This window comes from Streptomyces sp. NPDC008150 (assembly GCF_042956945.1).
In the GTDB taxonomy this organism is placed as follows: domain Bacteria; phylum Actinomycetota; class Actinomycetes; order Streptomycetales; family Streptomycetaceae; genus Streptomyces.
Genome location: NZ_JBIBHJ010000003.1, coordinates 342,078 through 399,748, shown reverse-complemented (window position 1 = coordinate 399,748; position 57,671 = coordinate 342,078). Strand labels below are relative to the sequence as shown.

General features: G+C 73.0%; 43 protein-coding genes, 1 tRNA gene, 1 pseudogene and 1 riboswitch (1 of these 46 only partly in view). Of the genes and pseudogenes, 24 read left to right on the top strand and 21 right to left on the bottom strand.

Annotated features, from left to right (window positions below; all coding sequences use genetic code 11):
- Window positions 1–952: 952 nt before the first annotated feature.
- Window positions 953–1,039: transfer RNA gene (locus ACFZA0_RS11090), tRNA-Ser, on the bottom strand.
- 251 nt (window positions 1,040–1,290) lie between these two features.
- Here ACFZA0_RS11090 and ACFZA0_RS11085 point away from each other — a divergent pair.
- A complete protein-coding gene (locus ACFZA0_RS11085; RefSeq protein WP_391014199.1) occupies window positions 1,291–1,719 on the top strand; it encodes a VOC family protein in 429 nt (142 codons plus the stop codon).
- Window positions 1,720–1,806: 87 nt separating this feature from the next.
- On the opposite strand, the gene ACFZA0_RS11080 is transcribed toward ACFZA0_RS11085, so the two are convergent.
- Window positions 1,807–3,357: a trypsin-like peptidase domain-containing protein gene (locus ACFZA0_RS11080; RefSeq protein WP_391014198.1), complete on the bottom strand. Its 1,551-nt coding sequence runs from the start codon at window positions 3,355–3,357 to the stop codon at window positions 1,807–1,809.
- A gap of 288 nt (window positions 3,358–3,645) precedes the next feature.
- Between ACFZA0_RS11080 and ACFZA0_RS11075 the strand changes: the two genes are divergently transcribed.
- From ACFZA0_RS11075 to ACFZA0_RS11065, 3 genes are all read left to right on the top strand, one after another.
- Complete coding sequence (locus ACFZA0_RS11075) at window positions 3,646–4,473, top strand: glycerophosphodiester phosphodiesterase family protein (protein ID WP_391014196.1); 828 nt, start codon at window positions 3,646–3,648, stop codon at window positions 4,471–4,473.
- Between the two features lie 285 nt (window positions 4,474–4,758).
- On the top strand, window positions 4,759–5,328 hold the full coding sequence (locus ACFZA0_RS11070; RefSeq protein WP_391014194.1) for an ATP-binding protein: 570 nt from the start codon (window positions 4,759–4,761) through the stop codon (window positions 5,326–5,328).
- A gap of 347 nt (window positions 5,329–5,675) precedes the next feature.
- Window positions 5,676–6,650, top strand: coding sequence for a DUF5926 family protein (locus ACFZA0_RS11065; protein WP_391014192.1), 975 nt, complete (start codon window positions 5,676–5,678; stop codon window positions 6,648–6,650).
- A 287-nt stretch (window positions 6,651–6,937) separates the two neighbouring features.
- Here the strand turns inward: ACFZA0_RS11065 and ACFZA0_RS11060 are convergent, their stop codons facing one another.
- Both ACFZA0_RS11060 and ACFZA0_RS11055 read right to left on the bottom strand, forming a co-directional pair.
- Entirely contained in the window at window positions 6,938–7,666 is a 729-nt protein-coding gene (locus ACFZA0_RS11060; protein ID WP_391014191.1) for a hypothetical protein, read from the bottom strand.
- A 56-nt stretch (window positions 7,667–7,722) separates the two neighbouring features.
- Window positions 7,723–8,388, bottom strand: coding sequence for a bifunctional DNA primase/polymerase (locus tag ACFZA0_RS11055; RefSeq protein WP_391014189.1), 666 nt, complete (start codon window positions 8,386–8,388; stop codon window positions 7,723–7,725).
- A gap of 506 nt (window positions 8,389–8,894) precedes the next feature.
- Here ACFZA0_RS11055 and ACFZA0_RS11050 point away from each other — a divergent pair.
- From ACFZA0_RS11050 to ACFZA0_RS11040, 3 genes are all read left to right on the top strand, one after another.
- Window positions 8,895–10,436 carry a SpoIIE family protein phosphatase gene (locus tag ACFZA0_RS11050; RefSeq protein WP_391014187.1) on the top strand — a complete coding sequence of 514 codons (1,542 nt, stop codon included), beginning with the start codon at window positions 8,895–8,897 and terminating at the stop codon, window positions 10,434–10,436.
- 205 nt (window positions 10,437–10,641) lie between these two features.
- Window positions 10,642–12,108: an aminopeptidase P N-terminal domain-containing protein gene (locus tag ACFZA0_RS11045; protein WP_391014185.1), complete on the top strand. Its 1,467-nt coding sequence runs from the start codon at window positions 10,642–10,644 to the stop codon at window positions 12,106–12,108.
- A gap of 186 nt (window positions 12,109–12,294) precedes the next feature.
- Window positions 12,295–14,091: a SpoIIE family protein phosphatase gene (locus ACFZA0_RS11040; RefSeq protein WP_391014183.1), complete on the top strand. Its 1,797-nt coding sequence runs from the start codon at window positions 12,295–12,297 to the stop codon at window positions 14,089–14,091.
- A 7-nt stretch (window positions 14,092–14,098) separates the two neighbouring features.
- Here the strand turns inward: ACFZA0_RS11040 and ACFZA0_RS11035 are convergent, their stop codons facing one another.
- Window positions 14,099–14,596, bottom strand: coding sequence for an ATP-binding protein (locus tag ACFZA0_RS11035; protein ID WP_391014181.1), 498 nt, complete (start codon window positions 14,594–14,596; stop codon window positions 14,099–14,101).
- Window positions 14,597–14,846: 250 nt separating this feature from the next.
- Here ACFZA0_RS11035 and ACFZA0_RS11030 point away from each other — a divergent pair, with 250 nt between their 5' ends.
- The 9 genes from ACFZA0_RS11030 to ACFZA0_RS10990 all read left to right on the top strand — a co-directional run bounded on the left by ACFZA0_RS11030 (window position 14,847) and on the right by ACFZA0_RS10990 (window position 25,632).
- Window positions 14,847–15,815: a hypothetical protein gene (locus ACFZA0_RS11030; protein ID WP_391014180.1), complete on the top strand. Its 969-nt coding sequence runs from the start codon at window positions 14,847–14,849 to the stop codon at window positions 15,813–15,815.
- Window positions 15,816–16,038: 223 nt separating this feature from the next.
- The gene (locus ACFZA0_RS11025) at window positions 16,039–16,797 is read left to right on the top strand and encodes a DUF1775 domain-containing protein (RefSeq protein WP_391014179.1); all 759 of its coding nucleotides are present in this window, start codon (window positions 16,039–16,041) and stop codon (window positions 16,795–16,797) included.
- A 359-nt stretch (window positions 16,798–17,156) separates the two neighbouring features.
- Entirely contained in the window at window positions 17,157–17,819 is a 663-nt protein-coding gene (locus tag ACFZA0_RS11020; protein WP_391014177.1) for an SCO family protein, read from the top strand.
- Entirely contained in the window at window positions 17,816–18,340 is a 525-nt protein-coding gene (locus ACFZA0_RS11015; protein WP_391014175.1) for a copper chaperone PCu(A)C, read from the top strand. Before ACFZA0_RS11020 ends, ACFZA0_RS11015 begins: the two co-directional genes overlap by 4 nt.
- A gap of 22 nt (window positions 18,341–18,362) precedes the next feature.
- Window positions 18,363–20,498 (top strand): copper resistance protein CopC, encoded by a 2,136-nt coding sequence (locus tag ACFZA0_RS11010; RefSeq protein ID WP_391014173.1) that lies wholly within the window; start codon window positions 18,363–18,365, stop codon window positions 20,496–20,498.
- Window positions 20,499–20,504: 6 nt separating this feature from the next.
- A complete protein-coding gene (efeB, locus tag ACFZA0_RS11005; RefSeq protein WP_391014171.1) occupies window positions 20,505–21,872 on the top strand; it encodes an iron uptake transporter deferrochelatase/peroxidase subunit in 1,368 nt (455 codons plus the stop codon).
- 138 nt (window positions 21,873–22,010) lie between these two features.
- Window positions 22,011–22,943 carry a prephenate dehydratase gene (gene pheA, locus ACFZA0_RS11000; RefSeq protein WP_391014169.1) on the top strand — a complete coding sequence of 311 codons (933 nt, stop codon included), beginning with the start codon at window positions 22,011–22,013 and terminating at the stop codon, window positions 22,941–22,943.
- 584 nt (window positions 22,944–23,527) lie between these two features.
- A complete protein-coding gene (gene serS, locus ACFZA0_RS10995) occupies window positions 23,528–24,805 on the top strand; it encodes a serine--tRNA ligase (RefSeq protein ID WP_391014167.1) in 1,278 nt (425 codons plus the stop codon).
- Complete coding sequence (locus ACFZA0_RS10990) at window positions 24,802–25,632, top strand: Cof-type HAD-IIB family hydrolase (protein ID WP_391014165.1); 831 nt, start codon at window positions 24,802–24,804, stop codon at window positions 25,630–25,632. Before serS ends, ACFZA0_RS10990 begins: the two co-directional genes overlap by 4 nt.
- A gap of 4 nt (window positions 25,633–25,636) precedes the next feature.
- Here the strand turns inward: ACFZA0_RS10990 and ACFZA0_RS10985 are convergent, their stop codons facing one another.
- From ACFZA0_RS10985 to ACFZA0_RS10965, 5 genes are all read right to left on the bottom strand, one after another.
- Window positions 25,637–25,924, bottom strand: coding sequence for a hypothetical protein (locus ACFZA0_RS10985; protein WP_391014163.1), 288 nt, complete (start codon window positions 25,922–25,924; stop codon window positions 25,637–25,639).
- Between the two features lie 153 nt (window positions 25,925–26,077).
- Window positions 26,078–26,797, bottom strand: a complete 720-nt coding sequence (locus ACFZA0_RS10980; protein ID WP_391014162.1) for an ABC transporter permease subunit — start codon at window positions 26,795–26,797, stop codon at window positions 26,078–26,080.
- A 9-nt stretch (window positions 26,798–26,806) separates the two neighbouring features.
- Entirely contained in the window at window positions 26,807–27,718 is a 912-nt protein-coding gene (locus ACFZA0_RS10975; protein ID WP_391014160.1) for an ATP-binding cassette domain-containing protein, read from the bottom strand.
- A gap of 130 nt (window positions 27,719–27,848) precedes the next feature.
- Window positions 27,849–28,850 (bottom strand): ABC transporter permease, encoded by a 1,002-nt coding sequence (locus ACFZA0_RS10970; protein WP_391014158.1) that lies wholly within the window; start codon window positions 28,848–28,850, stop codon window positions 27,849–27,851.
- Window positions 28,840–29,982 carry an ATP-binding cassette domain-containing protein gene (locus ACFZA0_RS10965; protein WP_391014429.1) on the bottom strand — a complete coding sequence of 381 codons (1,143 nt, stop codon included), beginning with the start codon at window positions 29,980–29,982 and terminating at the stop codon, window positions 28,840–28,842. Before ACFZA0_RS10965 ends, ACFZA0_RS10970 begins: the two co-directional genes overlap by 11 nt.
- Before the next feature lie 394 nt (window positions 29,983–30,376).
- On the opposite strand from ACFZA0_RS10965, the pseudogene ACFZA0_RS10960 reads away from it, so the two are divergent.
- The 3 genes and pseudogenes from ACFZA0_RS10960 to ACFZA0_RS10950 form a co-directional block, all read left to right on the top strand.
- A pseudogene (locus tag ACFZA0_RS10960) lies at window positions 30,377–31,261 on the top strand (alpha/beta fold hydrolase); the annotation flags it as partial.
- A gap of 392 nt (window positions 31,262–31,653) precedes the next feature.
- The gene (locus tag ACFZA0_RS10955; protein WP_391014157.1) at window positions 31,654–32,244 is read left to right on the top strand and encodes an RNA 2'-phosphotransferase; all 591 of its coding nucleotides are present in this window, start codon (window positions 31,654–31,656) and stop codon (window positions 32,242–32,244) included.
- 280 nt (window positions 32,245–32,524) lie between these two features.
- A complete protein-coding gene (locus ACFZA0_RS10950) occupies window positions 32,525–33,490 on the top strand; it encodes a DUF72 domain-containing protein (RefSeq protein ID WP_391014427.1) in 966 nt (321 codons plus the stop codon).
- On the opposite strand, the gene ACFZA0_RS10945 is transcribed toward ACFZA0_RS10950, so the two are convergent.
- Window positions 33,462–34,367, bottom strand: coding sequence for an LLM class flavin-dependent oxidoreductase (locus tag ACFZA0_RS10945; protein ID WP_391014155.1), 906 nt, complete (start codon window positions 34,365–34,367; stop codon window positions 33,462–33,464). The genes ACFZA0_RS10950 and ACFZA0_RS10945 overlap by 29 nt on opposite strands.
- A gap of 174 nt (window positions 34,368–34,541) precedes the next feature.
- On the opposite strand from ACFZA0_RS10945, the gene ACFZA0_RS10940 reads away from it, so the two are divergent.
- Window positions 34,542–35,429, top strand: coding sequence for a Cof-type HAD-IIB family hydrolase (locus ACFZA0_RS10940; protein ID WP_391014154.1), 888 nt, complete (start codon window positions 34,542–34,544; stop codon window positions 35,427–35,429).
- Between the two features lie 75 nt (window positions 35,430–35,504).
- Here the strand turns inward: ACFZA0_RS10940 and ACFZA0_RS10935 are convergent, their stop codons facing one another.
- The 6 genes from ACFZA0_RS10935 to hisC all read right to left on the bottom strand — a co-directional run bounded on the left by ACFZA0_RS10935 (window position 35,505) and on the right by hisC (window position 46,526).
- Window positions 35,505–36,569 carry a peptidoglycan DD-metalloendopeptidase family protein gene (locus tag ACFZA0_RS10935; RefSeq protein WP_391014152.1) on the bottom strand — a complete coding sequence of 355 codons (1,065 nt, stop codon included), beginning with the start codon at window positions 36,567–36,569 and terminating at the stop codon, window positions 35,505–35,507.
- A 311-nt stretch (window positions 36,570–36,880) separates the two neighbouring features.
- Window positions 36,881–38,674, bottom strand: coding sequence for a GAF domain-containing protein (locus tag ACFZA0_RS10930; RefSeq protein WP_391014150.1), 1,794 nt, complete (start codon window positions 38,672–38,674; stop codon window positions 36,881–36,883).
- Window positions 38,675–38,820: 146 nt separating this feature from the next.
- Entirely contained in the window at window positions 38,821–42,402 is a 3,582-nt protein-coding gene (gene cydD / locus ACFZA0_RS10925) for a thiol reductant ABC exporter subunit CydD (protein ID WP_391014148.1), read from the bottom strand.
- Between the two features lie 119 nt (window positions 42,403–42,521).
- Window positions 42,522–43,541, bottom strand: a complete 1,020-nt coding sequence (gene cydB / locus ACFZA0_RS10920) for a cytochrome d ubiquinol oxidase subunit II (RefSeq protein ID WP_391014146.1) — start codon at window positions 43,539–43,541, stop codon at window positions 42,522–42,524.
- Window positions 43,542–43,562: 21 nt separating this feature from the next.
- Window positions 43,563–45,071, bottom strand: a complete 1,509-nt coding sequence (locus tag ACFZA0_RS10915) for a cytochrome ubiquinol oxidase subunit I (RefSeq protein ID WP_391014144.1) — start codon at window positions 45,069–45,071, stop codon at window positions 43,563–43,565.
- A 375-nt stretch (window positions 45,072–45,446) separates the two neighbouring features.
- On the bottom strand, window positions 45,447–46,526 hold the full coding sequence (gene hisC / locus ACFZA0_RS10910; protein ID WP_391014142.1) for a histidinol-phosphate transaminase: 1,080 nt from the start codon (window positions 46,524–46,526) through the stop codon (window positions 45,447–45,449).
- A gap of 442 nt (window positions 46,527–46,968) precedes the next feature.
- Between hisC and ACFZA0_RS10905 the strand changes: the two genes are divergently transcribed.
- The 3 genes from ACFZA0_RS10905 (at window position 46,969) to ACFZA0_RS10895 (ending at window position 50,656) form a co-directional block, all read left to right on the top strand.
- Window positions 46,969–48,081 (top strand): substrate-binding domain-containing protein, encoded by a 1,113-nt coding sequence (locus tag ACFZA0_RS10905; protein ID WP_391014140.1) that lies wholly within the window; start codon window positions 46,969–46,971, stop codon window positions 48,079–48,081.
- Between the two features lie 413 nt (window positions 48,082–48,494).
- Window positions 48,495–49,607, top strand: coding sequence for a metallophosphoesterase (locus ACFZA0_RS10900; RefSeq protein WP_391014138.1), 1,113 nt, complete (start codon window positions 48,495–48,497; stop codon window positions 49,605–49,607).
- A gap of 182 nt (window positions 49,608–49,789) precedes the next feature.
- Window positions 49,790–50,656 (top strand): hypothetical protein, encoded by an 867-nt coding sequence (locus ACFZA0_RS10895; RefSeq protein WP_391014136.1) that lies wholly within the window; start codon window positions 49,790–49,792, stop codon window positions 50,654–50,656.
- A gap of 164 nt (window positions 50,657–50,820) precedes the next feature.
- On the opposite strand, the gene ACFZA0_RS10890 is transcribed toward ACFZA0_RS10895, so the two are convergent.
- Window positions 50,821–52,503 (bottom strand): VWA domain-containing protein, encoded by a 1,683-nt coding sequence (locus tag ACFZA0_RS10890; protein ID WP_391014134.1) that lies wholly within the window; start codon window positions 52,501–52,503, stop codon window positions 50,821–50,823.
- Window positions 52,504–52,664: 161 nt separating this feature from the next.
- A complete protein-coding gene (gene thiC, locus ACFZA0_RS10885; protein WP_391014132.1) occupies window positions 52,665–54,467 on the bottom strand; it encodes a phosphomethylpyrimidine synthase ThiC in 1,803 nt (600 codons plus the stop codon).
- Window positions 54,460–54,620: riboswitch (TPP riboswitch) on the bottom strand. (Overlaps the previous gene by 8 nt.)
- 71 nt (window positions 54,621–54,691) lie before the next feature.
- Between thiC and ACFZA0_RS10880 the strand changes: the two genes are divergently transcribed.
- On the top strand, window positions 54,692–56,437 hold the full coding sequence (locus ACFZA0_RS10880) for a YibE/F family protein (protein ID WP_391014130.1): 1,746 nt from the start codon (window positions 54,692–54,694) through the stop codon (window positions 56,435–56,437).
- 120 nt (window positions 56,438–56,557) lie between these two features.
- Here ACFZA0_RS10880 and ACFZA0_RS10875 read toward each other — a convergent pair whose 3' ends face one another.
- Both ACFZA0_RS10875 and ACFZA0_RS10870 read right to left on the bottom strand, forming a co-directional pair.
- A complete protein-coding gene (locus tag ACFZA0_RS10875) occupies window positions 56,558–56,995 on the bottom strand; it encodes an SsgA family sporulation/cell division regulator (RefSeq protein WP_391014128.1) in 438 nt (145 codons plus the stop codon).
- A gap of 98 nt (window positions 56,996–57,093) precedes the next feature.
- Window positions 57,094–57,671 carry the 3' portion of a helix-turn-helix domain-containing protein gene (locus tag ACFZA0_RS10870; protein ID WP_391014127.1) on the bottom strand. 265 nt of this gene lie beyond the right edge of the window, so only the last 578 of its 843 coding nucleotides appear in the window; the start codon falls outside the window, past its right edge; its stop codon occupies window positions 57,094–57,096.

The window sequence follows — 57,671 nt, the reverse complement described above, 5'->3', positions numbered from 1 at the left end:
CTTCCGCAAGGTCTCTCTGCTCCACCCGGAGATTCGAGCGACATGCGATTGCCGAACACCGACGGTGATCGCGTCCCTGATGGACGACTGGAGCGCTTCGGTTGCCGCGTCCAGTCGACGCAGAGCATCCCGCCGTCGGTCGACGTCAGTACGCACCTTGTGCTCCATAACGCTCTGCAAGGTGAAAATCGCGTGCCGGGCGCTGCTCCCCTGGACCCGCACCAGAATGCGCAACTCGTGGGCACCGGAGGCGACCAGAGAGCCGACGGTTCGGTCATAGAGACTCAGGTATCGATCCAACGCCTGTACCGCGGCCTCAGCCGCCGTACGACCGTAGAACCAGCTGGGCGTGATTCCTTGCCCGTACCAGTCCTCTGCCCCGCGTCGTTGCACTTCGACGGCGAACGCCGTCCGCTGCGGCTGTGAGCCCTCCACGCTCCCCCTCAACAACCATCGAGCCCCGGCATCCTTCACGGCCGGGGCAAGGGTGCTTCAACTCTGCCCAGTCCGGCCGGCTATGGACATCCTCACGGCCGGGCTGATCGTCTACGAGTCCCGATCGACCAGTAGGTAGTTGAGGGTGAGGGCAGACCAGGTGGACGAGCCGGTGTCCTGTCCGGAGTGCGGCCACGTACTGGCGTGGGCCGGGATGGTGCTCGTGGGACGCGAGGGCGGTGGGCGTGCGTGCCGGGCGCTGTCGAAGTGTGCCCGGGGGCACGTCTGGTGGCAGTGGGCGGACGAGCCGGATGCGGTCTTGGAAGTCTGCCCGGTACCGGAGCTCTTCCGGCGCGCGTGAGCGTCGCGGACGCCGACACGGACCGACCGCGCGTGCCCGGGGTCGGGTCCCTTCCGTGCCCGGTCGGGCGGGACAGCGCAGGCACGACGGTTTCGGCGGGCCGCCGGCAAGGCAACGACCCCCGACCGTCAAGCCTGGTCGGGGGCCATTCACCTGCGGTGGGTGTGGGATTTGAACCCACGGTGACATCGCTGCCACGACGGTTTTCAAGACCGTTCCCTTAGGCCGCTCGGGCAACCCACCCTGCCCCGGCCCACCAGGGCCGGAGCGGGTACAGCGTACCGGCCCCCCGGGGTGTGCGGGGTTCCTGGTCCGGGCGGGGCGTCGGGGGTGGCCGGTGGGCCGGCGGGCGGTGGGGTCTCCGCGCGCGGAGGATCGTCGGGGCCGGATCAACGGGGCTGTCGCTGCGCCGACTTGATGATGCCGGGTCCGCGGCGGATCGTGGGGGCGGGCCGTTCGGCCCGATCGATTCCGACAACTCCCGAGGCAGGCACATGAGTTCCGCGCAATCAGTCCTTCGCGTCAAGGCGTTCGACCACCTCGTCCTCGTCGTCGCCGACGTCGAGCGCGCCCTGGAGTTCTACACCGGGCTGCTCGGCCTGGCGCCGGTTCGCGTCGCCGAGTGGCGGGAGGGGGCCGTGCCGTTCCCGTCCGTGCGGGTCACCCCGGAGACCGTCGTCGACCTGGTCGCGGGGGAGCGGGACGGGTCGAACGTCGACCACATCTGCCTCACCGTGGAGCCGCTGGACTGGGACGCTTTCGTCGCGGCCGGGGACTTCACCGTGCTCGAAGGGCCGGTCGACCGCTTCGGCGCCCGCGGCACCGCCACCTCGGTCTACGTGCGGGACCCGGACGGCAACACCGTCGAGCTGCGCTGGTATCCGCAGGACCTCGCCGGGGACGGCTCCCCCGCTGCGGGATGAGCCGCACACGGGGACGGAGCCCGTGCCCGGCCGGCGCCCTCTCCGGGGCCGGTCGCGCACGGGCTCCGTCCCGTTGGCCGCGCTCGGTCAGCTGTCGCCCTCGCGCGAGCCCAGGGTCAGGTCGACCGTGTGCTCCTGGCCGTCCCGCTTGTACGTGATCTTCACCTTGTCGCCCGGCTGGTGCGTCCAGATCTCGCCGATCAGGGTCGGGCCGCTGTCGATGACGTGGTTGTCGAGCTTGGTGATGACGTCGCCCGACTTGAGGCCCGCCGCGGCCGCCGGGCCGCCCGCCTCGACGGCCGCGGAGCCGCCCGCGCCCTGGTCGGTGATCTTCGCGCCGGCCGTGCTGTCCTCCAGCGAGACGGACGCGCCGATCTTCGCGTAGACCGGCTTGCCGGTCTTGATCAGCTGCTGGGCGACGTACTTCGCCTGGTTGATCGGGATGGCGAAGCCCAGGCCGATCGAGCCGGACTGGGTGGTGCCGCCCGCGCTGGAGTCGCTGGTCGACTGGATCGCGGAGTTGATGCCGATGACCGCGCCCTGCGCGTCGATGAGCGGGCCGCCGGAGTTGCCCGGGTTGATCGAGGCGTCCGTCTGGAGCGCGCTCATGTAGGACGCGTTGCTGCCGGTGCCGTCGCTGGAGGCGACCGGGCGGTCCTTGGCGCTGATGATGCCGGTGGTCACCGTGTTCGACAGGCCGAAGGGGGCGCCGATGGCGATCGTCTCGTCGCCGACGGCCACCTTGTCGGAGTCGCCCAGGGTGAGGGGCTTGAGGTTCGACGGGGCGTTCTTCAGCTTGATGACCGCGACGTCGTAGCCCTCGGCGCGGCCGACGATCTCCGCGTCGTACTTCTTGCCGTTCGGGAAGGTCGCGGTGAGCTTGCCGCCGTCCGCCGCGTCGGCCACCACGTGGTTGTTGGTGATGATGTGGCCCTGCGTGTCGAAGACGAACCCGGTGCCGGTGCCGCCCTCGCCGTTGGTGCCCTCGGACTCGATCGTGACCGTGCTCGGCAGCGCCTTCGCGGACACCCCGGCGACCGAGCCGGCGTCCCGCTTGAACGATCCTCCGCTCTGGGAGGTCGAGACCGTCGTCGAGCCGCTGGAGCCGTCGTTGTCCTTGGCGAGCGTGTAGCCGATGCCGCCGCCGATGCCTCCCGCGACCAGCGCGGCGACCAGGATGCCCGCGACCAGTCCGCCGCGGCGTCCGGCCGGCTTCGGGGCGGGCTGGAGCGGCTCGGGCGAACCCCAGCCGGAGCCCCAGCCGCCGGCACCGCCGGTCGCACCCGTGCCGTCGGCACCGGCGGCGTTGTTCGTCGCGTACGCGGGCGTGGCCGGCGCCGGGGGCGGCCAGGCGCCCGGGTCGCCGGCGGGCGCACCCGGCACCGTCCCGTCGGCCGGGGCGCCGGTGGCCGCATGGGCCCGCGCGGGCGCGTCGTACGGGCCCGGGGCGGGCGTGCCGTACGCGGGAGGCTGCTGGGGCGCGGCCGGGGCGCCCGCGGGCGCGGCGTGGGCCGGGTGGTGCGGCGGGGTGTTCCCGGCAGGCGCGGGGGACTGCGGGGAGGCGCCGGGAGATGCCACTGGCACAGGGGGCGCAGACGGGGCCGGGGGTACCGGGGTGCCCTCGTTCTCGGTGCTCACAGCTCTTCTCCTCGCTCCACGGCTGTTGTGTCTGGGACCGCGCCGGGTCCCCGCCCGCTCACGCTTGGCGAAGGTCCGGCGCGCATCAGCTGTGCATGTGCATCTCTGTACGTATGCCGTCAGCTTTTCCCACGGGACGTCAGAGCGCCATAAGCGGCCGCTGTGGGTCCGCGGCCATTATTTACATACAAATCTGAGACTGGTATTTACTTACGCCCCCGGGACCGCCCGGGGCACTGCCGTCCCGGACTCCCCACGCGTACCCCGTCGTGGTGGCACCATGACGCGGTGACCCACGCACGGCAGCCCCACACTCGAGTCGTCGCCCACCGCGGAGCCTCCGAAGACGCTCCCGAGCACACCCTGGCGGCCTACCGGAAAGCCGTCGAGGACGGGGCGGACGCCCTGGAGTGCGACGTACGCCTGACCGCCGACGGCCACCTGGTGTGTGTGCACGACCGGCGCGTGAACCGCACGTCCAACGGGCGCGGGGCGGTCTCCGCCCTGGAACTCGCCGACCTCGCGGCGCTGGACTTCGGCGCCTGGCGCTCGCGGCAGTCCTGGCGCTCGCGCGACGAGGAACCGGAGTGGGAGTACCGGCCGGAGGACCCCGCGGACACCTCGGTGCTCACCCTGGAGCGGCTGCTGGAACTCGTCGCCGACGCGGGCCGCCGGGTGGAACTCGCCATCGAGACCAAACACCCGACCCGCTGGGCCGGACAGGTGGAGGAGCGCCTGCTGGTGCTCCTGAAGCGCTTCGGCCTGGACGCGCCGGCCGCCCCCGAGGAGTCGCCCGTACGGGTCATGAGCTTCTCGGCGCGCTCGCTGCACCGGGTGCGCGCGGTGTCGCCGACGCTGCCGACGGTCTACCTGATGCAGTTCGTGTCCCCCCGGCTGCGCGACGGGCGGCTGCCCGCGGGCGTGCGGATCGCGGGCCCGTCGCTGCGGATCGTGCGCAGCCACCCGTCGTACGTGGAGCGGCTGAAACAGGCCGGTCACCAGGTGCACGTGTGGACCGTGAACGAGCCGGAGGACGTCGATCTCTGCGTGGGCCTCGGCGTCGACGCCATCATCACGAACCGCCCCGCCGACGTGCTGCGTCGCCTGGGGCGCTGACCGGGAACGGGCGCCCGCTCCGACCGCGGCGGCGGCCCGTACGCGCGCGTGCGCCGATTCCGCGCCGCATTCCGCGCAGCCCCTCTTGACTCCGCGGGCCGACCGGCGCATCCTCCGAGGCCGGTCGACAGTCGAGAATCAGCCACACGGCGACGGGGTGTGGCCCGGCGCGTCCGGAGCGTGGTCGGTTTCCGCGAGTGCGTCCCGTGAAGGCCGACCTGCCGGTTTCCGGTACAGGCCAATGGGGCATTGACACCGTGGCGTGGGGCGAAGGAGGTCTCGGGGGTGGCGTTTTTGGTGGCACAGCAGGTGCCCACGTCGTCGAGCATGACCGTTCCCCATGGTCCTGCGGGCGTGGGGCGAGCAAGGCACCGCATGCGCGATCAGCTGCGCAGCGGCGGTGTGACGGAATCGGTCATCGACGATGCCGTACTGATCCTTTCGGAGCTGTTGAGCAACGCGTGCAAGCACGGCCGCCCGCTGGGGGACGCGCTCGCGGGGGACGGCGACGTCCGGGCCGCGTGGCGCGTCGACGGCGGCGGCAGACTCGTCGTCGAGGTGACGGACGGCGGCGGCCCGACCCGCCCCGCACCGGCCAGCCCCTCGGTCAGCGCGCACGGCGGACGCGGGCTCAGCATCATCACCGCCCTGGCCGAGGACTGGGGGGTCCGCGACGACGCCCGGGGCGAGGTCACGGTGTGGGTGGTCGTCCACGACGACGTGCACGATCCGGACGCCCGCTGCCGCCGCGAGGACTTCACCGCGCGCGTCACGGCACCGGCCGTTCCCGCACTGCGCGGTCTCGACGGCTTCGACGGGCTGGACGGCTTCGGCGGTCCGGCCGGACGCGGCTGACCCGGGGAGCGGAACCGGCCCGGCGGGCGGTCGCCCGCGGCGGCCCCACCGGTCCGCCGTCGCTCGCGGCACGGCGGCCGGACGGCCCTGCTGCCGGGCGGCTGTCAACAGGCGCCCCGCGGAAGGCGGTTCGGGCCGACCCGGGCAGCGGACGCGGGTGGCCGGAAGACCGCCCCGGCGACAGCATCGCGGTCGGACAGGGGTTCGTACGGCGGCCCGGCCGTCCCGGCCCGGCGGCGGTGGCCGTCCTCGTGACCGTCACCGTTGTCCACAGGCTCCCGTGGTTCCCGGCGCGAGCGGCTAGGCTCCGGCCCGTACGAGACAAGCCGTAACCGGGAGACACGCAGATGGCCAAGAAGCGACCCCAGACGAAGGCCAAGCGCCCCCAGACCGCGGGCGGCGACGACGGCGCCGTCGCGGTCGTCGGCGCCCGGGAGCCCTGCCCCTGCGGCAGTGGCCGCCGCTACAAGGCCTGTCACGGCCGGGCCGCCGCGCACGCCGCGACCGAGCTGGTGCAGCGCCCGTTCGAGGGTCTGGCCGGCGAGGGCGACTGGGTCGCGCTGCGCGAGCTGGTGCCCGCGGCGACGGTCGAACTGACGCTGAAGGACGGGCTGCCCGAGGGCGTCCCCTCCGTCACCCTCGCCACCGTGCTGCCGATGGCCTGGCCCGCGCTGCGCCGCGAGGACGGTTCGGTGCTGCTGGGCCTCCAGAACGACACCGCGTCCGGCGACATCAGCCGCGACCTCGCCGACACCCTGCTGCGCGCGCTGGAGAACCCGGCCGGTTCACCGGTGCAGGGCCGTCGCGCCCCCGCCGACGGACCGCGGCTCCAGGACCTGCTGGACCCCGACGCGGCGTTCGAGCCCGTGGTGCACGCGGGCTTCGAGTTCTGGGTGCCGGACGCGGAGAACGTGTCCGCCGAGGTCAGCGCCTCCCTGGAGCGGGCCAACGCCGCCGCCATCCCGACCGTGAAGCTCCCGGGCGTCGACGGCGCCTACTGGTGCGAGACGCCGGAGAAGAACCACCTGCGCTGGGTCATGCCGTACGAGGAGGAGCGTCTTCTGGACGCTCTGGCGCGGCTGCACGCGGCGGGCACTTCCGGACTCGGCGAGGGCACCCGGCTCGTGGGGTCCTTCCGGGCCCACGGGCTCACCGTCCCGGTGTGGGACCTGCCCAGCGGGACCGGTGCGCAGGACGTGGAGAAGCCGGCCGCCGAGTTCGCCGAGCGGCTGACCGCGGCCCTGGCCGAGCAGGCGCCGCTCACCCCGGACGAGCGCCGCGCGCGCGGCGGTCTCACCAACCGGCAGGTCACTCTCAGCTGACGCGCCCGGGGCGGGTCCGCGGGACTCCCGCGGACCTCTTCCGGACGTGCTGCGGAGGTGGTCCCACGGCGGGTTCCGGGAGGTCGGCGGCCCTGTCCGGGGGCCCACCGGCTCCGGCCGCCGGGGCTCTCGCGGATTCGCAAAGTCGGTGTCCAGAAAGCCGACTTCGAATTTGCTAACCGCCGATCTCTTGTTACCGTTCGAGTAGCCCGGTTGCTGGTGCATCCCCCGTCGCCAGCAGCCGGGTCTTTTCATGCGCGGGTTTCCTCACGCAGCGCGATCGGTCGTCAACTACCGGTTCCCGCAGGGGAGTTGGCTTCCGCGCCGGCGTCCTCGCCGGCCCCCGCACCGCTCCCGGAGCGCAGCAGCAACGGGCCCGTCTCCCCCGCCGCGAACTCGGCCACGGCGGTGTAGTCGGCCGGCCTGCCGCGGTGCGGCTCACGGGGTGTCTCGCACATCGCCGGCTCGTCCCCGGCACCCGCCGCGCACCGCATCCGTACGGTGCGGTCGCCCGGTCCCATGAGGGTGAGCGCGGCGTCCAGCGGAGCGCCGGTGGTGTTGCGGTAGTAGGCGCGCCCCCAGGTGTCCTCCCCCTGGGTCAGCACGCAGGTCTGCGCCTCGACCCCCTCGGGCGAGGCGACCTCGGGACCGCAGCGCGCCGCGGTGGCGAGTCCGAGCCCCAGCGCGAGCGGTGAGCGCCCGGCGGACGGCGCCCGGTCGTCGACGGGCCCGGAGTCGGCGGGGGCGGGGCCGGAGGAGCGGGGAACGGAGTAGCGGGAGTCGCCGGGGGCGGGGGCCGCGGCGCCGGGGCGTGCGGCGCCGCCCTCCCGGCCGTTCCCCTCGCCGTGCGCGGCGGAACCGCCGGCCGGACGGGACCCGCCGTCGCCGACGGGTCCGGCGGAGGCCATGGCGAGCGGCAGCGCGAGCGCGCACACCACCGCCCCGGTGAGGGCCAGCAGTCGGAGACGTCCTGAGTCCGGGGCGTCCGGGGATCGCCCCCCGGAGGGAAGGTGCATGGAACGGAACATAACGATGCCGGGCGGGCGCCCGGCCCGGCGCGCGCCCGACACCCCTACAACTCGGGCGTGCTCACACCCGTACGAGTGAGGACCTCGACCACGGTGGCCGTCACGGCCTCGACGTCCGGCAGCCACGGCGAGGCGGAGCCGGGCAGTGGCGCGCGGGCCCAGTCGATCCGGCCGCGGGCCGTGCCGGACGGCGGGAGGGCGAGGTAGCCGCCGTCGCCGTGGAAGCGCAGGGAGTGCGGCACGCAGTCCTGGGCGTAGAGCAGCTCGCCGAGCTGTTCCAGGGAGTAGGGGCGCACCAGCAGCGCCCAGCGGTCGGGGGTGGCGACGACGGGGCCGACGCGGATGTCACGCCGGTCGAGTGCTTCGAGGGCGCGGGCCGCCGCGAGGGGCGGCAGGCTGACCGCGCAGGGGGCGCCGCCGCCGGTGGCGAGGACGATCGGCGCGTCGGGCCGGTTGCCCCACCACCAGCGCACCATGCGCGCGTCGGTGGTGGCCGCGAGCAGGCCCGGGTCGAAGGGGTGTGCGCCGGGCACCGTGCACTCCGGGTCGGGGCAGCCGCAGCGGCCGTTCCCCCGGGGATCGGGTGCCACACCCGGGAGTACGGGCCAGCGCCATTCGGTCGCGAAGGTCAGGGCGGCACCGAGCATCTCGGACCTCCCCTCGTTCCGCCGGGACAGGAGCATGCGTCGCCTTCCGAGGATCTCGCGCATGAGCGCTCGTTCCTTTCCGTTGCACGCCTGGCAACACCGTGGACTCACACCATGTGTCGATCTCTTCGCTGTGCGTACCTGTTGGCGCATCACACCCCTGTCGCGGACAGGGGGAACCCCATGGGCCGTACGGGCCGTGCGTGGGCGGCGTCCGCGTCCGTGCCGCGTCGAGCGTTACGAGCACGAGCGTGGGCGTGGCGCGGGGTGGCGGAGTCTGGCGTTTTACGGTCCCGCGTGGTTCTCTCCGCCTCCGCCACGGGAGGATGGGGCACGGCCGTCAAAGATGAGGACGCCCGGGTCAGTCGCCAGGTTCCGGGAGGTCCCCGACACCCCTGGCCTTCACCGGGTAGGTACCCACAACGACCGCTGTGACGCTCCGTCGAGCCCGCCCAGTCGACCGCAACAGGTCGCCACCTACGTCAGTTTCAAGCCAACTTGGCCATTCCGCAAGAGAATCGGCGAAACCGCACCACAGGCTCCTGGACACCAGGAATCCCACCAGGACAATGCTGGACATCTCCTCACGAGTGCGTGTACATGTGGAGACACTGCTAGCGGCGCAGAATGACATGGGGGTTTGCGATGCTTTTCAGCAGTACGCACCGGCCGGAAAGCCGGACACCATGAACGCCCCGCATCCTTCGAAAGTGGCCGGAATCGATTCCACCGTTCCGGCGCCCGCACACACTGTCGCGCCCGTGGCCACGCCTCCGGCGCCCCCGGCGTCCGCGCCGGTCACCGCGCCGCCCGGCGCCGCCCCCGTGCCCTCCCCGCCCGGTGCCCTCATCCAGGACCGGCTGGCCGGCTGGGTCTCGGACCTCACCACCCTCCACGAACTCACCGAACGCCTGGCCCGCACCGCCTGCCTCGACGACGCCCTGCGGGAGGTGCTGGACGCGGGCGCGTGCCTGGTCGGCGCGCGGCGCGGCCTGGTCGTCCTGGAGCCCGCCGACGGGCTCGGCCCGGACACGACCGTCGGCCTCGGGCTGAACCGCGGCGACCTCGGGCACCTGGAGACCGTGCCGCGCGCCTCCGCGTCGTGCGGGCGGCTGCTGGACGGGGCGCCGGACGCGGACCGGGAGCTGGTCCGCGCCGACCTGCTCGCCGAGGACGGTCTCGCCGCCCCGCACCGCGACACGGCCCTGCGGCTCGGCTTCGGCGCCGGGTACGCGCTCGCGCTCTGCCCCGGTTCCGGCGAGCGGCTCGGCGCCGTGGAGTGGCTGTACGACGAGCCCGCCGAACCCGACGCGCGCCGCCGCCACCTGGCCCGGCTGTACACCGGGTACGCGGCCGAGCACCTGGCCCGGCTGCTGGAGACCGAGCGCACGCGTGCCCGCATGGCGACCCTCGCCGAGGAGCTGCTGCCCGCGCGGCTGCCCAGGGTGGCCGGGGTGCGACTCGCCGCACGGCACCGCACGGGACCGCGCGGCGGCGGCGACTGGTACGACGCGCTGCCCCTGCCGGACGCCGCGCTCGGGCTCGCCGTCGGGTCGGTGACCGGGTCGGGGCCGGGTGCGACGGCCGCCATGGGGCGGCTGCGCGCCTCCCTGCGCGCGTACGCCGTGATGGAGGGCGAGGACCCGGTCGCCGTGCTGTCCGACCTCGAACTGCTGATGCGGCTGACCGAACCCGCCAGGTCCGCCACGGCCCTGTTCGCGTTCTGCGAGCCCGCGTCCCGCAAGGTGACGCTCGCGGGCGCCGGGCACTGTCCGCCGCTGCTGGTGGGCGAGCGGCGCACGGAGTTCGTCGAGACCACCGTGTCCGCGCCGCTCGGCATGCTGTCGTGCTGGGAGGCGCCGGGCGTCGAGCTGGAGGCCGAGCCGGGCGAGACCCTGCTGCTGTACACCGACGGGCTGCTGCGCCGCACCGGGGACGCCACCGACCGCGCGTTCGCGCGCCTGCACGCCGCCGCCGCGGGCGTGCCGAGGGCGGCCCGCACCGACCCGGGCGCGGTCGCCGACCACGTGCTGCGCTGCGTGCTGCCCGAGGGGCTCGACGACGCGGAGAGCGACGAGGACGTGGTGCTGCTCGCGGTGCGGTTCGACTGAGCGCGGCGGCCCCCGGAAGGGTCCCGTTCTCCGAACACCCGCGGCGCACAAGGCCGTTGGGACCGAGCGGGGCGAGCCGGGCGCACCGGACGATCCGGACGCGCGTCGTGTCCGGCCCGCTGCCCTCGGTGACCGGGCCTTCCACCCCCTGGTCAGCGATCCGTACGACCGTACGATGGAGGCGGTCAACGCAGTAACGAGGAGGATGACCGTGTCCGACGAGCTCACCCCGGAGACCCCGGAAGCCGAGTCCGAAGAGCAGATCAAGCCGCGCAAGAACGGCCTGTACCCGGGCGTGTCCGACGAGCTCGCCGACAGCATGAAGTCCGGCTGGGCCGACACCGAGCTGCACGACCTGCAGCCGGTCGAGCAGGCCGGGCGGACCGCCGAGCGGCGCGCCGCGCTCTCCGCGCGCTTCCCCGGCGAGCGCCTGGTCGTGCCCGCGGGCAACCTGAAGACGCGCTCGAACGACACGGAGTACCCCTTCCGCGCGTCCGTCGAGTACGCGTACCTCACCGGCAACCTCACCGAGGACGGCGTCCTCGTGCTGGAGCCGACCACCGACGGCCACACCGCGACGCTCTACCTGCTGCCGCGTTCCGACCGCGAGAACGGCGAGTTCTGGCTGTCCGGCCAGGGCGAGCTGTGGGTCGGCCGCCGCCACTCCCTCACCGAGGCCGGGAAGCTGTACGGCATCCCCGCCTCCGACGTGCGCGAGCTGGCCGCCACGCTCCGCGAGGCCACCGGCCCGGTGCGCGTCGTGCGCGGCCACGACGCCGGCATCGAGGCGGCCCTGGCCGACAAGGTCACCGCCGAGCGCGACGAGGAACTGCGTGTCTTCCTCTCCGAGGCCCGTCTCGTCAAGGACGAGTTCGAGGTCGGCGAGCTGCAGAAGGCCGTCGACTCGACCGTGCGCGGTTTCGAGGACGTCGTGAAGGTCCTCGACAAGGCGCAGGCCACCTCCGAGCGCTACATCGAGGGCACGTTCTTCCTGCGCGCCCGCGTGGAGGGCAACGACGTCGGCTACGGCTCGATCTGCGCCTCCGGCCCGCACGCCTGCACGCTCCACTGGGTGCGCAACGACGGCCCGGTCCGCTCCGGCGACCTGCTGCTGCTCGACGCCGGCGTGGAGACGAACACCCTCTACACCGCCGACGTCACGCGCACCCTGCCGGTCGACGGCACGTACACCGAGATCCAGAAGAAGATCTACGACGCCGTGTACGAGGCCCAGGAGGCCGGCATCGCGGCGGTGAAGCCCGGCGCCAAGTACCGCGACTTCCACGACGCCGCGCAGCGCGTGCTCGCCGAGCGGCTCGTCGAGTGGGGCCTGGCCGAGGGTCCGGTCGAGCGGGTCCTGGAGCTCGGCCTCCAGCGTCGCTGGACCCTGCACGGCACCGGTCACATGCTCGGCATGGACGTCCACGACTGCGCCGTCGCGCGCACCGAGACGTACGCGGAGGGCACGCTGGAGCCCGGCATGGTGCTCACCGTCGAGCCCGGCCTGTACTTCCAGGCCGACGACCTGACCGTGCCCGCGGAGTACCGCGGCATCGGCGTCCGGATCGAGGACGACATCCTGGTCACCGAGGACGGCAACCGGAACCTGTCGGACGGCCTGCCGCGCCGCTCCGACGAGGTCGAGGCGTGGATGGCGGCCCTGAAGGGCTGACGCCCGCCGCGCCCCACCCGCGCACACCGCGTCACGTACGGCCGGGCATCCCGCGGAGGATGCCCGGCCGTTCGCGTACCCGCGGCGCCGCCTCCTCCGGGCGTGCGGTCCCCGGTGGTTGGCCGGATCATGGGTCTGACGGCTGCCCGTGGCGGCGAGCGGCCAGGAGCGCGTGAGGAGGTGGCCGTGGCACCGGACCCCGAACCGCCGCGCTCGATGCTCTCCGCCGACCTGGACGCCCTGCTCACCGCCGTCGGCGCCGCCGCGGCCACGTCCGACCTGGGCCGCGAGTACCGGATGCTGCGCCAGATCGTCGACGGGGCGGCGGCCGCCGTGGCCATCCTCGACCCCGACCTGCGCTACCGGTACGTGAACCCGTACATGGCCCGGATGAACGGCCTGCCCGCCGCCTCCCACATCGGGCACACCATGGACGAGGTGCTGCCCGGCCTGCACCGCTCCGAGGAGGTCCTGCGGCAGGTGCTGCGCGACGGGGAGCCCCGCGAGCTGATCGCCACCGGCTACCGGTGGGCGCGCTCGCCCCACGCGCGCCGCGAGTGGCGGGCCACCTACCACCGGCTGGTCAGTGAGCGGGGCGAGGTCGTCGGGGTGGCCGGCATCGGCCTGGAGATCGCCGAGCCGCGCCGCTACCTGCACGAACTGGAGTACGCGCACCAGCGCATGACGCTCCTGGACACGGCGGCGAACCAGATCGGCACCACCCTCGACGTCGACACCACGTGCGGCGAACTGACCGGCTTCGTCGTGCCGTCGCTGGCCGACGCCGCGTGCGTGGAGCTGTTCTCCTCCGAGCGCGCCGGACGGCAGCGCCTCGACGCCGGCCGTCCGACGGGACTGCGCCGCGTCGCCTTCCGCGCCGCGGCGCCGCTGACGGAGCGGCTGGGCGATCTCGCCACACCGGGCGCCTTCGAGGAGTACGTACGTGCCGCGCCGCTGCGGCGGCGGCTGGAGCAGGGCCGGTTCTGGCTCTACGACCTGCGCGGCCCCGACGCCGGTGACGGCGGTCCCGGCTGCATCGACCGGGTCGCGCGCTGCCGGGCCGCGGGCATCCGCTCCGCGGTCGTGGTGCCGCTGGCCAGCGACGCGCGGCTGCTGGGCGCGCTGACCCTGGTGCGCGGTGACAGCTCACCGGTGTTCACCCGGCAGGACGCCGTGGTCGCGCAGGACCTGGCCGCGCGCGCCGCCCGCGCCCTGTCCCGCGCGGTGCACTACGACCGCGAGCACACCATGGCGCTGGAGCTGCAACGGGCGCTGCTGAGCGAGCCGTCCGTGCCGCACCCGAACCTGGAGACCGCCTCGCGCTACCTGCCCGCCGACGACAGCACGCTGGTCGGCGGCGACTGGTTCGACTCGCTGGCACTGCCCGGCAACCGCAACATGCTGGTCATCGGCGACGTGATGGGGCACGGCGTGGAGGCCGCCGTGGCGATGAGCCACTACCGGTCGATGCTGCGCGCCATGGCCATCAACGGGCTGCCCCCGCACCAAGTGCTGTCCCGCGCCGACCAGTTGGTGTCCGAGTCGGGGTTCGGCCGGGTCGCCACCTGCCTGCTGGCGCTCGGCGACCCGCGCACCGGCACCCTCACCTACGCGAACGCCGGGCACCTGCCGCCGCTGCGGCTGTCGACCGAGGGGGTCGCCGAGATCGTGCCCGTGCCGGTCGGCCCGCCGCTGGGCACCGGCTATGGCCGCTACGGCAGCGTCGTCCGCCCGGGAGTGCCCGGGGCGGTCCTGCTGATGTACACCGACGGGCTGGTGGAACGGCGGGGCGAGGACATCGACGTCTCGCTGGACCGGCTGACCCGGCTGCGGCTGAACCCGCGCGACCCGCTGGAGACGATCCTGGACGAGGCCCTCGCCCAGCTCACCGGCGGGCGGGCGGCCGAGGACGACATCGCGCTGCTCGCGGTCCGCACGAAGGGACCGCGGCCGTTGCCCGACGACGGCAGCGAACCGGCCTGACGGGTCGTCAGACCGCCATCAACGGGGCTGTTCCGGAGCGCCACTTGAGGACCTTGTCGAAGCTCACCACCGCACCGCCCCGGCCCGGGTCGTTGCCGATGTGCACGTGGTCGGCGAGTTCCTGGATGAGACAGAGACCGCGGCCGTTCTCCGCCTCCGGGTGGGCGGTGCGGGCCGTGAAGGCGTACGCGCGCGTGCCGTCGTCCACGAACGCCCCGGCGGTCCTGGACGGGAAGCCGGGGCCCGAGTCGGCCACCTCGATACGGCACTTCTCCCCGTCGAGATAGGCGGTGACCCGGTACGCGCCAGAGGGTCCGCCCTGGTCGCCGCCGCGGTCGCCCCCGTGCTCGACGGCGTTCGCACAGGCCTCGCTGAGGGCGAGGGACAGGTCGTAGGAGATGTCGGGGTCGACGCCCGCGGTCTCCATCGTGCCGATCAGCAGACGCCGGGCGAGGGGCACGCTGGCAGCGTCGCGCCGCAGATGGAGAGACCACCAGATGCTCATGCTCCAGCCTCCAGGCCGCGGCTCGACATACCGTTACGTATTGCCGCCCGTCCCCCTGCGTAAGCGTGAAGTTGACGTGATGCCGCCCGGACGGGGGATGCGCCGGAGGTGGCGGTCGGTGTATGCGCGGGCGCACCGGCCCGGCCCGAGGGGCGCTCAAGAGGCGCACAAGAGCCGCCTTTCCGGCGTTACGGAATCTTGCGGACCTGACGTACGGCGCTCGGGGGGCGAATGGGATGATGAGCCCGCCATGACTGCCCGATCCCCGCGCACCGCGCGCTCCGGAAGCGACCTACGGCTCCTGCGGGCCGCGGTGTTCGCCGCCGTCTGCGTGGCGCTGGCCGCGGCCGGGCACACCCTCGGGGCCGGTATGACGGTCCCGCCGTGGACGCTGGGCGTCGGGTTCCTCGCGGTTCTCGCGGTCGTCGTCCCGCTCGCCGGGCGCAGCCGTTCGCTGCCGGGGATCGTGGTCCTTCTGGCCGTCGGCCAGACGGTCCTGCACACGCTGTTCGGGCTCGGCCAGGTTCTGGCCGGGACGATGTCCATGGGCGCCATGTCCATGAATACGACGGCGACGGGTTCGGCCGGTTCCGTGCCGACGGGCTCGCTGTCGGCCGGTGCCACCGCCGCCGCCGCCGGGGGCTCGGCGCACGCGCTGGGCTCGCTGAGCGACGCCTCCCTCGTGGAGCAGGCCGCGCGGCTCATGTGCGGCGCCTCCGCCGCGGCCATCAGTCCCGCCGAGGCGCAGCGGATCCTCCTCGACGCGCGGATCTACCGGAGTTCCGGCGGCACGGGTGCCGGCACGGACGCGGTGAGCACCGTGCACCAGCAGGCGGACGCCGTGGCGGGCGGCTCGGTGTCGTCGACGGACTGGCTCTCGCTGCTGCCGTCCCTGCCCATGCTGCTCGGCCACCTGCTCGCGGCGCTGGCCGCCGGGTGGCTGCTGCGCCGCGGCGACACCGCGCTGCTGCGGCTGATCGCGCTGTCCGCGCACGGGGTCGCCGAGACCGCGCTCGTCCGGTCCCTGCGCGCGGCGCTCGCCCTGGTGCGCGCCCTGGGCGCCGGGCTGCCGGGTGCCCCCTCGACGGGACCTCGGCTGTGGCGGCGCACCGCGCCGCCCACCCTTCCGGCGCCGCGCACCGAGGCGCTCCAGCACACCGTGATCAGGCGCGGGCCTCCGGCCGTGGGCGCGCTCAGCGCCTTCGTCCTCGCTGCCTGACGCGACGCGACCACCTCCGCCCGGATTTCCGCCGGGAGGGCCCGGCCGCCGTCGCGCGGTACGCGCGCGTGCCCGTGACAGGCACGCCCTCAGCGTTCCCGGTTCCGCCGCGGCGGTTCCGTGTGCGCGTGCCCCGGGTCGTGAACCCGCGGGCCGGGGCGCCGTCGCGCGCACGCACCCCTCCTGATCACCGGAACGTCATCCGAAACGGAGTGCTCCTGCCATGAAGGCTTCCCGTCTCGCCGCCACCGGCGCGATCGCCGGCGCGACCGTCCTTGTCCTGTCGTCGCCCGCCTTCGCCCACGTCACCGTGTCCCCCGAGGGGACGGCCGCCAAGGGCGGTTACGCGGTCATCGACTTCAAGGTGCCGAACGAGCGCGACGACGCCTCGACCACCAAGGTCGAGGTCAACTTCCCGACCGACCACCCGCTGGCGTCCGTGATGCCGCAGGCCATCGACGGCTGGTCGGTCAAGATCACCAAGTCCACGTTGGACAAGCCCGTCGAGCTGGAGGGCGAGAAGATCACCCAGGCCGTCACCAAGGTCACCTGGACCGCCGACGGCAAGGGCATCGCGCCCGGCTACTTCGAGAAGTTCCCGGTCTCCGTGGGCGCCCTGCCCACCAACACCGACGAGCTCACGTTCAAGGCCCTCCAGACGTACTCCGACAAGGAGGTCGTCCGCTGGATCGAGGTCCAGCAGAAGGGCCAGGAGGAGCCGGACAACCCGGCGCCGGTGCTCGAACTGTCCGCCGCCGACTCCTCCGACGAGCACGGCGCGAGCGGCTCGGACTCCGACGCCACCGGTTCGCCGGCCTCCCCCGCCGCGTCCACCGACGACGGCGGGTCGGCCTCGTCGGCCGCCGCCTCCGCCGACGACAGCGACACCACCGCGCGCGTGCTGGGCGTCGTGGGCATCGTCGTCGGCGTCGCCGGCCTCGCCTACGGCGTCCTCGCCGGACGCCGCCGCAGCAACGCCTGATCCGACCGACCCTCGGTACGCGCCGGGGCCCGCACGGCACCGCCGTGGGCGCCCGGCCCGGACCCGGGCGGGGGGGGGGGGGGGCCCCCCCCCGGGGGGGGGGGCCGGGGGGCGCCCCCCCCCCCCCGGGGCGGGGGGGGCCCCCCCCCCCCCCGGGCCCCCGCCCCCGCCCGCGGGCCCGCGGGCGCCCCCCCCCCCCCCCCGGGGGCCGCCCCCCCCCCCCCCGCCGCCCCGGCCCCCCCCCCCCCCCCCGGCCCCCGCCCCCCCCCCCCGGCCCCCGGCCTTCCGGGTCCGGGTTCTCACCCACCTGCCGGACGGCCCCGCGCGTGCCGGAGTTCTCACATCTGGGACATTTTCGTATGCGCAAGAAGACGTACGCCGTGGCCGCGCTGCTGACCGCCGCCACCCTCTCCCTCACCCTCACCGCCTGCGGCGGCGACAGCGGTGACAGCTCCAAGTCCGTCGCCGTGGTCTCCGGCGGCGACAGTTCGCAGGGCGCCGCCACCGTCCTCGACCAGCCGTTCACCAAGCCCGACCTGAAGCTGACGGACACCGGGGGCGACACCTACGACTTCCGCAAGGAGACGGCGGGGCACCCCACGCTGATCTACTTCGGCTACACCAACTGCCCCGACGTCTGCCCCCTGACGATGAACAACATCGCCGTGGCCAAGAAGTCGCTGCCGAAGGCCGAGCAGGACGAGCTGCGGATCGTGTTCGTCACGACCGACCCGGACCGCGACACCCCCGAGGCACTCGGCACGTGGCTCAAGGGCATCGACCCGCAGATCGTCGGCCTCACCGGTGACTTCGACACCATCCAGGCCGCCGCCCGCACCCTCGGCATCTCCGTCGAGGCGCCGCACAAGGACAAGAACGGCAAGATCGTCTCGACCCACGGCGCCCAGGTCATCGCGTTCTCCCCGAAGACCGACGGCGGCTACCTGCTCTACGGCGAGGACGCCACCGTCGACACGTACACCAAGGACCTGCCGAAGATCGTCAAGGGGCAGCGGCCGTGAGGCGCCCGGCCGCCGGCACGCGGCGCCCCGCCCGCGGCGCGCGGCGTCTCGCGGGCGCGCCCGCCGCCGTGCTGCTCGGTGCCGTCGTCCTGGCGGGCTGCGGCGACAGCGGTTCCGGGTCCGGCGCTGCGGGTTCGGGCGGACCCGCCGAACTGTCCGTCGGCGGTGCCTACATGCCGCGGCCCGTCTCGGCCACCATGGCCGCCGGGTTCCTGACCATCACCAACACCGGCGGCACCAAGGACGAGCTGACCTCCGTCACCAGCCCCGCCGCGAGCAGCGTCACCCTGCACGTGACCACCGACTCCGCCGCGATGGAGCAGGTCTCCGAGCTGACCGTGCCCGCGCACGGACGGCTCGTCTTCCGCAGCGGCGGCGACCACCTGATGTTCGACGGCATGAAGAAGCGGCCCGCGGAGGGCGACAAGGTGAGCGTGAGGCTGCACTTCGCGTCCTCCCGCCCCGTCACCGTCGAGATCCCGGTGAAGTCCGCCACGTACAACCCGTCGACCGGACACTGACGGACCGAGGGAGCTGGAAACCGTGACAGGGACGACCGTCGCACCCCGCATACGCAACCTGGTGCTGCTGCTCCTGGCAGTCGCCGGGGCGCTGCTGGCCGGAGCCGGGCCCGCCTCGGCGCACGCCGCGCTGACCGGCAGCGACCCCCAGCAGGGCGTGGTGGTCGCCCAGGCGCCGGACCACGTCTCGCTGACCTTCTCCGAGAAGGTCGCGATGTCGGACGACTCGCTGCGCGTGCTCGACCCCAAGGGCAAGCACGTCGAGAGCGGCAAGCCCGTCAACGTCAGCGGCACCACGTACTCGGTGCGGCTGCTCGCCGGCCTCGCCGACGGCACGTACACGGTGACCTACCAGGTGGTGTCGGCGGACAGCCATCCCGTCGCGGGCGGCTACACCTTCTCCGTCGGCGCCCCCTCGAAGACCACCGTCTCGGCCGCCGGGCAGGAGGTCGGCGGCGGGGTCGTCGGCGGGCTGTACGGCTTCGGGCGGTACATGTCCTACGCCGGGTTCATCGTCATGGCCGGCGGCGCGGCCTTCGTGCTGGGCTGCTGGCGGCGCGGGGCCGGGGTGCGGGCCGTTCAGCGGCTCGTGGTGTCCGGCTGGCTGACGCTGACCGCCTCGACACTCGGACTGCTGCTCCTGCGCGGCTCCTACACGAGCACCGGCAAGGTCGGCGACATCTTCGACCTGGACCTGCTCGGGCAGGTGCTCCAGACCAAGACGGGCGCGGCCCTGGTGTCGCGGCTGCTGCTGCTCGCGGCGAGCGCCCTGTTCATCGCCGTGCTCTTCGGCGCCTACGACAAGCGCGAGGACGACGAGAAGCAGGACCTGACCTTCGGGCTCGCGATCGGCGGCACGGTGGTCGCCGCCGGGCTCGCGGCGAGCTGGGCCATGGCCGAGCACGCGTCCACGGGGCTCCAGCCCGGCATCGCCATGCCGGTCGACGTGCTGCACCTGCTGGCGGTCGCCACCTGGCTCGGCGGGCTCACCGCGCTGCTGGTGGCGCTGTACCGGGCGCCCGCCCGCACGCCCGTCGACGTCGCGGCCGTGCGCCGCTTCTCCACCGTCGCGTTCGTGTCGGTGGTGGTGCTGGTCGCGACCGGCACCTACCAGGCCTGGCGTCAGCTCGGCACCTGGTCGGCGCTCACCGGCACCGCCTACGGGCAGTTGCTGATGGTCAAGGTGGGGCTCGTCGCCGTGCTCGTCGGCATCGCGTCCATCTCCCGGCGCTGGACCGGACGGCTCGCCGGAACGGCGTCGGCCTCCGTGGTCCGGCAGGGGCGGGGCGGCGCCGCCGCGGGTGCGGCGGGACCCGCGGGCGCGAAGGCGAAGGAACCGGCGGCGGCCCGCAAGGGAGCCTCGGGCGCCGGGAGTTCGGGCGCCGGGAGTTCGGGCGCCGGGGGAGTGACCGCCCCGGCGGACGGGGCGACGGGCGGCGGGAGCGGTGACGGCACGGGGGCCGGAACCGGGGCCGACGAGGCCGCGGACGCCGGGGGCGCGGGCGCCGGGGCCGCGGACGCCCGGACCGCGGGCGCCGGGGCCGATGCCGGCGGGACGGCCGGGGCCGGCGGTGGCAAGCGGGCCGCGCAGTTGGCCCGGCAGCGCGCGGCCGTCGACGCCGCGCGGCAGAAGAGGCAGCGCGACGCCGACCCGAACCGCTTCGGTCTGCGCCGCTCGGTGCTCGCCGAGGCGGGCGTCGCCGTGGTGCTGCTGGCCGTCACCACCGTGCTGACGACCACCGAACCCGGCCGCACCGAGCAGGAGGCCGCCGCCGCGAAGTCGTCGGCGTCGTCCAGTGCCGCCACGGCGGTCGCCGGTGCGCTGACGCTCGACATGCCGTTCGACACCGGCGGCGAGAACGGCAAGGGTGTCGTCGGCCTCGACATCGACCCCGCGCGCGTGGGCGGCAACGAGCTCCACCTCTACGTCGAGAACGCGGCGGGCAAGCCGTACGACGTCCCCGAGGTGAAGGTCGCGCTGACCCTCACCGCCAAGCAGATCGGCCCGCTCCCCGTGGCACCGGACCACATCGCCACCGGCCACTGGGCGGCCGACGGAGTGCAGATCCCGATGGCCGGCACCTGGAAGATCGCGGTGACCGTGCGGACGTCCGCCATCGACGAAGTGACCGTCTACAAGAACGCGCAGATCGGCTGACCCACCATGGCTGACCAGTCCACCCCCGAACCGGCACGCACGGCCCCCGCGAGGAAGCCACGCGCGAAGAGTGGCCGCCCCGCCGCGGAGTCCCCCGCCGTCGTGGCCCCCCGCGCGGGCGGCGCCGACGCCGGAAGCGGTGCGCAGACCGGCCCCGCCGCCCCCGGGCTGTCCCGGCGGCGGCTGCTCGGTACCGCCGGTGCCACCGGTGTCGTGCTCGGCGCGGCGGGCGGTGCCGCGGGGTACGCGGCGGCACCCGCCGAGGCCACACCGTTGACCTCGCTGGGCGCGGACATGGCAATGTTTCACGGGAAACATCAGCCCGGGATCACCCAGGGCCTTCAGGCCCGCGGCCATCTCGTCGCCTTCGACCTCGCGGCCGGTGCCGGGCGCAAGGAGGCCACCGCGCTGCTGCGACGCTGGTCGGCGACGGCCGAGCGGCTGATGGCGGGCGAGCCCACCGCACACGACGACACGGACGTGGCGCGCGACGCGGGGCCGTCGTCCCTCACCGTCACCTTCGGTTTCGGCAACAGCTTCTTCGCGAGGACCGGGCTCTCCGCACAACGCCCGAGCGCCCTCGACCCGCTGCCCGACTTCTCCTCCGACCACCTGGACAAGGCGCGCAGCAACGGCGACCTGTGGGTGCAGATCGGCGCCGACGACGCACTCGTCGCCTTCCACGCGCTGCGCGCACTGCAAAAGGACGCGGGGAGCGCGGCCCGGCTGCGCTGGCAGATGAACGGCTTCAACCGCTCGCCGGGCGCCACCGCCCACCCCATGACCATGCGCAACCTGATGGGCCAGGTCGACGGCACGCGCAACCCCAAGCCGTCGGAGCCGACGTTCGACGAGCGGATCTTCGTGCCGGCCTCCGGCGACCCGGCCTGGATGGCGAACGGTTCCTACGTCGTCGTACGGCGCATCCGGATGCTGCTCGACGACTGGGAGAAGCTCTCGGTCACGGCCCAGGAGAACGTCATCGGGCGCCGCAAGTCGACCGGGGCGGCGCTGACCGGCGGCGGCGAGACGGCCGCGATGAAACTGGACGCCACCGACAAGAACGGTGACCTGGTCGTCCCGCTCAACGCGCACGCCCGGATCACCCGGCCCGACCAAAACGGGGGCGCTGCCATGCTCCGCCGCCCGTTCTCCTTCCACGACGGCTTCGACGCGGACGGGACGCCCGACGCGGGCCTGCTGTTCGTGTGCTGGCAGGCGGACCCGCTGCGCGGCTTCGTCACCGTGCAGCGCAAGCTCGACCGGGGGGACGCGCTGTCGCCGTTCATCCGGCACGAGGCGAGCGGTCTCTTCGCGGTGCCGGGCGGCGCGGCGAAGGGTGAGTACGTGGGGCAGCGCCTGCTGGAGGGGTGACGCGGCGCCGGTCGCCCCGGAGGTGAGGCGGTGGGGAGGACGGGGGGTGGAAGCCGGCAAGGCCGCAGGCCGGGGCCCCGGTTGGCTCCCCGGCCCGAAAGTCGTACCGCCCCGGGCGGGGCCCCTTAGGGTGAGGTCATGCCTGCCAGTTACGCGTATCTCGGCCCCGAGGGCACGTTCACCGAAGTCGCCCTGCGCACCCTTCCCGAGACGGCCACCCGGGAGCTGGTCCCGATGGTGTCCGTGCCCGCGGCACTGGACGCGGTGCGAGCGGGCGAGGCCGAGGCGGCGTTCGTGCCGATCGAGAACTCCGTCGAGGGCGGCATCACCACCACGCTGGACGGGTTGGTCGCGGGCGAGCCGCTGATGATCTACCGCGAGGTGCTGCTGTCGATCTCCTTCGCGCTGCTGGTCAGGCCCGGGACCGCGCTGTCGGACATCAAGTCGGTCTCCGCGCATCCGGCCGCCCAGCCCCAGGTCCGCAACTGGCTCAAGGGCCACCTGCCGGACGCCGTGTGGGAGTCGGCCGCCTCCAACGCCGACGCCGCCCGATTGGTGCGGGAGGGCCGCTACGACGCCGCCTTCGCGGGCGAGTTCGCGGCGGCGCGCTACGGGCTCACGGCACTGGAGACCGGCATCCACGACGCCGAGAACGCGCAGACCCGGTTCGTCCTGGTCGGCAGGCCGGCCCGCCCGGCGGCACCCACCGGCGCCGACAAGACCTCCGTGGTCGTCTGGCAGCGCGACGACCACCCCGGTGGACTGCGCGACCTGCTCAGCGAGTTCGCGACGCGCGGCGTCAACCTGATGCTGCTCCAGTCCCGGCCGACCGGCGAGGGCATCGGCAACTACTGCTTCTGCTTCGACGCGGAGGGCCACATCTCCGACCGCCGTGTCGCCGACGCGCTGACGGGGCTGCGGCGCGCGTCCCTCGAAGTGCGTTTCCTCGGTTCGTACCCGCGGGCCGACCGCATGGCGGCCGAGGTCTCCCCACCGCTGCCGGGGACGTCCGACGCGGCGTTCGTCGCGGCCGCGGACTGGGTGGCCCGCTGCCAGGACGGGCGGTTCTGAGGACCCGTTCCGCCCGACGTACCCGGGGTCTCTTTCCGGCCGGTGCCGCCGTTTCCGCCGGTCCTACCTGCTGATTTTCGTTATCCACAGAAGTTGTCCACAGTCCGCTTCTCGACCTGGGGACAAGTCGACACCGAACTGCCACTCAGTCGACAAATCGGCCCACAGTCCACAACCCGGACCACAACCCCTCACGTCACTCTTCGTCCACTTGTTTCCTTTGATCAATCCTTTGGGGCGACCCCTTTCCACCCGAAAGTGGTCCTAAAGCGAGTTTGAACATGGAATCCTTCGCACCGCTTCGAGTTTCGGAACGATCAATTCCGAAATCCACAGTTCTTCCACACAGCCTGTGGATAACTCGTTCCGGGGGTCGGATTCCTGTGGACAACAAGACCGCGGCCCCTCCCCAAGTGCCGCCTCCAGCAAGGGAATCGAGTCAACCGCCCGCGCTCCCGCTGCCCCGTACCGGGGAGCCGGCGTCCGCAATTGACACACGGCGCAATTGCCGCATAACAGAACGTAAGCCGCTCCCCCCAATAGTGAGTCGTGAGGGACAACCCCGCACCGGTAGCCTTGACCACGTGATTGACCTTCGCCTGCTCCGTGAGGACCCCGACCGTGTGCGTGCTTCGCAGCGCGCCCGTGGAGAGGACGTCGACCTCGTCGACGCTCTCCTGTCCGCCGACGAACGGCGCAGGTCGTCCGGCGTCCGCTTCGACGAGCTGCGCGCCGAGCAGAAGTCGCTCGGCAAGCTGATCCCGAAGGCCTCCGCCGACGAGAAGGCGGAGCTGCTCAAGAAGGCCGAGCAGCTCAAGGCGGACGTCAAGACCGCCGACGTCGAGCGCGACGCGGCCGACACCGAGACCCAGGAGCTGCTCCAGCGCCTCGGCAACCTCGTCCACCCCGACGTCCCGGTCGGCGGCGAGGAGGACTTCGTCACGCTGGAGACGCACGGCACCATCCGCGACTTCGGCGCCGAGGGCTTCGAGCCCCGCGACCACCTCGACCTCGGCCAGCGCCTCGGCGCGATCGACGTCGAGCGCGGCGCCAAGGTCTCCGGCTCGCGCTTCTACTTCCTCACCGGCGTCGGCGCCCTGCTCGAACTGGCGCTGGTCAACGCGGCCATCGCACAGGCGACCGAGGCCGGCTTCACGCCGATGCTGACGCCCGCCCTGGTCCGCCCCCAGTCGATGGCCGGCACCGGCTTCCTCGGGCAGGCCGCCCAGGACGTCTACCACCTCGACAAGGACGACCTCTACCTCGTCGGCACGTCCGAGGTGCCCCTCGCGGCGTACCACATGGACGAGATCATCGAGGCCGACCGGCTGCCGCTGCGCTACGCGGGCTTCTCGCCCTGCTTCCGCCGCGAGGCCGGTTCGCACGGCAAGGACACCCGCGGCATCTTCCGCGTGCACCAGTTCGACAAGGTCGAGATGTTCTCGTACGTGCACCCGGACGACTCGGAGGCCGAGCACCGCCGCCTGCTCGACTGGGAGAAGCAGTGGCTGACCTCGCTCGAACTGCCGTTCCGCGTGATCGACGTCGCCACCGGTGACCTGGGCTCCTCGGCCGCCCGCAAGTTCGACTGCGAGGCCTGGATCCCGACCCAGGGCAAGTACCGCGAGCTGACCTCGACCTCGGACTGCACCGAGTTCCAGTCCCGCCGCCTGTCGATCCGCATGCGCGACGGCAAGCAGGTCCGCCCGCTGGCCACGCTCAACGGCACCCTGTGCGCCGTGCCGCGCACCATCGTCGCCATCCTGGAGAACCACCAGCAGGCCGACGGTTCGGTGTGGGTGCCCGAGGTGCTCCGCCCCTACCTGGGCGGGCGAGAGGTTCTCGAACCGGTGGCCAAGTGAGCCAGGCCGCCGCCGAGCAGCGGGCCGCCGGAGACTTCCCGTACCGGCTGGTCGCGACCGACCTCGACGGCACGCTGCTGCGCTCCGACGACTCCGTCTCGGCCCGCACGCGGGACGCCCTCGCGGCGGCCACCGCGGCGGGTGCCGCGCACATCGTGGTCACCGGCCGCGCCGTCCCCTGGACCCGGCACATCCTGGAGGACCTCGACTACCGGGGCCTCGCCGTCTGCGGCCAGGGCGCGCAGGTCTACCACGCCGGTGAGCGCCGCCTGCTCACCTCGGTGACCCTGGACCGGCAGCTCGCGGGCGTCGCCCTCGCCAAGATCGAGGCCGAGACGGGCCCGCTGTTCCTCGCGGCCAGCCGCGACGGCCTGGACGGCGAGGTGCTGGTGGGCCCCGGCTACGAGATCCAGGGCAGCCTGCCCGGGACCCCGTTCACGGACGCCTCCGACCTGTGGACCGCGCCGCTGAACAAGATCTACATACAGCACCCGACCCTGACCGACGACGAGCTGGCCGAGGTCGCGCTGCGCACCGCGGGCGGTTTCGTCGGCGTCACCATGGCGGGCGCCGGCATCGTCGAACTGCTCCCCCTGGGCCTGACGAAGGCCACGGGGCTGTCGATCGCGGCCCGGCGGCTCGGGGTGAAGGCCGCGGAGACCATCGCGTTCGGCGACATGCCCAACGACATCCCGATGTTCGGGTGGGCCGCGCACGGGGTGGCCATGGCCAACGCCCACGCGGAGCTGAAGGCCGTCGCCGACGAGGTCACCGCGTCCCACGACGAGGACGGCATCGCGGTCGTCCTGGAACGGCTGCTGGGCTAGGCCCCTAGGACGCGCCGCCGCCGTGTCCGCGGCGAAGTCCCGTCCACCGGCGCCGTGCACGTCGCCGGGGCCTGCTGAAGAACCAGCCCGCGGGCGGCTCGTCCGAGCGCCAGGGCTGCGGTCCGGGGTCCTCGCGGCGCCGGCGCGCCGCGAGCATCCGGGCCCGCGCCGACGGCTCCGCCGCGTCGGCCGCGCGGACGAAGTCCTCGTCGAGGACCAGACCGTCGAAGCCGTCGGGGCCCTCGGGGGCGCCGTCGGGCGCTCCGGGGTCCGTGCCCGCCGTGTCCGCCATGCCGTCCTCCTCCCGCGCCCGGTTCCGGGGTCTCCGGCCGGTCCCCCAGTGTGCACAAACCGGTGTGAAGGCCCTGTCAGTACCGCAGAACCACCGGCACACGGCCGTCACCCGCGCGGCGGACGGGCCCGGAACGCCCGTCCGCCGCCGCCGTCACTCGTCGCCCGTCAGCTTCAGCGAGCGCAGCCGCTGACCGGCGTACCAGGTGGCCAGCACCGTCACCGCGATCAGCAGCACCGTCGCCGTCGTCAGCCCGACGTGCGAGGTGACGAGGTCTCCGCCGGTGACCTTGTGCGCCACCGCGAGGCCCCACTGCTGGACGCTCAGGGTGCGCGCGCCCGGCACCAGCGAGCCGAAGAGCGCCTCCCAGATCAGCGCGTAGACGAGCCCGAAGACCACGGCGTGCCGGGAGACCGTGCCGAGGAGCAGGAAGAGCGCGGCGTACGCGATCGAGGCGACCAGTGCCGCCACCGTGTAGGCCACGGCGAGCTGCTGGCCGTTGCCGTTGAGGATCAGGCCCGCCAGGAAGGTGGGAACCGCTGAGAAGACCATGGTCACGGCGATCGCGACGATCAGCTTGGTGAAGATGATCGTCGGCCGCTTCAGAGGCTTGGACAGCAGGTACACGACCGAGCCGTCGTCGATCTCCGGGCCGATGGCGCCGGTGCCCGCGATGACGCCGATGATCGGCACCATCGTGGCGATCGCGAGGCCGCCGAGGACGTCGGACGTCGTCTGGTCGTCGGCTCCCGCGAGGGCGCGCACGACGACGGCGATCACGAGGAGCAGCAGGGGCAGCGCGCCGAGGATCAGGGCCCGGCGCCGGCCGAGCAGCGCGCGGTAGGTGAGCCGGGCGACTGTGGGGTCGTACATGGTGGCCTCCTACGCCGCGACCAGATAAGAGAACACGGATTCGAGGGACTCGTCGGACGGCGAGACCGTGAGCAGCCGGATGCCATGGTCCCTGGCGACCCGGGGCAACAGGGCGGTGAACCGGCCGAAGTCGACGGCCTGCACGCGCAACGCGCCCTCCGCCAGGTCGACTTCGATGCCGGCCGTGGACGGGTCGGCGATCAGTGCCGCCGCGAGCGCGCGGTCGTCGCTGGAGCGCACCAGATAGCGGTGCGGCCGGTCGGTCATGAGACGGCGGATCCGCCGGAAGTCGCCGCTGGCGGCGTGCCGGCCGGCGACCACCACCTCGATGTGGCGGGCCAGTTGCTCGACCTCTTCGAGGATGTGGGACGAGAACAGGACGGTCCGGCCGTCGTCGCCCATGCGCCGCAGCAGTTCCATCAACTGCATGCGCTGGCGCGGGTCCATGCCGTTGAACGGCTCGTCCAGCAGCAGCACCGAGGGGTCGTGGACGAGCGCGGACGCCATCTTCACGCGCTGCCGCATGCCCTTGGAGTACGTGGCGATCCTGCGGTCCTGCGCGTACTCCATCTCCACGGTGGCCAGGGCGCGTTGGGCCGCCTTCTTGCCGAGCCCGTGCAGTTCGGCGTTGGCGACGACGAACTCCCGGCCGGTGAGGAAGTCGTACATCGCCTCGCGTTCGGGGACGATGCCGATGTGCCGGTAGATCTGCTCGTTGCGCCACACCGTCGCGCCGTCCAGGGTGACGGTGCCGGTGGAGGGGGCCAGGAAGCCGCCCATCATGTTGAGGAGCGTGGACTTGCCGGCGCCGTTGGGGCCGAGCAGGCCGGTGACGCCCGGCCCGATGGACATGGTGATGTCGTTGACGGCCACCACGTTGCCGAACCAGCGGGAGACGTGGTCGACGGTGAGCGTGCTCATGGACGCGGCACCTTCCTCGCGAGGCCCGAGCCCGCGGTCGGCGGGACGGCGGTGAGTGAACGGGCGCCTGCGGCGCGGGACTTGGCGGGCACGCAGGGCCCGTCGTACGGACGGTGCGTGCGCCGGGCGGTCACAGTCCCGCCTTCCGGTAGCGGCGGGTCAGCAGCGCGTAGCAGCCGGAGATCACGGCCAGCACGACGAGGACGTAGACGGCGCCCTGCGCCGAGGTGATGTCCCGCGCGCCCGGCAGCGTGGACTCCGCGCCCAGGAAGGCGGACTGCACGCCGTTGACGAGCGTGACCGGTGAGAAGAGGCCGATCCACGGGATGGAGCCCGAGCTGTCCTGGACGTCCGCGATGGCGGCCAGCGTGTTGACGGCGCCGTAGGTGATGGTCAGCACGGCGATGATGGCCGCGATGCCGAAGCCGCGGCGCGGGGTGATCGACGCGACGACGAGACCGATGCCGCCGAACAGCACCGACAGGACCGCCACCGAGACGAGCGCCTGCCCGAACCCCTTGGTCTGGTCGGTGAAGTCGAGTTTCGCGAGCAGCGCGCCCACGTAGAGGACGAGCACCGGCGCTGCGGTCAGCACGAACAGCGCTGAGGCCAGCGCCGCGAACTTCGCGCGTACGTAGTCGGACGCCTCGATCGGCCGCGAGAAGTACAGCGGCACGGTACGGAAGCGCAGGTCGCGCGAGACGGACTGCGGGGCCTGCGCGGCGACGAACAGGCTGGTCACGGCCTGCATGATGATCGCGTAGCGGGTGTAGTCGACGGGCAGGTCGTGCGCCTTGGTGGCCACGGCGACGGCCACCATGATGGCCGCCGGTACGCACATCACGCCGAACAGCAGCATCGGCAGCACCTTGGAGCGGGCCGAGCGGCCGAGCCCGTAGGCGCCGCGCAGCGACTGCGCGTACAGGGAGCGGCGGGCGTACGAGCGGCCGAGGCGGGGGCCGTCGTAGGAGCGGTAACCGATGTCGTGGATACGGGTGCGGTCGGTTCCGCCGGGGGGTGCCGCGAGGGCCGTCGCGGGTGCCGTCGGCCGGGTGCCGCCGGGTCCTGGGGCCTGGTCCGGGACGGGGCCGGGGCCGCCGGTCCGCCGTGTCGGCTGGGGCTCAGTCGCCATGGCCGACCGCCTCCTTGCGCTGGGTGTCGGTGGTCGGGGTGGTTCCGGGGGAGCCCGGTGCGGTGCCTGCCTCGGCGTCGGCGTCGGCGTCGGCGTCGGCGGGGCCCGGTGCCTCGGCCCGCGCGTGTGCCTGGGCCGCCGCCTCCGTGGCCGCCGCCTCCGTGGCCGCCGCCGCGTCCGAGTCGCGGAAGACCTCCGAGATGCGGTGCCGGCGCTGCTCCATCCGCACCAGGCCGAGGCCGAGGTCGGCGATGACGTCGCGCACGACGTCGTTCGTCTCCTCGCCCCGCGCGGTCACCAGCAGGACGTGGCCGCCGCCGGGGAGCCCGCTGCCGACCGCGGCGAAGTCGCCGTCCGCGGCGCCGGGCAGCAACTCCACGCCACGCGAGCGCAGTTCCTCGCGCACCGCCCGCGTGCCGTCCGGATGCGCGTCGCTGTCGGTGACCTCGACGACGAGCGTCGTGGTCGTCTGCGTGAAGTCCGTCGTGGAGCTGGAGCGCAGCAGCTTGCCGCCGTCGATGACGACGACGTGGTCGCAGGTGCGCTCCAACTCGCCCAGCAGGTGCGACGTCACGAGGACCGAGATGCCGAACTCGCTGTGGATGCGCCGGATCAGGCCGAGCATCTCGTCGCGGCCGGCCGGGTCCAGGCCGTTGGTCGGCTCGTCCAGGAACACCAACTGCGGGTCGTGGACGAGCGCCTGGGCCAGTTTCACGCGCTGCTTCATGCCCGTGGAGTAGCCGCCCATGGGGCGGTAGCGCTCCTCGTACAGGCCGACGTGGCGCAGGGTGTCCGCCGTGCGCTCGCGGGCGGCGGTCGGCGGGAGGCCGGACATGCGCGCCATGTGGACGACGAACTCGGTCGCCGACACGTCGGGGGGCAGGCAGTCGTGCTCGGGCATGTAGCCGACGCGCTCCCGGATGGCGGGGCCGTCCACGGCGACATCGTGCCCGAGTACCTGCGCACGGCCCTCGGTGGCGGGGGACAGACCCAGCAGAATCTTGATCAGGGTCGACTTGCCGGCTCCGTTGGCGCCGACGAGCCCGGTGACACCGGGCCCGACGTCCACGGACAGCCGGTCCAGAGCGGTCACCCTCGGGAACCGCTTGCTCAGGCTTTCGGTCGCGATCACAGTCACGTCCTCGACGGTAGTGACGAACGCGGCCCGCGTCGTCAGACCGGGGGTGCGTCATCGCGTCAGACCTCAGGCTTACGGGCCCGTAGGGGTCACCCCGAGAGGCCAGGGGTGCGCGAGGGGCGCGAGGTGGGCGGGAGGTGGGCGTGAGGTCCGGCCGCACTCCCTGTTGACGCCGCGTCTCACAACTGCGAGATTCGTCGGCGACCGGAGGACGACCTGCCGTGAACAGCCGTGCGTGCCCCCGCCGTTCCGCGCCGCGGACGGCCCGGACCGCCGGCCCGCGGCGCTGGGCGGAGGACGAGTGACGCCGAAGGACGCGCGGGAGCCGCAGGAGCCGCAGGCGCGGCCGGGGGAGCAACAGGGGCCCCGGAACAGCACGGTTCGGACGGTGCGGACCGGTGGGGTCGAGCTGTGCGTGACCGAGACCGGGGACCGGGCACGCCCCACGGTCGTCCTGGTGCACGGGTATCCGGACAGCCAGGAGGTCTGGTCGGACGTGGCGGACCGCCTCGCCGACCGCTTCCACGTCGTGACGTACGACGTCCGGGGCCACGGTCGTTCGACGGCACCGCTGCCGCTGCGGGGCGGATTCACCCTGGCCAAACTGACGGACGACTTCCTCGCGGTCGCGGACGCGGTGAGCCCGGACGCCCCGGTGCACGTGGTCGGCCACGACTGGGGTTCGGTGCAGTCCTGGGAGTTCGCCACGGTCGAGCGGACCAGGGGCAGGATCGCCTCGTTCACGTCGATGTCCGGGCCGTCCCTCGACCACTTCGGCCACTGGATCAAGGACCGCCTCCGGCACCGCTCCGCGCGCCGCACGGGCCAACTCCTGGGCCAGGGAGCCAAGTCCTGGTACGTCTACCTGCTGCACACCCCCGTCCTGCCCGAGCGTGCCTGGCGCGGACCGCTCGGGCGGCGCTGGCCGAAGATCCTCGAACGCGCGGAGCATGTCCCTTCCAGCGGCGGCTATCCCACCGCCTCGCTCCCCGAAGACGCCGCGCACGGCGCGTGGTTGTACCGCGACAACGTCCGGACGCGGCTGCGCCGCCCCCGCGCCGACGCCTACGCGCACGTACCGGTGCAGCTCATCACGCCGCTCCAGGACGCCTTCCTGTCGGAGTACCTGTACGACGAACTGGACCGCTGGGCACCGCGGTTGGTGCGGCGCACCCTGCGGGCCCGGCACTGGATCCCGCGCACCCATCCCGACCGGGTGGCCGAGTGGACGGCGGCCTTCGTCACCGAGGTCGAAGGACGGGAGCACGCGGCAACCCCCGCCGAGTAGACCCGCGTTGCCCGTGCGAACGCCGCATCACGTCGCTTTCGCGCGGGTTCGTCCATGACGGGCGGGTGCGGTGCGACGGCGGCGTGTCGAGGAGTCGCCGGGGGCGGCAAATCGGTTCATTGCGTCCGGTGTTGTTGACAGACGGGACCGGGCCGCGTTCGAGGCGGGTCTTGAACAGGAGTTGTGGACAAGTGAGTTGCCGACGCCGTCGTGAACAGGACCGAAAGGAACAGATGTTCACGAACTGGCAGCAACCGCAGGCTAGTTATCCACAGTTTTGCGAAATCCCCTGTGGATAAACGGACTTGGCTGTGGAGCAAACCTGAGCTCCAAAAATTCACCTGCGCGATGTGTGACGCGCGCGCCACCCTGGTCGGATGACCGAACGAAGAGCAGCCGGGTCCGCCGAAGGCGCCGACGCGGCCGACAGACGCACCGTGAAGGTGTCGAAGTACCTGTCGAAGCACCTGCGGCACCAGCCGGAGCGGATCGGGCTCGTCCTCGACGAGGCCGGCTGGGTGGAGATCGACACCCTGCTCGCGGCGACGCGGGCGCACGGCTTCCCCGTCTCCCGCGCGGAGCTCGACCACGTGGTGGCCACGAACGACAAGCGGCGCTTCGCCGTCGAGGGCACCCGGATCCGGGCCAGCCAGGGGCACACCGTCGAGGTCGACCTGGGACTGCCCGCGACGGCACCGCCCGCGTACCTCTACCACGGCACCGTCGCCCGCAACCTGGACGCGATCCGCGCGGAGGGGCTGCGTCCCATGAACCGGCACGACGTGCACCTCTCGGCCGACCGGGAGACGGCGACCCGTGTCGGCGCCCGGCGCGGACGGCCGGTGGTGCTCTCCGTGGACACCGCCGCGATGCACCGCGACGGCCACGAGTTCCGGGTCAGCGCCAACGGCGTCTGGCTGACGGCGGCCGTACCGGCGCGCTACCTGCGCTTCCCGGAGGGCCACTGAGGGAAGGCCGCCCGGCCCGGTTCAGGACGCTGAGGGGTAGCCCGCCGGGCCCGGTTCCCGGCGTGACTCCGTTGGCGGCCGCGGGTGTTGACGTCTGCCGGTCCGGGGAACGCGGTCCGCACGTGCGGCGCGGACGGCGATACGGAACGGCGGCGGGATGACGGAGACGGGCGGGACGGGCGGGGCAGGTGCCGCGGGCGCGGCGGATTCCGTGCGCTCCGCGGGCACGGCGGGCCGGGCGGGCGCGAAGGGCGGCGACGGCACGGCGAACTCGGCGGGCATGGCGAACGCGGCGGACTCGGCCGGGGAGATCAAGGTCGGGACCTGCTCCTGGACCGACAAGGCGCTGGTGGCCTCCGGTTGGTATCCGCGCGGCAGTCGGGACGCCGAGGGGCGGTTGCGGCACTACGCGGAGCAGTTCCCCGTCGTCGAGGTCGACGCCACCTACTACGGCCTGCCCAGCACGCGCAACAGCCTGCTGTGGACCGAGCGCACCCCCGACGGGTTCCGCTTCGACGTGAAGGCGTTCTCCCTGCTCACCGGCCATCCGACCCGGCCGGAGTCGCTCCCCGCCGACCTGCGCCCCGCCCTGGCCGCCGCGCGACGCGGCCGGGACGACACGGACCCCGGCCTCCTCGACGAGGTGTGGCACCGCTTCGCCTCCGCGCTCGAACCGCTGCGCGCCGGCGGCCGGTTGGGCACCGTGCTGTTCCAGTTCCCCCGGCAGTTGGCGCCGGGCGTGCCCGCGGCGGAGTTCCTGCGCCGGTGCCGGGAGCGCGCCGCCGGGTGGCCGATGGCGGTGGAGTTCAGGCACCCGGGGTGGTGGCGCGAGGACCGCGCGGACGGCACCGCCGCGCTGCTGGCCGAACTCGACGCGGCCGCGGTCGCCGTGGACATGGCCCGGGGGCTCCCGTCCTCCGTGCCGCCGGTCGCCCGGATCACCTCGCCCCGGCTGGCGGTGGTCCGCTTCCACGGCCGCAGCGAGGCGTGGGGGACGGGCAGCAAGGAGGACCGGTTCCGGCACACCTACACGGCGGCCGAACTGGCCGAGTGGATCCCGCGCGTCCGCGCCCTGGCCGGGCGGGCGCGCGAGGTGCACGTCCTGTTCAACAACTGCTGCGCCGACGCCGCCGTGCGCGCCGCCCGGACGATGCGCGAAATGCTGGACGCCCCGGACCCGGGGCCCGAACGGGGCGCCCCGGCAACGGACTTGGCGGTCAGCCCAGCCGCGCGGGCGCCTCGGTGACGATCGCTTCGAAGACGCCGGGGTCGATGGCGAACTCCGAGTCGGCGATGGGCCAGTGGACGACGATCTCGGTGAAGCCCAGCTCCGCGTGGCGTCCGGCGAAGTCGACGAACGCCTCCACGGACTCGAAGGGCCGGTTGCGGTCCGGGGTGAAGGCGGTGAGCAGGATCTTGTCCAGCTCGGCGACGTCCCGGCCGGTCTCCTCGCACGCGGCACCGAGTCGCCCGACCTGTCCGGCCAGCGCGGCCCGGGACTGCTCGGGGGTGCCCTCCTCGAACAGCTTCGGGTCCCCCGTCGTCACCCACGCCTGCCCGTACCGCGCGGCCAGCCGCATCCCGCGCGGGCCGGTCGCCGCCACCGCGAAGGGCAGCCGGGGCCGCTGCACGCAGCCCGGGATGTCCCGCGCCTCGTCCGCCGAGTAGAACTCCCCGCGCTGCGAGACCGCGTCCTCGGTCAGCAGCCGGTCCAGCAGCGGCACGAACTCCCCGAACCGGTCGGCCCGTTCACGCGGCGTCCACGGCTCCTGGCCCAGCACGGTGGCGTCGAACCCGTTGCCGCCGGCCCCGATGCCCAGCGTGATCCGGCCGCCGGAGACGTCGTCCAGGGAGATCAGGTCCTTCGCCAGGGTCACCGGGTGACGGAAGTTCGGGCTCGTGACCAGCGTGCCCAGCCGCAGGCGCTCGGTGACGGCCGCGGCGGCGGTCAGCGTCGGCACGGCCCCGAACCACGGGCCGTCACGGAAGGTGCGCCAGGACAGGTGGTCGTAGGTGTACGTGGCATGGAAACCGAGCTCCTCGGCTCGCCGCCACTTGTCCCGGCCGCCCTCGTGCCAGCGGTCGACGGGGAGGATCACGGTGCTCAGGCGCAGGTCGGTCATGCGGGAAGCGTATGCCGTGCGGCCGGCGGCAGCAGGAGGCGGCCGGGGCGCGGCCACCGTGCCCCCGTCCGCGGGCGCACGCCGCTCGGGCCGCGTCCCTCCTGGCCGGGAGCGCTCCCGGCCAACAGCGGAAATCACTCACATGTGCGGACTCCCGCACGGCCGTGCGGGCATATGGGCCAGAATGACCGGGTGACCTCAGCGACTCGACAGCCCCAGCCCCCGGCCGCCGCCGTTCCGCCCCGGCTGATCGCCACGGATCTCGACGGCACCCTGCTGCGCGACGACAGTTCGGTGTCGCCGCGTACGGTCTCGGCGCTCGCCGCCGCAGAGGCTGCCGGTATCGAGGTCTTCTTCGTCACCGGCCGGCCAGCCCGCTGGATGCACGCCGTCAGCGAGCACGTGCACGGGCACGGCCTCGCCATCTGCGGCAACGGCGCCGCGGTCGTCGACCTGCACGGCAGCGCGGGCGCCCACCGGTTCGTCTCGGTGCGCGAGCTGGCGCGGGAGAACGCGCTCGACACCGTGCGGCTGCTGCGCGAGGCCGCCCCCGGCACCCTCTTCGCGGTCGAGCAGACCTACGGCTTCCACCAGGAGCCCGGCTACCCGAAGCTGCTGCGCGAGCGGCCCGACACGGTCGCCGACGCCTTGGAACTGCTCGCCCCGAACGCCCCCGGCACCAGGGAACCGGTGCTCAAGATCCTCGCCTACCACTACGAACTCGCCCCGGACGTCTTCCTCGACGTCGCCCGGCGGGCCGTCGGCGACCGTGCCACCGTCACCCGGTCCAGCCCGAGCGCGCTGCTGGAGATCAGCGGCCCCGGGGTCTCGAAGGCGTCCACCCTGGCCCTCTGCTGCGCGGAGCGCGGCATCTCCCCCGACCAGGTCGTCGCCTTCGGGGACATGCCCAACGACGTCGAGATGCTGACCTGGGCAGGCCGGTCCTACGCGATGGGCAACGCCCACCCGGCCGCCGTCGCCGCGGCCACGGCCCGTACCGCCGCCAACAACGACGACGGCGTGGCCGTCGTCATCGAACGGATGCTGGCGGAGCTGGTCTGACGGGCGGACCCGATCCGACCGGCCGGACCGGCGGGTCGGGCCGGCGGGCCGGGCCGCCTGCCGCCCCGGGCCCGCTCAGCCGATCCGTACGCCGCGCTCCTCCAGCCAGGGCAGCGGGTCCACCGAGGAGCCGGTACCGGGCGTGCGCCGTACCTCGAAGTGCAGGTGCGGCCCGGTGGAGTTGCCGGTCGAGCCGGACCGCGCGATCACCTGCCCGGCGCTCACCGTCTCGCCCCGGCGCACCGCCACCGCGGAGAGGTGCGCGTACTGCGTGCAGTAGCCGTCGGGGTGCCGCAGCACGAGCTGGACGCCGAAGGCGCCGCCGCACAACACCCGCACCACGCGGCCCGCGCCCACCGCCCGCACCGGCGTCCCGAGGGGCACCGCGAAGTCCTGCCCGGTATGCCGGTTCGCCCACCGCGCGCCGCCGCTGCCGAACCCCGCCGTCAGTTCGTACGACCTGACGGGCGCCACCCACCGCCCCTCGGCGGCGGCCCGGCCCGAGGGCTCGCGGGGTTCCGGCCGGGCCGCTCCCCCGCAGGGGCCTGCGACGGCCGGCCCCGTCTCCCGGGCCACGAGCCGCTGCCGTGCCTCGTCCAGGCGTTGCCCGATGTCCCGCTTCAACGCGGCGAGTTGCGTGTTGCGCCTCTCCAGCGACCGCCACGCGGACGTCGCCCGCGCCTGGTCCGCAGATAGCCGCGCCTCGGACCGGCGGCTCCTGTCGATCGCGTTGCGCACGGCGAGGACCGCCTGCGGTGACAGGTGCCGACCGCGCGTCAGCCCTTCCGGGCCGCCCGCGAGGAGTGTCGCCGCGGCCGGCGTTGCGTCGGCGGCCCCGCTGTCCCGGGTTCGGGCCGACCGCACCAACTCGGTGTGCAGCACGGCGGCCCGGCGTCGCTCCCTGCCCAGTCGCTCCTCCAGCCGCCGGGCGCGGGCCCGCTGCTCACGGGCCTGCCGACGCCCCTCCTCGTACTGCCGCGCCGCCACCGCGGCCTCCCGGTCCAGTCGGACGACCTGGGCGTCCGCGACACCGTCCGCGAGGCCGCCGTCGACGGGACCACCACCCGGGCGCGCCACGAACACGGCGAGGCCGATCAGGAGCACGGGAACGAGCAGTGGGTGACGCCGACGTGATCGCATGTCAGCGATCATGGTCGGCCGCCCGGCCACCGTCCTGTTCTGCTCGTACGCCCGGGGGACGGCCGCCTCACGCCGACGCGGGCGGCGGGTTGCGGGTTGCGGGTTGCGGGTGCCCGACGCACCGCGCGGCCCGTGGAGGTGCGCGTCGTTCCACACGGCCGACGGGCGGGCGAGCACTCACCACCCAGCGCCGCGCACCCGGGCAGCCGCCTCCCCGATGCGTGGACAGCGCCCCGACCACTCGGCCGAAGGGTCCGGGCGCCGCCCCGCCCGGCGCCGCGGACGTAGGGGCCGCGTGCGGTGCCAACCGTTCAGTGCGGGGCCTCCCAGACCAGCGTCGTGCCCGCCCCGTCGTCGCCGATGCCGGGGCCGTGCCAACTGCCGCCGCCCAGCGACTCGGCCCGCCGCCCGAGATTCCGCAGGCCGCTGCGGCGTCCGCCCTCGGGGATGCCGACGCCGTCGTCGGCGACGGTCAGCCGGACGCCCGGCCTGCCGTCGGGCAGGGTCACCGTCGCGTCGACGACGACCTCGATCCGCGTGGCCTCCGCGTGCCGGAACGCGTTGGACAGCGCCTCGCGCAGGGCGGCCACGAGGTTCTTGCCCACCAGGTCCCCGACCACCGTGTCGACCGGGCCGACGAACCGGTGGGACGGTGTGAAGCCCAGCGGCACGGCGGCGTTGCCGATCTCGCGCATCACCCGCGTACGCAGGCCGGAGGGCGCCTCCGCGGGGCCCTGCTGGAGCGCGAAGATGGCGGTGCGGATCTCCTGGATGGTGATGTCGAGTTCGTCGACCGCCCTGGCCACGCCCTCCCGCACCTCCGGAACGACGGACCGGCGCTGGGCCCCCTCCAGCATCATCCCGGTGGCGAACAGCCGTTGGACGACCAGGTCGTGCAGGTCGCGCGCGATCCGGTCGCGGTCCTCGTAGACGGCCAGCCGCTCCCGGTCCCGCTGCGCCTCCGCCATCCGCAGCGCGAGCGCGGCCTGCGAGGCGAACTGGACCGCCAGCGTGCGTTCCGCGGGCGTGAACGGCCGCTCCCCGGGAGCGCGCGGGACGACGAGGATGCCGAGGACCCGCCCGTCGCTCGTGAGGGGCAGCAGCATCGCGGGACCGTAGTCGGCGGCGAAGGGTGTGACCGTGCGGGGGTCGCCGGCAGTGTCCTCGATGAACACGGCCCTGCCGGCGAGGAGTTCACCGACGATCTCGCTCTCCGGCGGGACGACCGCACCGAGCGCCCCCGTCGGCCGTTCCGAGGCGACGGCGACGACCTCCAGGCCGCCGTTCCCGTCGGGCAGCAGCACCATGCCCGCCGCCGAGCCCGACAGCCGGCGGGCCTGTTCGGCGACGACGTGGAGGGCGTCGTCCGCTGCCGCCCCGCCGTCTCCGGCCCCGGCAGCGCCCGGAACGGCGGGCCCCGCGGAGCCGCCGTGCCCGGAGAGCAGAGCGGTGGTGACCGCCACGGACCCGTCGATCCAGCGCTCGCGCTGCCTGGCCGCCTCGTGGAGGCGGGCATGCTCGATGGCGATGCCGGCCTCGGTGGCGAGCACCCGGACGAGGTTCAGGTCGTCCTCGTTGAACGGCTCGCCGCCCCGCTTCTCCGAGAGGTAGAGGTTCCCGAAGGCCCTGCCCCGGACGTCCACGGGGACGCCGAGGAAGCTCCGCATCTCCGGGTGGTGCGCGGGGAATCCGCAGGAGCGCGGGTCGGCGGTCAGGTCCGTGAGCAGCACCGGGCGCGGGTCCCGGACGAGGGCGCCGAGCAGCCCCTTGTGCCCGTCGGGGAGGTGGCCGATGCGCCGGACGGTCTCCTCGTCGACCCCGTGGTGGACGAAGTCGGCGAGTCCGTCGCCGTGTTCGTCGACGACGCCGAGCGCCGCGTACCGGGCGTCGGTCAGGGCGGCGGCCGTCTCGCAGATGGTGTCGAGCGTGCCGTGCAGGTCGACGCCGCCGCCGATGGAGCGCATGGCGTCCAGCAGTTGGGTCGTCCGCGCCGCCCATCGCGCGTGCAGGTCCCTGGGCAGATCAAGCCGTGCTGCCGCGTCGGAGGGCTCGGACGGGGGAGCGGGGGGTTCGAAGGACGGGTCTGGGGGCGGGGTGGCGGGCATGGGCCGAGCCTAATTCGCCCGGTTTGCGGCGACCTGGTCGAACCGCCCTCCCGGCCCGCCGGCCGCACCGCTGCGCCGCACCCCACCGCCGCACCCCCGCGTGGCGCACGGCTCCCGGCGTGCCGCCTCCGCCGCGCGATCCTCGGCTAGCGCGCCCCGACCAGCAGGTCCGTCTCCGTCTCCCGGTCCACCATGTCCCGCAACGGACCGTCCACGGCGAGCAGTTCCGCGTACGGGCCGCGCTGCACCGCCCTGCCCCCGTCGAGCACGATCACCTCGTCGACGTCCGCGAGACCCGCGAGCCGGTGCGTGATGAGTACGGTCGTCCGGCCCTCGGTGGCGGCCAGCAGGTCGGCGGTGAGGGCGTCGGCGGTCGGCAGGTCGAGGTGTTCGGCCGGCTCGTCGAGCACGAGGACGGGGAAGTCGGCCAGCAGCGCGCGGGCGAGTGCCAGCCGCTGCCGCTGACCGCCGGACAGGCGGGCGCCGTGCTCGCCGACGAGGGTGTCGAGCCCGGCGGGCAGGCCGTCCACCCAGTCGAGCAGCCGTACTCGCGCGAGCGCGTCGCGCAGTTCGGTGTCGGTCGCGCCCCGCCGCGCGAGCAGCAGGTTCTCCCGTACCGAGCTGTCGAAGAGGTGCGCGTCCTGGGCGCACAGCCCGACCAGACGCCGCACGTCGTCGCTGTCGAGGGCGTACGCGTCCACGCCGGCCAGCGTGTACGTGCCCGCGTCGGCGTCCAGGAACCGCAGCAGCACCTGCGCCAGTGTCGTCTTGCCGGCGCCGGAGGCACCGACCACCGCGATCCGGCGCCCCTGGGTCAGCGTGACGTCCAGACCGGCCAGGGCGTCGTGCTGCCGGCCGGGGTGGCGGGCGGCCAGGTCCTTGACCACGAGCGGGAACGGAGTGGCCGGCGCCTTGCGGGGCCGTTCCGGTTCGCGCACCGGGGCGGGTGCGTCCAGGACCTCGTACACGCGCTCGGCGCTCCTGCGCACCCGCTGCCGGTACTGGACCGCGAGCGGCAGGCCGAGGACGGCCTCGAAGGCGGCGAGCGGCGTGAGGACGACCACGGCCATCGCGACGCCGCCGAGGCGTCCGGCGGCGACCGCCTGGGCGCCGACGAGCGCGGTGGCCGCGACGGTCAGGCCGGAGATCAGCGCCGTGAGGCCGTCGCCGAGGGCGGTGGCGGTGGCGGCGCGGGAGGCGATCCGGGTCAGGACGCCGTCCGCCCGCCCGGCCCGCGCGGTGTGCGCGGGCAGCGCACCGGCGACCGTCAGCTCGGCGGTGCCGGTCAGCAGGTCGGTGACCCGCGTGGCGAGCACGCCCCGGGCGGGAGACAGCCGGCGTTCCGCGCGGCGTGCCACCGACGCGGTCAGCAGCGGCACCCCGGCGCCCGCGGCCAGCAGACCGACGGCCAGCGCGGCCCCGGCCTCCGGGAGCAGCCACGCGGTGAAGGCCACCGAGGCCGCCGAGACGACCGCGGCGGTGCCGGCCGGCAGCAGCCAGCGCAGCCAGTAGTCCTGGAGGGCGTCCACGTCGGCGACCAGCCGCGACAGCAGGTCGCCGCGCCGGATTCCGCGCAGCCCGGCGGGGGCCAGCCGCTCCAGGCGCCGGAACACGGCGACCCGGGTGTCGGCGAGCATCCGCAGCACCGCGTCGTGCGACACGAGCCGCTCGGCGTACCGGAAGACGGCCCGGCCGAGGCCGAAGGTCCGGGTCGCCGTCACGGCGACCATCAGGTACAGCACGGGCGGGTGCTGGGACGCCCGCGAGATGAGCCAACCGGATGTGGCCATGAGGCCCACGGAGCTGCCGAGCGCGAGGGCGCCGAGCAGCAGCGCCAGCGCGAGCCGGCCGCGCCGGGCGTCGGCGAGGGCGCGCACCCGGGCGAGGACTCCGCGCCCGGCGGCGGCCCGCCGGGCGGCCCGGTCGTCCGTGCCGTGTGCGGGCGCGTGCTCCTCCCCGGCGGCGCCCTCGGCACCCTCGGCGAGAAGGTCACGGGGCGCCGGTTCCGCGGGAGTTCGCGGCGCCGGAACGGTGGCGGTGCCTCCCGCCGCCGCGCGACCGGCCTCCGTCCCGTGCGTGCGGGCCGCCGCACGCGCGCCCGTCTCCGGCAGCCGCACCACGCGGTCGGCGACGGCCAGCAGCGCGGGCCGGTGCACCACCAGCAGCACCGTGCGGCCCACCGCGAGGCGGCGGACCGTGGCGACGATCTCCGCCTCGGTCGCGCCGTCCAGGGTCGCCGTCGGCTCGTCGAGCAGGAGCACGGGCCGGTCGGCGAGGAAGGCGCGGGCCAGGGCGAGCCGTTGCCGCTGCCCCGCCGACAGCCCGGTGCCGTCCTCGCCGAGCACGGTGTCGGCCCCCTCGGGGAGCGCGTCCACGAACGGCAGCGCCCCGGCGTCGTCCAGTGCCCGGCGCACCGCCGCGGCGTCGGCGTCCGGCCGCGCCAGGCGCACGTTCTCGGCGATGGTCCCGGCGTACAGGTGCGGGTGCTGCGGGACCCAGGCCACGCGGGACCGCCACTGGTCCAGGTCGAGTTCCGCGAGGTCCGCTCCCCCGACACGGACCCGGCCGCCGGTGAGCGGCACGAAACCGAGCGCCGCGTTCAGCAGGGTCGACTTGCCGGTCCCGCTCGGGCCCACGAGGGCGACCGTCTCCCCGGGCTCGACCGTGAACGACACGTCCGACACCGCGTCCGCGCTCCGATCCGGGTACCGGACGGTGACCTCGTCGAAGGACAGGGCGCCCGACGGTACGGCGGCGCCGCCCGTCGCGGGGGCCGGGGTCTCCAGTACCGCGAAAATCTCCTCGGCGGCGGCGAGCCCCTCGGCCGCCGCGTGGTACTGCGCGCCGACCTGGCGCAGCGGCAGGTAGGCCTCCGGCGCCAGGACGAGGACGAGCAGGCCGGTGTAGAGGTCCATGCCGCCGGAGACCAGCCGCATGCCGATGGTCACGGCGACCAGTGCCACGGACAGGGTCGCGAGCAGTTCCAGCGCGAAGGACGAGACGAAGGCGAGCCGCAGGGTCCGCAGGGTCGCCTGCCGGTACTCGCCGGTGATGCGGCGGATGGAGTCCGCCTGCGCCTTGGCCCGGCCGAACACCTTCAGCGTGGGCAACCCCTCGACCACGTCCAGGAAGTGACCGGACAGCCGCGACAGCAGCCGCCACTGACGGTCCGTGCGGGCCTGCGTCGCCCAGCCGATGAGCGCCATGAAGACGGGGATGAGCGGCAGCGTGCAGACGATGATCGCCGCGGAGACCCAGTCCTCGGTGACTATGCGGGCGAGCACCGCCACCGGCACCACGACGGCCAGGCCGAGCTGGGGCAGGTAGCGGGAGAAGTAGTCGTCCAGGGCGTCGATGCCGCGCGTGGCCAGCACCACGAGGGAACCGGTCCGCTGGTCACCGAGCCACGCGGGGCCGAGTGCACCGGCGCGCTCAAGAAGCCGGCCGCGCAGCTCCGACTTCACCGCCGCGCTGGCGCGGTGCGCGGCGAGTTCGGTGAGCCAGGAGACGAGCGCGCGGCCGCAGGCGACGGCCACGAGCAGCAGCAGGGGAGTGCGCAGTCCGTGGACCGACAACCCGTGCTGGAAGGCGCCGACCACCGTCTCGGAAATGAGCATCGCCTGCGCGACGACCAGCCCCGCGCCGACGGCACCGAGAAGGACGACGGCACCCAGGAAGAAGCGGGTGGCACGGGCGTACCGCAGCAGTCGTGGGTCGATCGGTTTCACGTGAAACACGCCCTCTTCTCAGGAGGTCTCCATCGGCATGCCCTTACCGGCCATGCCCGTTGGTGCGGGGAGGGCGTTTCACGTGAAACATCCGGCGTGCCACGCCCTCCCCGCCGTACTCAGTGCGCGGCGCCCGCTGCCGCGTCGGCGGCGATGTGTTGCGTACCGATCCGCTTGCGGAACACCCAGTAGGTCCACGCCTGGTAGAGCACCACGATGGGAGTGGCGATCACCGCCAGCCAGGTCATGATCTTCAGGGTGTAGGGGCTCGACGACGCATTGGAGACCGTCAGGTTCCAGGAGTCGTTGAGCGACGACGGCATGACGTTCGGGAAGAGCGCGAGGAAGAGCGTCGCCACGGCGGCCACGATGGTCACGCCCGAGAGCGCGAACGCCCATCCCTCCCGGCCCCGTCGGTTCGCCACGAGTGCCGCGAGCAGCGCCACCACCGCGACGACCACCGCGACCAGGCTCTTGCCGTCACCGCTGTCGGCCTGCGTCCACACCAGGAACGCCAGCGCCAGCACGGCGGCGACCAGACCGACGTACGTCGCCGTCCTGCGGGCCCGCTGCCGGATGTCACCAAGCGTCTTCAGCGCCGTGAAAACCGCGCCGTGGAAGGTGAAGAGCGTCAGCGTGACCAGACCGCCCAGCAGGGCGTACGGGTTGAGCAGGTCCCCGAGGTTGCCGGCGTAGTTGAAGTTCTGGTCGATCTTCACGCCGTGCACGATGTTGCCGAACGCCACGCCCCACAGGAACGCGGGAATCAGCGACGTCCAGAAGATGGCCGTCTCCCAGTTCCGCTGCCACCGCTCCTCGGGCCGCTTGGCGCGGTACTCGAAGGCGACTCCCCGGACGATCAGGCAGACCAGGATGACCAGGAGCGGCAGGTAGAAACCGGAGAACAGCGTGGCGTACCACTCCGGGAAGGCCGCGAAGGTGGCGCCGCCCGCGCTGAGCAGCCAGACCTCGTTGCCGTCCCAGACCGGGCCGATCGTGTTGATCAGCACGCGCCGTTCGGCCCGGTCCCGGGCGAGCAGCTTGGTGAGGACACCGACCCCGAAGTCGAAGCCCTCCAGGAAGAAGTAGCCGGTCCACAGGACCGCGATCAGGACGAACCAGACGTCGTGAAGTTCCATGATGACGCAGCTCCTTCCGGACTAGTACGAGAAGGCCATCGGCTTGTCGGCGTCGTGGGTGTCGCCGCCGATCTTCGTGGGTGGGTTGAGGTCCGCCTCCGTCAGTTCCGGCGGTCCGGCCTTGACGTACTTCACGAGCAGCTTGACCTCGACGACGGCGAGGATCGCGTAGAGCGCCGTGAAGACGATCAGGGAGGTGAGCACCTCGCCCTGGGAGACACCGGGGGAGACGGCGTCACGTGTCTGGAGCACGCCGTAGACGGCCCAGGGCTGACGGCCCGTCTCGGTGAAGATCCAGCCCCAGGAGTTGGCGATCAGCGGGAAGCCCAGGGTCAGGAGGGTGATCCGCCAGTACCACTTGCTCAGCTTCGGCCCGAGCACCTTGTCCTTGTAGAGGACCAGGTGCGGCAGTTCGTCCTCACCGACCCGCAGATGCTGCGGCAGCATGAACTTCTTGCGCGTCAGCCACAGGCCGGCCAGGCCGACCACGAAGGACGTCATGCCGAAGCCGATCATCCAGCGGAAGGCCCAGAACTCGACCGGGATGTTGGGCCGGTAGTCCCCCGCCCCGTACTTCTGCTGCTCGGCCTTGTTGACGTCGTTGATGCCGGGGATGTGCGAGGTGAAGTTGTCGTCGGCGAGGAACGACAGCAGTCCGGGGATCTCGAACTCGACGGTGTTGTGGCCCTTGTCGACGTCCCCGTACGCGAAGATCGAGAACGGTGCCGAGTCCTGGCCGTCCCACAGCGCCTCCGCCGCGGCCATCTTCATGGGCTGCTGCTTGAACATGACCTTGCCGAGCAGGTCGCCGCTCACCGCGGTGAGCATGCCGGCCACGACGACGGTCACCAGTCCCAGGCGCAGCGACGTCTTCATCACCCGGATGTGCTTCTTGCGCATGAGGTGGAAGGCGGCGATGCCGACCATGAACGCGCCGCCGGTCAGGAAGGACGCGGCGAAGGTGTGGAACACCTGGGTGAGCGTGGTGTTCTGGGTCAACACGGCCCAGAAGTCGGTGAGTTCGGCGCGGCCCTTGGCCTTGTCGATCTTGTAGCCGACGGGGTGCTGCATCCACGAGTTGGCCGCGAGGATGAAGTAGGCCGACAGGAGCGTGCCGAGCGAGACCATCCATATGCTCGCCAGGTGGATCTTCTTGGGCAGCTTGTCCCAGCCGAAGATCCACAGCCCGATGAAGGTGGACTCGAAGAAGAACGCGATCAGGGCCTCGAACGCGAGGGGGGCTCCGAAGATGTCACCGACGAACCGCGAGTAGTCGGACCAGTTCATGCCGAACTGGAACTCCTGCACGATGCCGGTGACCACCCCCATGGCTATGTTGATGAGGAAGAGCTTCCCCCAGAACTTCGTGGCCCTGAGGTACTTCTCGTTCTCCGTGCGCACCCAGGCGGTCTGCAACCCGGCCGTCAGCGCGGCCAGGGAGATCGTCAGAGGGATGAAGAGGAAGTGGTAGACGGTCGTGATGCCGAACTGCCATCGCGCCAGGGTCTCCGGCGCCAGAGCCAATTCCACGTCGTCACTCTCCTTGTGTCGAAGTCGCCGTGGCCACGAGCGGCGTTTTGCCCCACTGCGTCACCCCCATCCTGGGAGCAACCGGGACGCGCTTGTGAAAGCGTTCACATTCACAAGCAAGTATGGCGCATGCCCGTTCGAGATCTGCAGGGAGGGGGGTACCGGGCGGCGTGACGCTCACCACCTGGGAACCAATGCGTACAAATGGCTACGAACAGCCGGTTACCTGTTCGAGATCGGGCAAGACACCCCATAACGTCCGGTCACCCCGCGGGGTGGAAAAGGGTCGGCCCGGCCGTCGTGACGACGGCCGGGCCGACCGGTCGATCCTGTCGACCGTCGAGCAGCGGCGGCCCCGGTCGCGGAGCCGGCCGATCAGGACTCCTTGCGGTACGCCTCCGCCACCTTCAGGAAGATGTCGTTCGCCTCGGTCTCCCCGACCGTGACGCGCACGCCCTCCCCCGCGAAGGGACGGACCACGACGCCCGCCTCCTCGCAGACCCGGGCGAAGTCGGCCGTGCGCTCCCCCAGCCGCAGCCAGACGAAGTTCGCCTGCGTGTCCGGCACCGTCCAGCCCCCGGCCCGCAGCGACTGGAGCACACGGTTCCGCTCGACCACCAACGAGCCGACCCGGCCCAGGAGTTCGTCCTCCGCCCGCAGCGAGGCGATCGCCGCCGTCTGCGCGATCTGGCTGACACCGAACGGCACCGCCGTCTTGCGCAGCGCCGCCGCGACCGGCTCGTGGGCGATCGCGAACCCGACCCGCAGGCCGGCCAGGCCGTAGGCCTTCGAGAAGGTGCGCAACACGCACACGTTCGGACGGTCGCGGTAGAGCTCGACCCCGTCCGGCACGTCGGGGTCGCGGTTGAACTCCCGGTACGCCTCGTCCAGCACCACCAGCACGTCATCGGGCACCCGGTCGAGGAACCGTTCCAGCTCGGCACGCCGCACGACGGTGCCGGTCGGGTTGTTGGGGTTGCAGACGAAGACCAGCCGGGTCCGGTCCGTGATCGCGTCCGCCATCGCGTCCAGGTCGTGCACCTCGCCGGGGGTCAGCGGCACCTGCACCGCGCGCGCACCGCTGATCTGCGTGATGATCGGGTACGCCTCGAAGGACCGCCAGGCGTAGACGACCTCGTCGCCCGGCCCGCTGGTGGCCTGGAGCAACTGCTGTGCCACGCCCACCGATCCGGTACCGGTGGCCAGATGCGCGGCCGGCACCCCGAACCGATCGGACAGCTCGTCCATCAGCCCCGCGCAGGACATGTCCGGGTAGCGGTTGAAGGACTCCGCCGTGGCCGTCACACTTTCCAGCACGCCCGGCAGGGGTGGATAGGGGTTCTCGTTGGAGGACAGCTTGAACGCGAGCGGGCCGTCCACCGCCGCCGGCTTCCCCGGCACATACGTGGGAATCCCGTCCAGCTCGGCACGCAGCCTGGGGCTCGTCTGGCTCACCGCACTCCTCCTCGCCACGACCGGCAGGCACATGACCGCCCCCGGCATCCCGTGCTTCTCACCATATGAGCATTCGGCGCGGAGCGTACGCCCGTGGCCCACGTGATCGCGCACACCGTGGCGCGATCCCACCAGTCACACGCGCACCAGGGGCATCACGGTGCGAAGAAGGGCGAATCGTGGGGCGCGTTGCGCATATATCTGTGCGCCGGTGGCTCGCGCCCTGGCGCGCATCACCCGTGCAGGTGAGTTGAGACCTCTTCGAAACATGGGGGGCTCGCCAGGCTCGCGCGTGCCACCACGTCACCTATTGGAGCAAGAGCGTTCAACTTCCTTTAATTCCAAGCCATTTACGCCAATCTGACCTTGCAGAAACGTGCCTGTCAACGTGCGCATATGCGTCCGCACTACCCCACCGCATGAGCCCTACTATCGGCTCGCCATGACAGCAGCAGGGAAGCACCAGGTGAGCCGGGCGGAGACCACCCGCCGGAACGGCCGGCCGGGCAGGGCGGGCATCAGAGACGTCGCCGCCGCCGCCGGAGTCTCCATCACGACCGTCTCCGACGCCCTCAACGGGAAGGGCCGGCTTCCGGACGCCACCAGACGCCACGTCCGCGAAGTGGCCGACCGGCTCGGATACCGCCCGTCGGCCGCCGCCCGCACCCTCCGTACCGGCAAGTCGGGCCTGATCGGCCTGACCGTCACCACGTACGGGGATGAACCTTTCACCTTCACCGAGTTCGCCTACTTCGCCGAGATGGCGCGCGCCGCCACCTCCGCCGCGCTCGCCCGCGGCTACGCCCTCGTCGTCCTGCCCGCCACCTCACGGCACGACGTGTGGTCGAACGTGGCCCTGGACGGCACCGTCGTCATCGACCCCTCGGACGAGGACCCGGTCGTCAGCGAGCTCGTCCGCCAGGGCTTACCCGTCGTCTCCGACGGCCGCCCGGCCGGCACGCTCCCCGTGACCGCCTGGGTGGACAACGACCACGAGGCCGCCGTCCTCGGCATCCTCGACCACCTCGCCGACGCCGGCGCCCGCCGCATCGGCCTGCTCACCGGCACCACCACGGACACCTACACCCACCTGTCGACCACGGCGTACCTGCGCTGGTGCGAACGCGTCGGCCAGGACCCCGTGTACGAGGCCTATCCGGCCCACGACCCGTGCGCGGGCGCGGTCGCCGCCGACCGGCTGCTGGCCCGCCCCGACCGGCCGGACGCCGTCTACGGGCTGTTCGACCCCAACGGCACCGACCTCCTCGCCGCGGCCCGCCGCTACGGCCTGCGCGTGCCCGAGGACCTGCTGATCGTCTGCTGCAGCGAGTCCACCGTCTACGCCGCCACCGAGCCGCCCATCACCACGCTCTCGCTCAAACCGCGCCGCATCGGCACGGCCGTGGTCCAGCTCCTGATCGACGCCATCGAGGGCATCGCCGAGGACCGGCCGGTCGAGCAGGTGATACCGACGGAACTGATCGTGCGCACCTCGTCCCAGCGGCGCGCCCCCCGCACGACCGTCAGCCCGCCGCGCTCGCCCGAGGGGCAGTAGCCGGCCCGAGGGGCGGCAGGGGCCCGGGGGACCGCGGAAACGGGGCGACCGCCGGACGACGGTGCCCCGCGGGACGGAAGAGGCGCAAGGGGGCGAACGGCACCACCGGAACGACCGGGACGCACGGGAACGAAAGGGATCCGTGAGCCGGCCGCGCCCGGTGCCGCGCGCCCCGCGACAACCTCGCGGGCCCGCCGCGAACGGCCCCGCGCGGGCGGCGTTGGTACAGACATGACCGGGCACGAAGGGACACAAGTCGTGTTCAACCGGGGTGAACCACCGGGGGAACCGGAGGCTTGTTCTGATTCACCACCCCTGGGTCGTCACACGGCGCGATCCGCATTCCTATGATGGGCGCACGACACCGCGGGCCGCTGCGACCAGGCAGTCCGAAGGGGTGCAGAGGCGGCGCGATGGTGGAGGGGTCGATGACTCAGGGGGCCGGTCAGGGACCCGAGACGGAGCGGACGGCGACGTTGCGCGACTTCCGGGTGCCCGCGTACGTCCACGAGACCGGTCCGCGCGACAGTGGCGACCTGCCGGGCCCGTCCCTCGCGACGGACGCCGACGGGCCCGGGGAGGCCCCCGAGGACTTCCCCGACGGCTACACGCCCACCCGCCCCGACCTCCCGGTGATCCGCCGCGGCGACACCGTGCAGATCGCCGTCGAACCCGGCACCGCCTCCGCGCCGCAGGCCGCCGGCGGTCCCGGCCCCCTCTTCGTCGTCGGTGACGTGCACGGCTACCTCGACGAACTGATCGCCGCCCTCCACGAGAAGGGCCTGGTCGACGCCGAGGGGCAGTGGTGCGCGGGCGCCGCCCGGCTGTGGTTCCTCGGCGACTTCACCGACCGCGGCCCCGACGGCGTCGGCGTGATCGACCTCGTCATGCGGCTCTCCGCCGAGGCCGCCGCCGCCGGCGGCTACTGCAAGGCCCTCATGGGCAATCACGAACTCCTGCTGCTGGGTGCCCGCCGGTTCACCGACACCCCCGTCAACTCCGGCGGCGGCACCGCCACCTTCCAGGCCGCCTGGCTGCTCAACGGCGGACAGAAGTCCGACATGGACCGCCTCCAGGACCACCACCTCCAGTGGATGGCCCGCCTGGACGCCATCGAGTCGGTCGAGGGCCACCTCCTCGTCCACTCCGACACCACGTCCTACCTCGACTACGGCACCTCCATCGAGGAGGTGAACGACACCATCCGCGAGACGATCACCCGCAACGACGCGGACGAGGTGTGGGACCTGTTCCGCAAGTTCACCAAGCGGTTCGCCTTCCGCGACGAGGGCGGCGCCGACGCCGTGCGCTCCCTCCTCGACACCTACGGCGGCACCCGCGTCGTGCACGGGCACAGCCCCATCCCGTACCTGCTGGGCGAGGTCGGCTCCGAGGACGGCGAGGACCGCGCGCGTACCGTCGTCGACGGACCCCACGTCTACGCGGACGGACTGGCCGTCGCGATGGACGGCGGCGTGACGATGGCCGGAAAGCTGCTGGTCCAGCAACTGCCGCTGGACGACTGAGCGTTCGGCGGACGCGCCGCCGCCCCGGGTGCGGTCTACAGGCCGGCACCCAATTTCTGCTAACCCCCTGTCACCGCGTGCCGTCGCGGCTCTACCATCGGTTTATCCGTAGCAGGCTCCCCTCCGTTTCTGCCCGACGGCTCGTCAGCGTGCGAGCCCCAAGCCCTACGGAGCATCGGGGGATGCACATGAACAGCGTTCCGCAGCACCTGCTGAGTGAGGACCGCCAGGAGTACGAGCGGATCCTCGACGAGGCGCTGCGCTCCGCACCACTCCGTCCGGAACTGGCCGCCACGGAGAAGCGGCTCAACACCGAGCAGCTGCGCACCATGGCCCTCAACGCGACCGCCCTCATCACGGTGGCCGCGGCAGCCGAGTACCAGCACTACGTGAGGGTCCGGGACGAACTGCGCCACCCGGCGCGGTCCGCCCCCACCACGGTCCACGAGACCGGCCCGGAGGAACAGGGCTCCGGCGCCGCGGGACTCGCGGCCACCATGGGAGAGGTCGCCGAGACCACCGGCGCGGGCGCCGCCGCCGTCGTCGTCGTGCTCGCTCCCGTCCTCGCGGCGGCGGCCGCCGCGATCTTCCTGCTCGTGGGCTACGTCCTCAAGATGCTCACCCCCGAGCCGGCCTTCGCCAGGACCATGCTCACCGCGGGCTGGGTCTTCGGCGCCATGGCGGCCATCGCCGTCCTGGTCGCCGCCGTCCTCCTCCTGCTGACCGCCCTCCACAACAGGCCGCCGCTCGACGACGGCCCCCACGGCGAGCGGTACGAGGCGGTGGAGCGGGCCAGGCTCGACTGGGGCGAGGCCCTCGTGGAACGGGGCATCGTGCCCTTCCTTCGCGAGGCCCTGGCCGATCCGGGCACCCCCACCCTGCCCCGGCCCGCGCCCTCGCCGTCGGGCGGCCGCATGCCGCACCTGGGCTATGACAGCCCCGGCTTCAGCAGCCCCGACGACGCGCCGGGGGCCGGACACCGCCCGAGCTTCAGCAGCCCGGACTACTCCAGCCCGGACTACGGCGGCCCCGAGCACCAGCCGGACTGACCGTCCACCCGCCCGGCACATCCACGGCCGGGCGGGCACACGGCGGTTCGGCGCGGCGGGCCGTGCCCGGCGCGGCCCCGGTTCTGCGCGCCGGGGCGGGGCGTTGGCACGTGGCCGCTCCGAGCCGGGCGGTGCGGAACCCGGCCCCCCGGCCCCGCATCCGGTCACCCGGTGGGGCAGGGCCCCGTCGGCATGCCCGGTCCGCCGGGGGCGGGCGGTGTCGGCAGGATGCCTTCCCGCACGGCCGCCGCCGTCCAGGCCGGGAACTGGGACAGCAGCCGGTCGTACAGCTCCTGGTCCGGAACTCCCGCGATGTCGTCCACCGCGAAGAACCCCACGTTGTCCACCCGTCGGCCGGGCAGGCTGTCGAAGTGCTCCAGGATGCCGAAGCCGGCGTTCCCTAGCCCCACGAACTGCCAGAAGACCGGTTCCTCCGTCGCCGCCCGCAGCTCCCGCTCGATCTCGGCGTTGCGATGCACACCCCCGTCGGAGAAGAACAGCACCAGGGTGGGAACCTCCGTCGCGTTCTTCCGTACGTACTCCCTGACCTGAGCGATCACCTTCTGTTCCTCGTTCTGGACGCCGACCGTCCGCATGTCGACCTGCCCCGGCCGCAGCCCTCTCGGCGCCCGCCTGCGGCGGAACAGGCCCAACTGGCCGACCCTGACGTGCAGTCGGAGCCACTCCGGCAGCTCCCCCAGCGCCAGGTCCGGCAGCCGGGCCGCCTCCGACGCGAACGTCCACGCCTGCATCTCCCCGTCGTCGTCGAGCTGCGCGACGACGGCCGCCATGCGCTCGACGACGTCGGCGACGGTCCCCCTGGAGTAGAGCGGGGCCATGGAACCCGACGCGTCCAGCACCAGTACCACCCGGGCCCGGAGCCCGGCCGCACCGTGCTTGTCGAGGCTGACCCCGACCTGCTGCTTGCGCAACGACAGCCGCTTGCGCATGTCCACCGGCAGCCGCTCCTCACCCGGCGTCACGGCCGCCCCCGCTGCGGGCACGGCAGCCCCCGGGACCGCGAACCGGTCCGGCCCGGACGGCGCCGGGGGCACGGGCGGCAGCCGGGGTGGGGCCGACGGGGGCGGGGGTGTCCGCGGCACGGAGGGCTGTGCCCCGTACGGGCCGGCCGGGGGCACCGTCCGAGCAGGCGTCGGCGAGGCGAGCGGCCGACCGCCCGGGGAGAGTCCGACCGGACCCGCCGCGCCGGTACGGCCCGGCTCGGCGGCCGGGGCCGCCGGTGCCGGAGTCGCGCCCACGGAGTCCGCCGCGGCGGTGCCCGGGTCGTCGACCGTGATGCCGAAGTCGGTGGCGAGGCCCGCGAGCCCGGCCGCGTATCCCTGCCCCACCGCGCGGAACTTCCAGCCGCCCTGCCGCCGGTACAACTCACCCCCGATCAGGGCCGTTTCCGTGTCCGCGTCGATGTCGAACCGGGCCAGCTCGGCCCCCGTCCCCGCGTCGAGAAGTCTCAGGGACAGTCCTGGCACCCGCCCGAACGGCACGGCGTCCGACGAGCCGCAGATCAGCACCCGGTCGACCGCCGCCTCCAGAAGGCCCAGTCGCACCTCGACCCCGTCGGCGACGACGGCCTGACCGGCACCGGAGCCGGATCCCGCCCCGGCCGAGTCCGCACGCTTCCCCAAGTGCCGTACCGCGCCCGACGGGTGGCGCGGCTGGTTGTAGAAGACGAAGTCCCCGTCGTCCCGCACCCGTCCGGCATCGGTCAGCAGCAGCGCCGAGGCGTCGACGTCCGGCACTCCCGGCCCGGCGAACCGGACGAGTTCGACGCGCACCGCCGACGAGGCGACGGAGAGGTTGGCGCCCTTGCTCAGGGGTCTCGCTGTCATGGCCCCAGTCTGCCCGCGGAGAGGACGCCGGGCGCCCGGTCGCCCCGGTCCTCCGCCCGGTCTTCCGCCCGGCGCCCGTCACCGACGGGCAGACCGCTCCTGTCAGCCGCGCGCGACCCGCGCGCCCCTCTCCGTCATCCGGTCCCCCTTCTCCTCAACTGTCAGTCCGCGAGCGGCAGATACACGCGATTGCCGCTCTCCGCGAACTCCTTCGACTTGCGCAGCATGCCCTCGGCGATCTCGTCGGGCGACGCTCCCTCGTCCGAGGTACCGCCGAACTGTTCCGAGATGCTGTGGCTGATCTTCATCGAGCAGAACTTCGGCCCGCACATCGAGCAGAAGTGGGCCGTCTTCGCCGGCTCGGCGGGCAACGTCTCGTCGTGGAACGCCCGCGCCGTGTCGGGGTCGAGGGCCAGGTTGAACTGGTCCTCCCACCGGAACTCGAATCGCGCGTCGGACAACGCGTCGTCCCAGTCCTGTGCGCCGGGGTGGCCCTTGGCCAGGTCGGCGGCGTGCGCGGCGATCTTGTACGTGATGACGCCGGTCTTGACGTCGTCCCGGTCCGGCAGGCCCAGGTGTTCCTTGGGGGTGACGTAGCAGAGCATCGCCGTTCCCCACCAGGCGATCATCGCCGCACCGATACCGGAGGTGATGTGGTCGTACGCCGGAGCGACGTCCGTCGTCAGCGGGCCGAGCGTATAGAACGGTGCTTCATCGCAGATCTCCTGCTGAAGGTCGATGTTCTCCTTGATCTTGTGCATCGGGACGTGTCCCGGGCCCTCGATCATGGTCTGTACTTCAAAACGCCTGGCGATCCGGTTGAGTTCCCCGAGAGTGCGCAGTTCCGCGAACTGCGCGCGGTCGTTGGCGTCCGCGATCGAGCCCGGCCGCAGCCCGTCGCCCAGCGAGTACGTGACGTCGTAGGCGGCGAGGATCTCGCACAGTTCCTCGAAGTTCTCGTAGAGGAAGCTCTCCTTGTGGTGGGCCAGGCACCACGCCGCCATGATCGAGCCACCGCGGGAGACGATGCCCGTCTTCCGGTTGGCGGTGAGCGGCACGTAGGGCAGGCGCACACCGGCGTGCACCGTCATGTAGTCGACGCCCTGCTCGGCCTGTTCGACGACGGTGTCCTTGTAGATCTCCCAGGTCAGCTCCTCGGCACGGCCGTCGACCTTCTCCAGCGCCTGGTAGAGCGGCACCGTGCCGATGGGGACGGGGGAGTTGCGGAGCACCCACTCGCGCGTGGTGTGGATGTTCCGTCCGGTGGACAGGTCCATGACCGTGTCGGCACCCCAGCGTGTCGCCCAGGTCATCTTCTCCACCTCCTCCTCGATGGAGGACGTCACGGCGGAATTGCCGATGTTGGCGTTGACCTTCACCAGGAACCGCTTGCCGATGATCATGGGTTCGATCTCGGGGTGGTTCACGTTGGCCGGCAGTACCGCCCGTCCCGCCGCGATCTCCGCGCGGACCACCTCGGGTTCGACGTTCTCCCGGACGGCCACGAACTCCATCTCCGGGGTGATCTCGCCCCGCCGGGCGTAGGCGAGTTGGGTCACGGCGGTCCCGTCCCTGCCGCGCCGGGGCTGCCGCGGCCGGCCCGGGAAGACCGCGTCGAGGTTGCGCAGTCCGCCGCGCGGCGACGTGTGCTTGAGGCCGTCGTCCTCGGGCCGGACCGGCCGCCCCGCGTACTCCTCGGTGTCGCCGCGGGCGACGATCCAGTTCTCCCGCAGAGGGCTGAGCCCGCGCCGGACGTCGGTGTCGACGAGCGGGTCGGTGTACGGGCCGGAGGTGTCGTACAGCGAGACCGCGTCGCCGTTGGTGAGGTGCACCTGTCGGACCGGCACCCGCAGATCGGGGCGCGAACCCTCGATGTACGCCTTGTGCCAGCCGATGGACGTTCCGGCCTCCTCGCGCTCGGTGAGCTGCGTGGAGGCAGGCATGCGTGCGTCCTTGTTGGTCATGAGACCTACTCCCTACGCCGGCATTACCCGGTAACAGGTTCGGCGGTCGACGCAGCGATGTCCGTCGAGCGATCGATGTTTCATGTGAAACATCGCGACGACGGAGGTCAGCGCCCTCTCAGCCCGGTGCTCCGAGCTCCCGCGTGTGCAAAGGTGCTTCCACGCTAACTCCCGTTCGGGCGCGGTGAACAGAGGGCCCCCTCCGTTCTTGCGATGATCGGTCGGTGACCACGAGACAGCGGCCCCCTCATCCACCGACCGGACACGGCTCCTGGCCCGCCAACGGCCAGGACGGCAGCCGCAGTTCGGACGGACGCGACGGCCAGGGCCCCGGGCCCGACGGCCGGGTCGGCGGCCCGTCGGGCGGTGGCGGCCCGTCAGGTGGTGGCGGACGGGGCGGCAACGACGGCTGGTACCGCGACGGCGGCGGCGGAGGCGGCTGGAACGACGACGACCACGGCGATCACGACGGCCACGGCCGGGTCGGCGGTCAGGGCCCCGGACCCGCGCACGACCACGACCACGGGAGCGGCCACGACCGGCACCAGGACCACGGTCACGGGCCGACGGAGAGCACCGGCCACGGCCACGGCTCGGGCAACGCCTCCTCGGGCGGCAGCTCCGGCGGGGGCCACGGCGGCCACGGGCACTCCCACAGTCACGGCCCGGCCGCCCCCGTCTCCAAGCACCTGCGCAAGGTGATCGCCGCGATCCTGATCCCGTTCACCGCGGCCGTGGTGGTGGGCCTCGTGGTGCTCTGGCCCGGTGGCGCACCCGCGCACGAACGCACGGGTGTCGGTTTCGACCGGCAGACCCAGCAGGCCACCGTCACCAAGGTCGTCGACGTCAGCTGCAAGTCGGTGAACGCCTCGGGAGGCGGCGGCTCGACCGGGGCCGCCGACGGGACGACGGCCGAGGACGAGGGCGGCACCTGCAAGAAGGCGACCGTCCGCGTCGACACCGGGAAGAACAGGGGCCGCACGTTCACCGAGGTCGTACAGCCGGACCAGTCACGGCAGTTGCACGAGGACGAGAAGGTCGTGGTGGCCTACGAGCCCTCCGCGCCCAGGAACCTCCAGTACTCGGTCACCGACGTGAACCGCCGGGTGCCGATGGCGGTTCTGGCCGGGATCTTCGCCCTCGCCGTCGTCGTGGTCGGGCGGCTGCGCGGGCTCATGGCCCTCGTCGCACTGGCCGTCAGCTTCCTGGTGCTGACCTTCTTCATCCTGCCGGGGATCCTCCAGGGCTCGAACCCCCTGCTGGTGGCGGTGGTGGGGGCCAGCGCGATCATGCTGATCGCCCTCTACATGTGCCACGGCCTGTCCGCCCGCACCTCGGTCGCGGTCCTCGGCACGCTCATCTCGCTCGTACTGATCGGCCTGCTCGGTTCGGTGTTCATCGACTGGGCCTCGCTCACCGGCAACACCGACGACAACACGGGCCTGATCCACGGGCTCTACCCGTCGATCGACATGAGCGGCCTGCTGCTCGCCGGCGTCATCATCGGCTCCCTCGGCGTGCTCGACGACGTGACGGTCACGCAGACGTCGGCGGTCTGGGAACTGCACGAGGCCAACCCGACGATGGGCTGGCGCGGCCTGTACCGGGCGGGCATCCGGATCGGCCGCGACCACATCGCGTCCGTCGTCAACACGCTCGTGCTCGCCTACGCGGGCGCCGCGCTGCCGCTGCTGCTGCTCTTCTCCATCGCGCAGAGCAGCGTGGGGACGGTCGCCAACAGCGAGCTGGTCGCCGAGGAGATCGTCCGGACACTCGTGGGCTCCATCGGCCTGGTCGCGTCCGTACCCGTCACCACGGCGCTGGCGGCACTGGTGGTGGCCGCCGACCGGCCGCACCCGCAGGCGGCTTCCGGATCCGCGCGCGCGGTACCGGCGGTCCCCGGCGGACCGGTGCCCGTAGCCGCGCCGTCCGCCGCGCGGGGCGGACGGGGACGTCGCCGCAAGCGCTGACCGACGGCGCACGGCGAGGGGGGCCGGTCGCCGCTGGGCGGACGCCGGTGGCCGCGGCGCGACCGCCAGACGAAGCGTTTCTGCGCGCTGCCGACGCCTGCCGTGCGACGTGAGGAGCCGTCAGCCGGCGCTCTGCTCCTCCGCCAGGATGCGGTCCAGCGCCTCGTCGAGATGGGCGTCGAATTCCCCCAGCACGCCTTCCTGACCGAGCGGGACCAGCTTGTCGGTGCGGTCCAGGAAGGCCACCAGGGGCGCCCCGGACGAGCGGAACAGCGCCTGCTCGGAGCCCACTTGAAGACGGATCAGCACATCGCCCGGCACGTCGGAGCCGTCCGGCCGGATCCGTACGTCGCCCTCGCCCGACGCCACCGCCACGCCGTCCACCAGCAGTTCGCGGCCGAAGGCCCAGGTGACGGGGGCGTCGCCCGGCAGGTGGAAGGTCAGCCGCACGGCGTAGGGATCACCGCTCTCGTAGCGGAGTTCCACCGGGATGCGGAACGAGAGCTCCTCGGAGACGAGAAAGCTCATCATGACCTCTGCCTGTACGGACTCGCGCATTGCCTATCCCGTCATCTGCCGTCGACTGGCCGGGAATGAACCCCTGACACAGGCCGAATCTTGCAGAACGTATCCACCGGATCACAAGGAGTGAGTTTTCAGATGCTGATAGACAGCGCGAGCGATCCCAGCATGCGGTCGATCTCGTTCTGGAGCCGGCGGACGGCGGGCATCAGCCGGTCCGACTGATGGGCGGGCACGGAGATCGCCACAGAGCCGGCCGTGGAGCCCACCGTGATCGGGATCGCCGCGCAGACCGTGCCGAGCGCGTACTCCTGCCGCTCGACGACTGGTTCCGACCGCCCCATGCGGTCGAGGCGGCGGAGCAGCGCCGAACCGTCCCGCACGGTGTACGGGGTGATCGACTCGACCGGGTAGCGGTCGATGTGGTCGCGCCGGGCGCTCTGGTCGAGCTGGGACAGCAGGCACTGGCCGATCGCGTGCGCGTATCCGGTCTCGCGGAAGTCGGCCCACTCCTCGACGGCCGGCGAGTACGCGCTGTCGACCACGCACCGGACGTCGATCTCGCCCTCCTTGTAGAGGGCGTAGTAGATCGGCGCCCCGACGGTGTCCCGCCAGTGCGCGAGGGTCTCGACGACCGTGCTGCGACGTTTCTGCCGGGCGCCGTTGCTCGCGAGGCGTTCGGCCGCCTCCCCGAGGAAGAACAGCCCCTTGT

What these genes read in the sequence shown, in the direction of transcription:
- ACFZA0_RS10900 (WP_391014138.1), top strand. Translation starts at nt 48,495, where the DNA reads ATGGTGGAGGGGTCGATGACTCAGGGGGCCGGTCAGGGACCCGAGACG.
- ACFZA0_RS10875 (WP_391014128.1), bottom strand. Translation starts at nt 56,995, where the DNA reads ATGCGCGAGTCCGTACAGGCAGAGGTCATGATGAGCTTTCTCGTCTCC.
- ACFZA0_RS11055 (WP_391014189.1), bottom strand. Translation starts at nt 8,388, where the DNA reads ATGCGCGAGATCCTCGGAAGGCGACGCATGCTCCTGTCCCGGCGGAAC.
- ACFZA0_RS10975 (WP_391014160.1), bottom strand. Translation starts at nt 27,718, where the DNA reads ATGAGCACGCTCACCGTCGACCACGTCTCCCGCTGGTTCGGCAACGTG.
- ACFZA0_RS11035 (WP_391014181.1), bottom strand. Translation starts at nt 14,596, where the DNA reads ATGAGCATCTGGTGGTCTCTCCATCTGCGGCGCGACGCTGCCAGCGTG.
- ACFZA0_RS11085 (WP_391014199.1), top strand. Translation starts at nt 1,291, where the DNA reads ATGAGTTCCGCGCAATCAGTCCTTCGCGTCAAGGCGTTCGACCACCTC.
- ACFZA0_RS10985 (WP_391014163.1), bottom strand. Translation starts at nt 25,924, where the DNA reads ATGGCGGACACGGCGGGCACGGACCCCGGAGCGCCCGACGGCGCCCCC.
- ACFZA0_RS10950 (WP_391014427.1), top strand. Translation starts at nt 32,525, where the DNA reads ATGGCGAACGCGGCGGACTCGGCCGGGGAGATCAAGGTCGGGACCTGC.
- ACFZA0_RS10890 (WP_391014134.1), bottom strand. Translation starts at nt 52,503, where the DNA reads ATGACAGCGAGACCCCTGAGCAAGGGCGCCAACCTCTCCGTCGCCTCG.
- ACFZA0_RS11020 (WP_391014177.1), top strand. Translation starts at nt 17,157, where the DNA reads ATGCGCAAGAAGACGTACGCCGTGGCCGCGCTGCTGACCGCCGCCACC.
- pheA (WP_391014169.1), top strand. Translation starts at nt 22,011, where the DNA reads ATGCCTGCCAGTTACGCGTATCTCGGCCCCGAGGGCACGTTCACCGAA.
- ACFZA0_RS11065 (WP_391014192.1), top strand. Translation starts at nt 5,676, where the DNA reads ATGGCCAAGAAGCGACCCCAGACGAAGGCCAAGCGCCCCCAGACCGCG.
- ACFZA0_RS11045 (WP_391014185.1), top strand. Translation starts at nt 10,642, where the DNA reads ATGACCGTGTCCGACGAGCTCACCCCGGAGACCCCGGAAGCCGAGTCC.
- ACFZA0_RS10945 (WP_391014155.1), bottom strand. Translation starts at nt 34,367, where the DNA reads ATGACCGACCTGCGCCTGAGCACCGTGATCCTCCCCGTCGACCGCTGG.
- ACFZA0_RS11025 (WP_391014179.1), top strand. Translation starts at nt 16,039, where the DNA reads ATGAAGGCTTCCCGTCTCGCCGCCACCGGCGCGATCGCCGGCGCGACC.
- cydB (WP_391014146.1), bottom strand. Translation starts at nt 43,541, where the DNA reads ATGGAACTTCACGACGTCTGGTTCGTCCTGATCGCGGTCCTGTGGACC.
- ACFZA0_RS10905 (WP_391014140.1), top strand. Translation starts at nt 46,969, where the DNA reads ATGACAGCAGCAGGGAAGCACCAGGTGAGCCGGGCGGAGACCACCCGC.
- ACFZA0_RS10895 (WP_391014136.1), top strand. Translation starts at nt 49,790, where the DNA reads ATGCACATGAACAGCGTTCCGCAGCACCTGCTGAGTGAGGACCGCCAG.
- thiC (WP_391014132.1), bottom strand. Translation starts at nt 54,467, where the DNA reads ATGACCAACAAGGACGCACGCATGCCTGCCTCCACGCAGCTCACCGAG.
- ACFZA0_RS10935 (WP_391014152.1), bottom strand. Translation starts at nt 36,569, where the DNA reads ATGCGATCACGTCGGCGTCACCCACTGCTCGTTCCCGTGCTCCTGATC.
- ACFZA0_RS10940 (WP_391014154.1), top strand. Translation starts at nt 34,542, where the DNA reads ATGGGCCAGAATGACCGGGTGACCTCAGCGACTCGACAGCCCCAGCCC.
- ACFZA0_RS11050 (WP_391014187.1), top strand. Translation starts at nt 8,895, where the DNA reads ATGCTGGACATCTCCTCACGAGTGCGTGTACATGTGGAGACACTGCTA.
- ACFZA0_RS10970 (WP_391014158.1), bottom strand. Translation starts at nt 28,850, where the DNA reads ATGGCGACTGAGCCCCAGCCGACACGGCGGACCGGCGGCCCCGGCCCC.
- ACFZA0_RS10955 (WP_391014157.1), top strand. Translation starts at nt 31,654, where the DNA reads ATGACCGAACGAAGAGCAGCCGGGTCCGCCGAAGGCGCCGACGCGGCC.
- ACFZA0_RS10980 (WP_391014162.1), bottom strand. Translation starts at nt 26,797, where the DNA reads ATGTACGACCCCACAGTCGCCCGGCTCACCTACCGCGCGCTGCTCGGC.
- ACFZA0_RS11030 (WP_391014180.1), top strand. Translation starts at nt 14,847, where the DNA reads ATGACTGCCCGATCCCCGCGCACCGCGCGCTCCGGAAGCGACCTACGG.
- ACFZA0_RS11060 (WP_391014191.1), bottom strand. Translation starts at nt 7,666, where the DNA reads ATGCACCTTCCCTCCGGGGGGCGATCCCCGGACGCCCCGGACTCAGGA.
- ACFZA0_RS10930 (WP_391014150.1), bottom strand. Translation starts at nt 38,674, where the DNA reads ATGCCCGCCACCCCGCCCCCAGACCCGTCCTTCGAACCCCCCGCTCCC.
- efeB (WP_391014171.1), top strand. Translation starts at nt 20,505, where the DNA reads ATGGCTGACCAGTCCACCCCCGAACCGGCACGCACGGCCCCCGCGAGG.